Genomic DNA, 51,201 nt, shown 5'->3' with positions numbered 1-51,201 from the left:
CCCTTAGATTTCCCGCCCTCGATAAAGAGCTGTACTGCTTTTTGTCTTTGCTCTTGTGAGTGCATAGACATCCTCCTGTTTCAAATCAGGTCCAGGATTTTGTCCGCACCCCCAGTTTTGCGTTAAGTCTGACAATTAACGTTTGAGTTTCGATGCAATTTCGAACGTTGTGTAATCGCGCATCGAAAGCAACCTGAATGACCTTTGTTTTGCACACTTGAAGGCGGCTTTATCAATCTCGATTTCGAAATCTTCCAGGGACGAAAACGTATCGGCAACGCCGATTTCAAGTGCGGAAAGAACAAGCGATGAGGCGACAGAGTAATCCGACATTTCAACGAAATAAACACGTCGCGCCCTCTGTCGAGGGTTGGGCGTGTCTATGGAACTGATAGTAATCATCAAAACTTTCCATCGTAGAGTAAATGTGGAGAATTGCTGTAATTCAAACAATCCTATTTCTTGGAAGACCCGGCCTTCGGCACGGGTTGCGTCATGCTGCTTTCAGTATTCTTCCCAGGCGAAGGAATGCCGAGCGCCTCGCGGACCTTCGCCTCGATTTCGTCTCGAATCGTCGGGTTGGACCGTAGTATATCCTTTGATGCCTCCCTGCCCTGACCAAGTCGTTCACTTTCATAGGAATACCAAGAGCCAGACCTCGTAACGATACCTTCCTGAACACCGAGGTCGAGTATCGATCCCTCCTTGCTGATTCCCTCACCGTACATCAAATCGAATTCAGCGGTTCGAAACGGTGGAGCGACCTTGTTCTTGACAACCTTGACGCGAACTCGATTTCCGATGGAGTCGGGACCCTGTTTGATATAGTCGATACGGCGAATATCTAAGCGCACCGTTGAAAAGAATTTCAGCGCCCGGCCGCCGGTGGTGACCTCGGGGCTACCGTACATGACGCCGATCTTTTCGCGAAGCTGGTTGATGAAAATGCACGTGGTGTTCGACTTATTGAGTGAACCGGCCAGTTTTCGCAATGCTTGGCTCATAAGGCGAGCCTGAAGACCGACCGTCATATCGCCCATCTCCCCCTCGATTTCCGCCCGGGGAACAAGAGCGGCGACAGAGTCCACCACTATTACGTCGACGGCGCCCGAGCGAACGAGCATATCGGCGATTTCAAGACCTTGTTCACCGGTATCCGGTTGTGAAATGAGTATATTGTCTATGTCCACGCCGAGTTTTGCGGCATAGCTCGGATCGAGGGCATGCTCGGCGTCGATGAATGCGGCTATGCCGCCGAGAGCCTGAGCTTCTGCGGCTATCTGTAGAGCGAGAGTTGTTTTACCGCTCGACTCCGGTCCGAAGATTTCAACGATTCGACCACGAGGAATACCGCCTATCCCGAGTGCTGCGTCAAGTGCGAGAGATCCGGTGGGTATGACATCTATTTTGAGAATGCTGTCCGTATCCCCATACCGCATAATGGAACCTTTACCGAATTTCTTTTCAATTTCAGACTTGGTGAGGTCGAGCATCTTCTCTTTTTGTGCATCCATGAATGGTCTCCTTTATTACCGGATTGCATTTACTAATGATAGGCGAACATATGTTCGCAGTCAATACCATTCCAAGAGATTGATGAAGTAATGCTACCGCAGAGGTTCGACACGATTATGAAAGAAAGTCGGAAATAAGCCTTAAGGCACTCTTAATGGTGAGAGCCCGTATTTCATCCCTCGAAAAATGGGCGAACGATTCTTCATGCGTCATCGTTTTGTTCCGGTCGCTGAGTCCGAAATACACCGTTCCGACCTCGACGCCGAATTCGTCTGATTCCGGTCCGGCGACACCCGTTACGCTTATGGCGACATCCGAGCCCGTCTGTAAACGAGCACCGATTGCCATTTCCTCCGCACACTGCGCCGAAGCCGGCCCGAACGTGCCGAGCGTTTCACAGGAGACGCCTATAAGCCTCTGTTTTTGGAGCGTTTGGTAGGTGACAAACCCACCCGCGTAATAGCGTGAAGCACCCGGAACCGACGTGATACAAGCTCCGAGGAGCCCGCCTGTCAGTGATTCGGCCGTGGAAAGAGTTCGATTCGACTCGATGAATCGTTGGGAAAGTTGCACGCACAGGTCATGAAGTTCATCTGAAAAACAAGAGGAGGTTTCTCCTACCTGTTCCATGGCCCCTCCAAAACATCGGATGCTTTCGAAAAATAATCGACCATCGACCAGATGGTGACGACCACGGCGGCGGCGAGCGTCGCATACGACAGCAACATCAAGCCGTGTGAGATGGCGGAACTCCACAACGCTTTATCTGCCCCGTTGACGACGATGAGCATGCAGATGGAAACAATCTGTAAAACCGTTTTGAATTTTCCGAGAGGAGAGGCTGCAATGACAACCCCTTCGGCAACCGCGATCATCCGAAGTCCGCTCACGAGAAACTCACGTGCGATGATCACGAAGGCTATCCAGGCCGGTATCGCTTGGAGCTCGACGAGTGCCATAAGCGCTGCGGTGACCAAAAGCTTATCAGCCAAAGGGTCGACGAATTTCCCGAATGTGGTGACTTCGTTACGTGAACGAGCCAAATAGCCGTCGACGGCGTCCGTCGCAGCGATGATGGCGAAAACGAACGCGGCGAGTATCGGTTGGACCATCGAGTACAGCTGATGACTTGAGGCGAATAAGGGAAGCGACGGCCAGTCGACAAGCAAAATTACCAAGAATATCGGAATCAAAAAAATTCGCGTCAACGTAACCGTGTTCGCCACTCCGAGTTTCCTGTTCTTTCCTGATTCCATTATTTCGCCATTCCGTCTAAATCATACAATATCGAGTCGAATATTTCAGCTTCCACGTACGTGCCGATGGTACAGGAATCCTCGTGCAAAAACTTGACATGAGTCACTCCGTCTATGTCGGGGGCCTGACCGGCACTACGCCCGTAGATTGCCCCTTCTTCATCATAGCCTTCAAGGAGTATGTCTTCTCTTCGTCCCACGCGAGCACCGGCTCTACTCCAACCGATGCGATCTGCGATGTCCCTGAGTTCTTGAAGACGGGCGCCTTTCACGTCATCGTCGATTTGCCCACCCAACGTGGCCGCGATGGTGCCGTCTTCGGCGGAAAATGCAAATATTCCGACGTAGTCGAATTCGACTGTTTCCACGAAGTCGACGATTGATTCGAAGTCTTCGTCGGTTTCGCCCGGATAGCCGACCATGAGCGTGGTGCGCAAAACGACATCGGGCATGTACCGACGAATCTTCTCGATGAGTCCGAGAAAGGAGTTCTTGTCTCCGGCCCTGTTCATGGAGCGCAGTATATTCTTCTCACAATGTTGAAGAGGCATTTCGACATAGCGGCACATCTTCGGCAATCGAGACATCGTCTCAAGAAGAGCATCCGTCACGCCTTCCGGCTGCAAATACATGAGGCGAACGCGCGCAACGTGTTGCAATGCGCAGACTCCTTCGATGACATCGATCAGCGTGTCTCCGTTTGATAAGTCGCGTCCGTATTCACTGGTATCTTGGCCTATCAGGATAAATTCCGATACCCCCTTTCTCGAGAGGGCATCCACTTCGGAAAGAATCTCGTCGAGAGGTTTACTGATGAACGGACCGCGTATCGAAGGGATGGTGCAGTAAGCGCAGTTTCTGTGACATCCATCGGAAATCATGATGTAGGCATACGACGATTGAACCGTCCTTGCGTCCGAATGCGGTTGAAGACGAGCGGGGACAGAGGTGATGCGTTCGATTTCATCGCACAGGGTATGCTCGTCTACGACCGGCAAAAACACGGATACTTCCGACAGAGTGTCTTCAAGCTCTTTACCGTAACGGCTCACCATGCATCCCGATACGAACAGATGCCGGTCTTCTTTTTCCGGCAACCAGACATCCGCAATTTCCAAAATCGTTTCAATTGACTCTTCGGTTGCATCTTGAATGAATGAGCAGGTATTGACGACGATTATGTCGGCCACGTCGATATTATCCGTCACTTGATAAACACTATGCTCAATCTGAGCACGCATTTTGTCGGTGTCCACTTCGTTTTTCGGACAACCGAGCGTTATAAAGGCAACTGTTATCATTCAAGGATTCTATCTATAATTTATGAACTGGAGAGGAATACCGAAATCTTTTTCTTTCAAATACGCAATGGCTTCTTGCAGTGCATCTCTACTTGCACTCGATACTCGAATTTTTTCGCCCTCGATTTGAGTTTTCACTTTGAATTTTTCAGCCTTGATTTCCTTATTTATTTTTTTAATGAGATCTTCGTCTATGCCCGAGACGACTGTCCCTTTGTAGCGAACCATGCTACCCGAGGCGTTTTCAGGTCCCGACCATGAGACGGATTCGGGGTCGACTTGTCGACGAACCAACTTTGAGATCAAAACATCTTTCACCTGGCCGGCGATGAAATCACTCGGCGCAAGGAGCGTGAAGATATGTTCACCTTTTTCAAAATCGAGAGTCGAGCCCGAATCCTTCAGGTCGTAACGTTGGATGAGTTCTTTTGCCGCCTGTTGAAAGGCATTGTCGACTTCTTGAAAATCGACTTCCGAGACGACATCGAAACTACTGTCTTTTGCCATAAGTGGACTCCCCTTTCATGAGATTACTATTTGCTATTGGAAGTAAGCGTCACTTCGGCGTTGGCCGTAGTCGGCATCTTGTACGTTTTGCCATCGAGATAGACCAGCAGTTTTCCGGGCTCCGCCGCGGTTATCACCGCATTCCCCACGACATCGTATACTTTCTTGTTTCCGTTTGTCAAAGTTCCATTATAGGCTTGCGCGCCGTCCACCACAATTTTTACTTGGGTGGCAACGCCGCTTTTCACTCCGACTCTCAAGGCGAACGGTTTATTCGTCGAAGAAGCGGTATCGGTTGTATTCACCGAAGTTGTTTGTGCCGATTCGGTGCTCTTCGGTACGACAGGCGTCGGTATCACATCCGGTTTTTTGAAAATAAGTGTTGCGGCGAGCCAGACGATGAAACCGATGAGCGCAATTCCTCCGCAAATAACCAATGCGACGCGCCAATTGATGGCATGCTGTTGATGCGATGACGGGACGACCTCATTCGTATGAATGGGGCGATCATGATTACCTTCCGACGTGCTTATGCCCGACTCTTTATCGAACTGCGTGAGAAAAGGCTGTGGATCCAAGCCGAGAAAATGAGTATAGCTGTTGATAAATCCCCGAACATACCCCGGTGCGGGCAAACCGTCGATGTCTCCTGCTTCCATGTTTTCCAGAATCTTGAGACGAATTATCGTCTCTCTCGCCACATCGGAGAGCGTGTATCCGGCATCTTTCCGTGCTTGATAAAGCATTTCTCCGAATGTAGCCATAATTTTACTCTTCTTCCTCGAATTCCAATTCATCACCGAGTATAGTTCGTTTAATCTCGTCGAGCCCGTCGAAATCCACGAGTATTTTGCGTGGTTTCGATCCATCGGGCAAACCGACGATTCCGAGCTCAGTTAAAGTATCCATGATTCGTCCGGCTCGTGCATAACCTACACTGAAATTCCGCTGAATCGAACTGGTCGATCCGAGCCCCGCCGATATCACGAACTCCGCTGCTGGCCAAAGATAATCGTCGTTGAGGGCGCCCGACCCTTTGGATTGGCCATTTTCACTCGAATGCGCAATAAGGATTTCTCGATGATATTCGGGTTTTACCTGCCCTTTGAGCATCGAGACCACCGCGGCGATTTCTTGAGTCGAAATAAAGCAACCCTGTATCCGTTTCGGTTTCGGCCAGGCGGGAGTCGTGTAAAGCATGTCGCCATTGCCCGTCAGCTGTTCGGCACCGTTTTGGTCCAAGATGACTCGAGAGTCCATGGATGACCCCACATTGAATGCAATCCTGTTTGTGATATTCGATTTTATAAGGCCCGTGACAATGGTGGCTTCCGGCCGTTGGGTGGCGACTATGAGATGTATTCCGGCAGCTCTCGCCTTTTGCGCTATACGGACAATGGAAGTTTCAACCTCTTTTGCGGCAACCATCATGAGATCGGCGAGTTCGTCAATGACCACCACGAGATAGGGAAGATTTTCGGGATCCTCTCCCGCCTCACCGGCAAGTAATTTCTCATTATACGCGCCGATGTCACGCACCCCGAGTTTTTGGAATACTTTAAGGCGTCGTTCCATTTCGGTGACCGCCCACGCAAGAGCGGCAGCCGCTTCCTGCGGTTCGGTTACAACCGGCACATAAAGATGCGGAATGTCATTATAAAACGTCATTTCGACACGTTTGGGGTCGATGAGGATGAACCGGACCTCGGAGGGTGTGGCACGCATGATCATGCTCATGAGCATGGAGTTGATTGCAACCGACTTACCGGATCCTGTGGTCCCTCCGATGAGAAGGTGCGGCATTTTGTCGAGATCTCTCACAATGCTCTTGCCGGCGACATCTTTTCCGATTGCCAAGGCCAAGGGCCCTGCGGTTCCGGCCGGTGGCAAAACATCGCCGAGTGTGACAGAAGTTCGCGTCGAATTGGGCACTTCGATTCCCACGAGGCTTTCGCCGGGAATCGGAGCTAGGATTCGAAGAGTCGGGGCTGCGAGAGCGAGAGCGAGTTCATTGTCGAGAGCGGTGATTTTATGCAAACGCACACCTTTTGCTATCTCGATTTTAAAGAGAGTGACCGTCGGACCGGCAATCCAGTCGACCACTCGCGACGGAACATCGAAAGTGTTGAGTGTGTCGACGATATTGTCAGCGGTGATTCTCGCCTCTCGATGCCCCTCTTTCTCCGCAGCAGGGTCGGCCTTTGCGCTTTTCAAGAGCAAATCGAAAGAAGGAAGCTCGAACCCTTCAAGAGCTTTCGGGCCGATGGTGCTTTTATTCACAGCGACGGTTTCCGCATCCGACCTTGTCACGGTTTTTTGATCACGCAATGCACGCGGTCGGACCGCAATCGTCTCTTGATCACGGGAGTCTTCGTCAAACTCGTTCAAATTTCCGAGCGCATCGGAAGGGTCGGTGGCTTTTTTGTGGCGGTCTCCGCTGATGGCACGCGTTTTAGGCACTTGGGATGCCGAACGGGTGGACACGGCTTTTTTCGCTTTTTCTTCGCGAACATCCGCAATCCAGTCGGATATGCTTTCGACGAGTCTCGAAAATGACAGACCCGTTATCGCAAGGCCCACTAAGCCGAGCGCACATAGAATGATTCCGGTGATTATCGTACCGGTGAGTCTCACGAATGCCCACGTTATGCCAGAACCCACGAATCCGCCGTAGCTCGAAACCGTATGCATGTCGAAAAGCAAAACGAAGGGCATCTTCAAAGCAGCGAAAGAAATTATCGAAAGAAGAATACAGGAAAGCCCGACGGCGATGCGAGCCTCACGAATTTCCGCACGTGGAATGAAAAACGACAATCCCCACAATATGAGGGCTGCCGGCAAAATGTATGAGCCTATGCCGAACAGCTCTTTCAGCCCCCAAGCAATCGCGTCGGTGGCAACTCCCGTATTTTTACTTACCACGGCAACGAGAAGCGCAATACCTAAGGCGGTTATGACAACCCCGGCGATATCCATATGCGCATCGGTGCCGATGTCGGAGGTACGCCCGTCACGAGCCCTTCCCGTATTACGAGTCGTCGATTTTCGAGATGCCTTGTTGCGCGTATTTTTCATCGTTTTTGCCACGTATGCTACACCTAAACTTCAAGTATGACAGGTACTATCATGGGGCGATGCTTGGTGCGCTCCCAGATAAGTTGCGCAACCGAATCGCGCACGCTCTTTCGAGAGTTGGAGAGATCGGAATGTTCACGCGTTACGCGCTCAAGCGTCTTTATCGCCCGTTCGCTCACATCGGCTTCGAAATCCTCGCCTTCAGGAAAGACAATTCCCCTCGAAACGATCTCGGGTTGACCGATGACTTGAGACGTACGCTTATTGATCGCCAAAACTATCGTCATCATTCCGTCTTGGTTCATATGTTGACGGTCACGCAAAACGATGTTATCCATGTCCCCGACGTTGAGTCCGTCGACATAGATGACTCCGTTGGGAACGCTTTCGGCCCGAACGGCGCCATGCTCGTCGAACTCGAGAACATCACCGTTCTCGAGAACGAAAATATAGTTTTCCGGAATACCGACCGTCATGGCGAGTTTCTTATGCGCCACGAGATGGCGAGCCTCGCCGTGCACAGGCATCAGATATTCAGGCTTGGTCATGTTGAGCATCAATTTCAGTTCTTCTTGCGAAGCGTGTCCAGAAACGTGAACATCCGCTCGATGTTTGTCGAAAACATCCGCACCCGCCTTGATCAGCATGTTTTCAACGTTGGAGACGGCCTTCTCGTTGCCTGGTACGGGCGTTGCCGACAAGATGACGGTATCTCCCGAGTTGATGGTGAAAGAGCGATGCTCACCGGCGGCCATACGCGAGAGAGCGGAAAGCGGCTCCCCCTGGCTCCCGGTGCAAAGGACGAGAATGTGATCCGAAGAATGACCCTTGAGATTGAACGCGTCGACGATATTCTTTTCATCTATATGAAGATAACCGAGCTCTCGGGCAATTTTTGTATTCTGCACCATCGAGCGTCCTGTGACGACGACTTTTCTGTCCGCCGCCACCGCAGCGTCACATACTTGTTGAAGACGATGGATGTGCGAGGAGAACGATGCAACGAACACTTTCTTCTTTGCGGCGGCGATAATCGGCACGAGACCACGACCGACCTCGGCCTCTGAATGCGTGTAACCGGGTACTTCCGCGTTCGTCGAATCGCTCAACAACAGCATAACGCCCTCTTTGCCGCATTCGGCGAGAGCACTGAAGTCGGTAACCACTTTGTCAATCGGTGTTTGGTCGAATTTAAAGTCACCGGTATGCAAAACATTTCCGACAGGTGTCTTGATGTATATTGCCACTCCACCCGGAATAGAATGGTTGACCGCGATGAAACGAAGGTCGAATATCCCGCGTTTAATCTGGTCGTTAGGCTTGATTTCAATGAATTTCGCGTTCTTTATTCCGTGCTCTTTGAACTTACCCTTGATCAAGCCGATGGTAAGCTTCGTGGCTACTATCGGCACGGGATCACCGATATCCTTCAACAGATAAGGAAGCGCTCCCGTATGGTCTTCGTGACCATGCGTGATAAAAATTCCGCGCAACTTATGCTTATTCTCGACGACATACGAATAGTCGGGCAAGATGAGGTCCACACCGGGATGATCATCATCGGGAAACATCAGGCCGGCGTCGACGACTATCATATCGTCACCATATTCAAAGACCGTCATGTTTTTCCCGATACCGTCGAGGCCGCCGAGCGGAATGACGCGGAGTTTCTTCGAATTGTTTGCCTTAGCGGGTTGAGGATTCGGATTCTTCCTTCGAGCATTTTGTCTCGGCTTGTTACTGTGAGATCTACTACTGCGAGGCTTACTCTGTTCCGCATCCTTTTTGATGCTTGGCTTTTCAGCCGGTACCTCGGACTTACTTTCTACGTTCTTATTTCCATTCATATTTTTCCAAACTATATCAGTCGAGTTCGTTCAGTTGAGAAAATGTATCATTCATAACCGAGACGAGCTCTGCGTGTTGCTCCGCCGTCGGCTCGACGAGAGGAAGTCGTACTCCTCCGACATCGAAGCCTTCCGTGGCGAGAGCATCTTTTACCATGATTGGGTTTGACGTCAAGAAGATTGCATCGATGAGCGGCATGAGAATCTCATACAACTTCAAGGCGCGTTTTTCATCTTTTGCGACGATAGCCTCAATCATTTCTTTCACATAAGGTCCGGCCACATGGCTCAAGACCGAAATCACACCTGTCGCGCCGAGCTTCATCATGGGCAAAGTCAGCCCATCATCACCCGAAAGTACTTCGAATCCGTCAGGCGCGCCTTCGATGATGGTGCGAGCCTGTGAAAGGTCTGGATTCGCTTGCTTGAGTGCAACGATGTTTTCCACGTCGTTCGCCAAACGAAGTACGGTTTCCGGCTCGATGTTGATGACACATCGACCGGGGATATTGTAGAGAACGACCGGAACATCGACGGATTCGGCGATTTTACGAAAGTGACGATACAAACCTTCTTGCGGCGGCTTGTTGTAATAAGGGGTTACAAGCATAACTCCATCCACACCGAGTTTCGTCACTTCACGCGCGAAAGACACCGAATCGTCGGTGCAGTTATCTCCGACATTCGCGATTATCGGTCCCCTGCTTCCGGCACCGTCGAGTACTGCTCGAAACAACTCTATTTTCTGGTCGTAAAAGACCGTCGGGCTCTCTCCCGTCGTACCGCACACGACGAGACCTTCGGAACCGGTGTCGAAAAGCCTATTGGCAAGTTCGGCGCTTCTTACTATATCGAGAGCCCCATCCTTATCGAAAGGTGTGACCATAGCCGTCAGAAGTCTACCGAACCTTGGTTGTGCGGACATGTGCATTCTCCAAACTGATCTTGCGTTATACCATACCTATCAATTGTGCCACAAAAGCCCTACATATCCACGCGCCATGACTTAACGGTATGGTATCGAAGTTCCGCTACACCGCCCGACCACATTTTCGAATCCTCCATCTTGAGAGGAAGAGGACGCTTTATGGCATTGAACAGTGAGAGCCCTTCGCCCAAAACGACCGGCTGGATGAACACGTGCAGTTCATCGAGCAATCCTGCTTTCATGAGCGATGTAGCGAGTTCGGCTCCGCCGGCGACCCAGATATCCCCCGCCTTATCATCGATTTTCATGCGTGCGACGACCTGCTCGGCACGTTCTCGGTCGATGATGGTCGAATCATCGGTGAATAACCGCATATCGGGATTCGATGAAAACACCACAATCTCTTTGTCTTCATAAGGAAAATAGCCTTTATCGCCCGAAATGCGGAGGATATGCTCATATGTTTTTCGACCGAAGACCATCGTGGAAATACTGCTGTAAAAATCGTTGAAGCCGTAATCGACATTCGGACTTCCCGTCATCCACCCCGTCGCATGCTCGCTATCCGCTATAAAGCCGTCGACGCTCATCGTCACGTAGTAAATACATTTACGCATGGGTTGCTCCGAGGTTAAACGTCGAATGAAGCGCGGCGACCGCGCGGTCGCAGTCAACGCTTGCGACGAGTACGGAAATAGTCGTATTCGAGTCTGTCACCTGATAAATATCTATGTTTTCAGACAAAAGCGATGTGGATATCTTTGCGATGACACCGACGACACCGTGCATTCCCGCACCGATCAGGGTAACTTTCGATAGCTGAGTTGAAAGCCTATAGCTGAATCCTAAATCGGCCAAACACTTTTCCGCGCGCTTAGTCGAAGAGGATGCGACGGTGAAAAGTAATTTGGAATCGGCCGGCGTGAACATGTCGAGCGAGATGCAGTTCTCAGCCAAAGCATTATAAATCGCCGTCTGGTTTTTCAGATGGTTCGAACATCCCTCCGCGGTAGCGAGATTCACGATGAAACGAGAAACATCGTGCGTGTGCACAACGGCAGTTGCAACCGCACCGGGTCGATACGATGCCATATCGACGACGCAGGTGCCTTCATGCTCAGTATAGGTGTTTTTCACATAGAGCGCGACTCCGCTCTTCAGCGCCAGTTCGGCAGCCGGAGTATGCACGATTTTGCTCCCCATTTGTGCCATCTGGTAGAGTTCGTCCGCCCTGATGGTGCCGACCACGCGAGCATCCTTTACGATGCGAGGATCCGCGGTCATCACTCCGTCGACATCGCTGTAAATCTCGACAGCCTCGGCATTCAATGAAACCCCGAGCGCACAAGCAGTCGTATCCGAGCCGCCGCGACCGAGAGTCACAATCGCTCCCGAGTCTTGCGAGATGGCCTGAAACCCGCACACGATGGGAACTCCCCCGTCACGCAGGATCCCGAGAATTTTATGTGTGTGAATCTCTGTGATAACTGCGTTTTGCGCCGTGTCGGTTGCATAGATTCCACAATCCGGACCGGTCAGCGCGAGAGCATCTATACCTCGAGCCCTCAGTCCTCCGGCGACGACGATGCTCGAAATGATTTCTCCGACGCTTGCAAGAGCGTCATTTTCACGTTCGGATTGTGGGAAATCCTGCACGAGACCCAAAAGCGTGTCGGTTGCATACGGCATGCCTTTACGCCCCATGGCAGACACCACGACGACCGGCAGCTTGTCTTCCGATTGCACCTTTTTTATGCGTTGCGCTAGGGCAAAACGGCCTTCTTCGGTTGCGACGGATGTCCCACCAAACTTCATGACTACGACAGGTTTCGTCATGTATCAATCCTCTAAAAGATTTTCGAGACCGACCACGAGACCCGTCAAAGCGGGGACTTTCTTACACGCCAGAACAACGCCCGGCATAAACGAGGTGCGATCGATTGAATCATGACGAAGTGTGAGCGTTTGGCCGAGACTTCCGAAAATCACTTCTTGGTGAGCGACGAATCCGGGCAGACGAACGGAGTGGATATGGATTCCCTTATACTCTGCACCGCGAGCCCCGTCCATTCCGGGAATCTCGGTTTCCGCACCGGGAGTCTTCGGTTCTGACGTGCGGGCGGATGCGATGAGCTCTGCGGTGCGAAGCGCCGTCCCGGAAGGTGCATCGAGCTTTTTATCGTGATGCAACTCGATGATCTCGACTGCACCCATATATTTCGCTATGAGCCTGGAAGCCTGCATCATCATGACGGCGCCGATGGCAAAATTCGGCGCGACGAATAAACAGGCATCCTCAGTTGAATTTTGAGCCAACTTTTCCAGAGTCTCCGCATTCATTCCGGTCGTACCGACTACACAGTTCACACCGGCGATCAAAGCCGATTCGACATTTTTCTCAACCGTATCGGGTCGAGTGAAATCGACCATCACATCGGCCTTCGATGATGAAAGCGCTTCATTCAAAGTTGCAAAATGCATTGAATCGCTGCAATCCGCATAGGAAGGGTCGACAAGCGCCACGATCTCGAGTTCATCGTCTTGCGTAACCGCTTTGACAACCTCTGTACCCATACGCCCTTTTGCACCGGATATAATTACACGCACCATAACCGTATTCTCCTTAATCACTTAACGTCATCGAACGGCCCGACAAGGGCCAAGACGGCCCTATCGGCAGCGAGTTCGCTTGCGGCGGCGTGAATATCATCAAGCGTCACCGCAGCATACTTTGCGACCGTTTCATCGAATGAATTCGCCGACCCTCGCGCCAAATAGCTCGATCCGAGCATCCTCATGCGCTGAGACGTGGATTCGAGGCCCAAAGCGAGACTACCTTTTATGGCGTTCAGCGCAAGCTCATGCTCACTTTTCCTTATTTCTCCCTGTGCGATTTTGTCTAATTCTCTTTTCGCCACTTCGACGACCTTCTCGTAATTTTCAGGACGAGTTCCCGCATAAATTGTGAAGAATCCCGAATCGACGTACGGATTGAGCATCGAATAAACCGTGTAGACGAGCCCGAGTTTTTCTCTGACTTCTTGGAAGAGTCGTGAGCTCATGGAGCCGCCGAAAATGAAGTTCGCGAGTTGATACGCATATCTCTTGTCGTCGACCATCGATATGGACCGGCTCCCGAGCATAATGTGGGCCTGTTCGGTATCTTTATGCGTTACGAATTTGCCCGACTCATACAGGGTCGGAACAACGCGCAGTTCGCTATTTTTGTCCCCGCCACTTTTCATGTTGCCGAGATACTGCTGAGCGAGCGCGACGAGTTGTTCGTGATCGAGATTTCCGGAGGCCACGACGAAGCAATTGCCGGCATGGTAATGCTTTGCATGATAAGCGAGTGCTTCCTTCGACCCGAATGAGCCGACGGACTCGTACGTTCCGGCAATGGGCAGACCCAACGTGTGGGAAGGCCACAACGATTGTGTGAAAAGTTCGTAGACCATATCCTCGGGGTCGTCTTCACTTCGCGCAATCTCCTCTATGACGACCTGTCGCTCGAGTTCACACTGTTCTTGGTCCATGGTTGCATTGAGAACCATATCCGAAAGAATTTCGAAAATACCCGGAAGGGATTCGTCGATGAAATCGGCGTAATAGCAGGTGACCTCTTTCGAGGTGAACGCATTTTGACGAGCTCCGAGCCGATCGAACGCCTCGGAAAGTTCAAGCGCATTGCGCGTAGGTGTCCCTTTGAACATCATGTGCTCGTTGAAGTGAGACATCCCCGCCTCCGTCGGCAACTCGTCTCTTGAGCCGACTTGAAACCAAATGCCGAGCGATATCGAACGCACCGAGCTAAACGACTCGCTCAATACGGTGACACCGTTATCTAAAATTGTTTTCTTATAGTGCACCGCGGACCTCCGAAACTTATGAATTGATTCAATTCTATTTTACCGATTTTATTGGCGATATGTCGTCAAGAAGTTTGCAAGTCTTTCTCCGACCACTTTCAATTCATCGAGCAGGGGAAGATAGACGATCCGAAAATGATCGGGTTTGTTCCAGTTGAATCCGCGTCCGTGGACAAGCAGGATTTTCTCCTGCAAAAGAAGATCGAGGACGAACTGCTCATCGTCTGCAATATTGAATTTTTTGACATCTATTTTCGGGAAAATATAGAATGCGGCTTTCGGTTTGACCGCAGTGATGCCGTCGATTCCATTGAGAACGTCGAATATATACTCTCTTTGTTCATATATTCTTCCACCCGGCATAAGATACTCGTCACAACTCTGATGACCACCGAGCGCCGTTTGAATAATCGCTTGACCGGGAACATTGGAACAAAGTCGCATGGATGAGAGCATGTTGATACCCTCGATATAACCTTTCGCTCTCGTTTTATCTCCCGATAGGCACATCCACCCGCAGCGAAAACCGGCCACGCGATGTGATTTTGAAAGCCCGTTGAAGTTGACACAAAATAAATCAGGAGCCAAAGACGCGATGGCGACATGTTCGAGACCGTCCATAACCAAACGATCATAAATTTCATCGGCGAAAATAATGAGGTCGTGTTTACGAGCGATATCGACGATTCCTTGAAGCACCTCACGAGGGTAAAGTGCACCCGTCGGATTGTTGGGGTTTATCACCACGATTCCAAGCGTACGTGAGGTGATCTTGTCCTCGATATCGTCGAGATCGGGGTACCATTCATTTTCCTCATCGCAAAGATAATGAACTGGGACTCCTCCGGCCAGGCTCGTGCACGCGGTCCACAACGGATAGTCGGGCGCGGGAATCAGCAACTCGTCGCCGGCATCGAGAAGCCCTTGCATGGCGAGGTTGATAAGCTCACTTACGCCGTTGCCCGTGTAAATATCGTTGAGCCCCACAGCGGGAATGCCTTTGACCTGGCAGTACTGCATAATCGCTTTTCTGGCCGAAAATATACCTCTCGAGTCGGAATAGCCCTGACAGCCCCGAATGTTGGATACCATATCCTGGATAATCTCGTCGGGTGCGAAGAAATCGAATGCTGCGGGATTTCCGATATTGAGATTGATGATGTCGATATTTTCGGCCGCCATGCGAGCAGCCTCATCCACGATAGGACCCCTGACATCGTAAGCGACTCCGTCGAGTTTTTTTGATTTACCGAACTCACGCATACGTTCTCTCCCTCGAGTACCGAAATACAAGACGGGATGCTCGTGAAATGCATCCCGTCTCTTTTTAGAACATTGACCGAGCGAATCCGTCTAGTCGTTGTGGTGACGTCGCGGCGTGCGCTCGCGGTCGGAGTTGTTATGGCGAGGACGGTTATCGTCACGGGCCGGCGCAGCGGTAGCAGAGCCTTCCGGCGCATCGGGTTTATCGAGACGATCGAGTGAAACCTTACCGCGATCATCGATTTCAAGCACTTTTACACGAACTTCGTCGCCGATGTTGAGGACATCCTCGACTTTACCGACGCGACCGTTGGCCACACGTGAAATGTGGATGAGGCCGTCTTTACCGGGAAGCAATTCGACGAATGCTCCGAAGGCTTGAATGGCCACGACACGGCCGGTGTACTCCTCGCCCACTTCGGGATCTTTGCAGATTGCATGGATGCGACGTGCGGCTTCTTCTCCGCCGAGACCGCGTGATGCAATGTAAGCGGTACCGTCTTCTTGGATGTCAATCTGCGCGCCGGTTTCTTCTTGGATGGCGCGGATAACCTTTCCGCCGGAACCGATCACCTCACGGATTTTATCCTTGGGGATGACGACGGTGATGATACGCGGCGCATACTCGGAGAGTTCCTCGCGAGGAGTCTCTATCGCTTCCATCATCTTACCGAGGATGAACGCACGTCCTTCTTTCGCCTGGGTGATGGCACGCGAAAGGATGTCGTAAGAAAGTCCTTTTGCCTTATTGTCCATTTGAAGCGCAGTGATTCCCTTGGGGGTACCGGCGACTTTGAAGTCCATGTCGCCCAAGAAGTCTTCGAGACCTTGGATGTCGGAAAGAATTGCGACACGGTCGCCTTCTTTGATGAGTCCCATAGCGATACCTGAAACCGGAGCCTTAATCGGAACGCCGGCGTCCATCAAAGCCAAAGTCGATCCACACACGGAAGCCTGTGAGCTCGATCCGTTGGACTCGAGCACTTCGGAAACCACGCGAATGGTGTAAGGAAAGTCCTCTTCCGAAGGGATTACCGGAAGAAGCGCTCGCTCTGCAAGGGCCCCGTGTCCGATTTCGCGACGCTTGGGTCCGCGCATGAATCCGACTTCGCCCGTGCAATACGGTGGGAAATTGTAGTGATGAATGTAGCGTTTACCCTCGAGAACGTCGATGGTATCAAGGCGTTGCCACTCTGAAAGCATTCCGAGCGTGGCGACAGAGAGAGCTTGGGTCTGACCGCGGGTGAACAGTCCCGAGCCGTGAACGCGCGGCAAATAGCCGACCTTTGTGGTGATGGGACGAATTTCGGTCGTCGTACGTCCATCGGCACGTTCGCCCTCGTCAAGGACCATGTCGCGCATGACTTTCTTTTCAAGACCCTTGAGGGAGCCCTTGATGTGCTTGCCGTGCTCAGCGATTTCTTCATCGGAGAAAAGCTTCGTGAGCTCTTCTTTGACATCTTCCACATCGGACATGCGAGAAAGCTTGTCCACATTGTGCAAAGCGGCATACATCTTCTCCTTGCCGGCGGCAAAGATTCTCTCTTCGATGAAGTCGGGTCCCACGTCAAGCGTGATTTTCATCGGTGTCGGGTTGACTTTCGCCAAGAGGCGATTCTGCGCTTCGCAGAATTCACCGAGTGCTTTTTGCGCGAACATGAGCGCATCGAGCATCTCTTCTTCGCTTACTTCTTGCGCACCGGCTTCAATCATGTAAACGGCATCGGCTGAACCGCCGACGACGAGGTCGATGTCGGACGCCTCTCCTTCTTCAAATGTCGGATTGACGATGAACTCACCGGTCTCGACATTTCGAGCGATTCGAACGCCTGCCAGCGGCCCGTCGAAAGGAATACCGGCGCACATCAGAGCAGCGGATGCGGCCATGATTGAAATGATGTCGGGTTGGTTTTGTTGGTCTGCACTGAATACAGTAGCGATTACTTGCACTTCGTTGCGGAATCCGTCAGCGAAGGCAGAGCGCAACGGACGGTCAATCATACGAGCCGTAAGGGTGGCCTTTTCAGTAGCTCTACCCTCGCGCTTGATGAATCCACCAGGCAATTTACCGGCGGCATACATACGCTCTTCGAAATCAACGGTCAGCGGGAAAAAGTCAGCGTCTTTGGCGCCTTTGCTCGCGGTCGCGGTCAACAACACAACGGTGTCGCCCTGACGAACCAATACCGCGCCGCCTGCCTGCTTGGCAAGCTCGCCGGTCTCGAGAGTATACTCTTTTCCGTATAGCTCAAAACTTTCTACGATTTTAGTCATACTATTCCTTACTCGTACCCGCGCACCCCATGTGCACGGCATTTTTTCTCACACTTTACAGCTTTTTAAGGATACCAAATTCAAGAGGGCAATTCAAACGAAACTGTTCGAGATGGACCCGTCTAGAAAACGCTAATACCGATTATCGAATATGCGTGTCGACTTCTTTTCGCTCCGTGGAAGATCTTTGATATCGACCGGCTTCACCGTTATGGTTATCCCGATTTTCAGTTTGAACATGTCTTCGATGAGGTGTCGCTCGAACTCTTTATCGACACCTGCCTCCACCTCGACGAACAAAGTAAGCAAATCTTTTCCGTTCAGGTGATCGATCATAACCTGATATTCGCTCGAAGCTCCCGGTATCGAATTGAGCAGTTCTTCGATTTGGCTGGGGAAAATATTGACGCCTTTCACTTTAATCATGTCGTCGGTGCGGCCGATGAGCGTATCGATGCGCGGATAGATGCTCCCGCAGGGGCATTCGCCGGTCATGATACGCGTTAAATCATGGGTCCGGTAACGGATGAGCGGTGCGCCTTGTTTGCGCAATGTCGTGATGACGAGTTCGCCGGCCTGACCGTCGGGAACAAGCTCCCCTGTTTTCGGATCGACTATCTCAAAATAGATGAAGTCATCCCACATGTGCATGCCGGTATGGGCATCGCAACTGATTCCGATTCCGGGACCGTAGATCTCAGTCAAACCGTAGATATCGTAAAGCTCGACACCGAGCTCGGCGGCTATTCTGGTGCGCATCTTATCGCTCCAGCGCTCGGACCCTATGATGCCTTTTTTGAGGTGGATGGAATCTTTTATCCCTCTCTTCTCAATCTCTTCTGCGAGTAATAATGCATAAGAGGAGGTTGCCGTCAAAACCGTCGACTTGAGATCCTGCATCATTTTGAGTTGTTTCTCGGTGTTGCCGGGTCCCATGGGAATCGTCATCGCTCCGAGCAGTTCCGCTCCGAGTTGGAAGCCTATTCCGGCAGTCCACAAACCATATCCCGGTGTAATGTGTACCCTATCGAGATTGGTGACCCCCGCCATTTCATAACAACGCTTGAACATCACAGCCCAATCGGCGATGTCTTGAGCGGTGTAAGGTATTATGACGGGAATGCCGGTCGTACCGCTCGATGAGTGTATACGAACGACCTCCTCATCCGATACGGCTTGAAGACCGAGCGGATACACATCACGCAAGTCTTCTTTTGAGGAAAACGGCAGTTTCTCAAAGTCTTCTTGAGAACGTATAGAGGCGACATCGATTCCCGCGAATTTCTTTTGATAAAACCCTCCCTCGATTGCGGAGAGTTTGACAAGTTGATCTTTAATGAGCTGGAACTGCTCTTCTTTCATGTTCATTCTTTCACTCCTTTTGCCCCGATTTCGAGTGCTTTGATATTGAGATCGATAAACCTCGAGGGAGCGATGGCCCTGATTGTTTCGGACAGTTCGGCGATACTCATATCGAGCGCACCGGCAGCCGCAGCTGCACCGACGAGGGCGACGTTGAGCACCTTTGAGTTTTGCACTTCGCGACAAAGTCGCCAACCGTCGCAGACGACGAGTCGAATCGGTAATGAGGAAAGATAGTCGAGTGCCGTACCGACTTCGTATTCGTCACCGGTCAAAGCCGCCGAGATGCTTTGCACCCCTTGGTTGTTGACGACCACCGCACCGTCACTTTTCAGATAATCTATGACGCGCACCGTCTCGCTCGGCTCGAAGCCGATGATGAGATCCGCATGCTTTTTGGCAATGAGCGGTGAATAGTCATCCTCCCCGATGCGAACATGGCTCACGACACTTCCACCGCGCTGAGCCATGCCGATGGTCTCTGCGGTGCGCACCTTTCGGCCTTGACGCATGGCGGTCTGAGAAATGAGCTTGGAAGCGAACACTATCCCTTGCCCGCCCACACCCGTCAAGAGGCAATCCGTCATGAGCAAACGCCTCCCGTCAAAGAGATGGCGGAGAAATTGCACAAAGAAAGGCAGAGCCCGCATCCGTTGCATAAAGAGTCGTCTATAACGACTTTACCTGCGCCTAGCACCAATGCCGGACAGCCTATTTGATGGATGCAGCGCTTGCAACCGGTGCATTTATCCAAGTCGACAACCGCGCGAAGAGCGGTTTTGAAGAGTTGCACGCAGGGTGCTTTGAATACAACCGCTGAAACACCTTCGAAATTCATCGCCTCTGTCACCGTTGAGATTGATGAGGCGAGATCGAGCGGGTTGTCGGTCAATACGAGTCCGACTTGTAGTGACGTAAGCACTTCTTCGAGGGAGATGTGCGGTGAAGTCGTCCCCATCAGCGTCTTGCTCGTACCGGGATGCGCCTGTCCGCCGGTCATGGCGGTCGTCGAATTGTCGAGGATGATGACGGTGATATCGGTTTGGTTGTAAACGGCGTTTACAATTCCGGTCATACCGGAAGCGAAAAACGTCGAATCTCCGATGAAAGCGAAATTCAACGCATCAGGCTCGACGATATGTAGCCCTTGCGCCTGAGTGATGCCCGCGCCCATGCACAGACACGTGTCGACCATATCGAGCGGAGGCGTATTACCGAGTGTATAACACCCGATATCTCCGGAGAATACCGCTTTGTGACCTTTTGCGGCTTGTTTCACCGCGTAGAACGCTGCCCTATGAGGACATCCCGCACAAAGTGAGGGTGGCCGAATCGGAAGAACAGGAATATCGCCTCGCGCGGTCGTGGTGAGGTCTTCCTCGACATCGAGTGAAGAGGATGCTTCTCCTAACAGTTGCGCGATAAGCTCCGCGGCTGTCTCCGTGCTCTGCTCACCGGAAAATTCGGTCGTTCCGTCGAGCTTACCGTGAATACGGGATTCAACCTTATTCGAACCGCACAGGGCAATCAGCGCCCTCTCGATAACGGGATCGAGCTCCTCTATGACGAGCACCTCTTCCACCTGCGCCAAAAATTCAAGCGCGAGCGCATCCGGAAACGGAAACGGCGTCGACACTTTAAAAAGGGTTATCTCAGCTGAAAACTCTTTCAGCGCTTCTTTCACGTATGCATACGAAATGCCTCCACACGCAATTCCGAGGCGACCTGTTCCTTCGATGAAGTTCTTGCCATACGAAGAAAACTCCTCCCCGATTTTCGGATTGCGAACTTCGATGGCTTTATGATTTTCATAGGACAAGCGAGGGAAGATCACCCACTTGGGGTCTTTGGAGAATCCGGTCGGAACATGAATCTCCGCCTCCCGCAATTGAACCTGCGCATAACCGTGACATACGCGCGTGGTAGGGCGCAACAACACCGGCGTATGATATTTCTCCGATAGCTCAAAAGCATCGAAAATCATCTCATAAGCTTCTTCGGGCGACGAAGGATCGAACACCGGTAGCTTGGAATACTGTGCGAAAGTACGGGTGTCTTGTTCGGTCTGTGAAGATATCGGTCCCGGATCGTCTGCGACGACGACGACCATCCCGCCTTTTATGCCGATATAGGCCAAGCTCATAAGTGGATCGGAGGCGACGTTGAGCCCGACCTGTTTCATGGTGACCAACGTTCGGGCACCGGCGAATGAGGCACCGGATGCCACTTCGAGCGCGGCTTTTTCGTTTGTGGACCACTCGACATGTATGCGCTCGGTGTTGTTTTTTGCAATCGTCTCTATGATTTCGGAGGAAGGCGTTCCCGGATACCCGGCAGCGACCGTGATACCGGCAGCCAGGGCACCGTGTGCGATAGCTTGATTCCCCATGAGAAATGCAGTTTTTTGCGCCATATGACGACCTTTCAGCGCTGTAGCGAGTAAAAGTAAATTATACATAAAAAAGGAGCAGCACGATGGCTGCTCCTTTCAATTAACCGTTTGAAATGTGCGACTAGCCGCGGATACCGAGTTTCACGATGAGCTCACGATATGCTTCGATGTCCTTCGACTTGATGTAGTTCATCAAACGACGACGCTGACCGACGAGCTTGAGAAGTCCACGACGGGTATGGTGATCGCCCTTGTGAATCTTGAGGTGCTCGGTCAATTCCTTGATACGAGTCGTCAACAACGCAACTTGAACCGAGGCTGAGCCCGAGTCCTTTGCATCCTTACCGTACTCGGCGATAATCGCCGCTTTGACCTCTTGTGAAAGAGCCATTTTTACCTCATTTCCGCATTCCACTTCCCGTGGATGCATTCGCCTGTGCTCTGAGTAGGGAGACGAGGTGGTCTCGAAACCAAGAACAAGGTACCGACAAACAACCTCACAACTATACCAGCAAGTAGCCGCACATGCAACGCCGAGGCGCGTGGAGTTTACTTGGTAAGTCTACGCGAACCGGGCGAATATATATCGACCCCGTCTTTGCAGAGCCGACAATCCTGACGATCCCAAGAAGCTACCTCGAGAGTGAGAAGCGGCCAAAAGTCGGCGGTAAACTTCTTGTCCCCGCCGCGATCGATGAGCGAAACGACGCCCACGGTTTGCGCGCCCGCCTCTTCAACGAGTTTGATGACTTCGGCAACCGAACCGCCGGTTGTAACGACATCCTCCACGACGAGCACTTTCGTGCCGGGCGCAAGTTCGAAGGAACGACGAAATACCATTTCCCCGTTTTGACGCTCGGAAAAAATGAAACGTTTCCCCAGCGCTTGCGCAACAGCGAATCCGATGAGAATGCCGCCGACTGCAGGAGCCGCCACGACATCGATATCGATGTCTTTCGGAAGACGGGCGACTGCTTCTTTCGCAAGTTCGAGTGTCAAGGTCGGATCTTCGAGAACGCGTGCACATTGCACGTACGTGTCCGAGTGACGGCCGGAGGTCAGTTGAAAGTGCCCTTTACGAAGGGCATTCGTCTGAATCAGACTGTCATAAATTTGTGCATCGGTGAGCATCGGCTATCCTTCTTCCATCTCGGCGAGCACTTTTCGTGCCGCCTCCTTTATGTTAAGCGCAGTGGTAATCGGGCGGCCGACGACTAAATGGGTCGCCCCGTTCTTCAATGCCTGAGCAGGCGTGGTGATTCTCGTCTGGTCGTCTTTTGTCGACCATTTCGGCCGAATGCCGGGCGTGACCACTACCTTGTCCGGTCCTATGGCCGCAACCACGTCGGTGGCTTCGAGCGGTGAACAGACGATCCCCGTAGCTCCGGCAGCAACACTCATCCGCGCAAAAAGCGGTACCTGAACGGAGGCAGGATTTTCGACGCCGAGCTCATGCAAAGTGGCATCATCCATCGAGGTCAAGACCGTTACCGCAAGGATGACAGGAACCGCATGCCCGGCATCTTGCGCCCCTTCGGTGGCTCCTCTCACTGCCTTTGATATCATGTCGGGTCCACCGGACGCGTGCACGGTGAACATATCGACCCCGAGCTTTCCGAGTTGGTAAGCGCCACCCTCCACCTGATGGGGGATATCATGCATTTTCAAATCAAGAAACACTTTGAACCCGCGATCCTTGAAGTAGGTGACGATATCGGGACCGGCACTGTAAAAATTCGTCATTCCGATTTTTATCCAATCGACGGTGCCTTCCAGTTCGCTCCCCCACTCTTTTATCTGCTCGGGACTGCCGTCGAGTGCGACGATAAGCGATTCTTTCGCTGTTTTCATTACGCTCCTTCTTTGAGGGCTCCGATTAAATCGGATACCGCATCGATATCGTGCGAGGAACAAAAGCTTTTCAGCTCGTCGAGCGCAAGTCCTGTCGCGCGGGGATCTTTAAAATTCGCTGTGCCGATTGCAACGAGCGTGGCACCGGCGAGCATGAACTCCACGACATCGATGCCCGTTGACACCCCACCCATACCGATGAGAGGAATGGATACGGCTTTCGAAGTCTCGTACACCATGCGAAGCGCAATAGGCTTGATGGCCGGACCGGAAAGACCGCCGACTCCCCTTTTGAGCACCGGCCTGAACGAATGTGCATCGATTGCCATACCGAGTACGGTGTTGATCAATGAGATTCCGTCCGCGCCGGCCGCCTCGACCGCACGGGCGATTTCGGTGATATCGGTGACATTCGGTGTCAGTTTCGCAATGATGGGCCTTTTTGTCGCAGCTCGGACCGCTGAGATGATATCTGCCGCCGCATCGCACTTCACACCGAAGGCCATGCCACCGGCATCGACGTTCGGACAAGAGATATTGATCTCGTAAGCCGACACGCCCTCCTCTTCATCGAGACGCTCGACGACCTCGATGAAGTCTTGCCTATTGTGCCCGCACACATTCACAAAAACATGCGCTTTCGGCGCATTCTCTTTAAGCCATGCCAAATCATGCTGCACGAAAGATTCCACGCCCGGGTTTTGAAGACCGATGGAATTGAGCATTCCGCCGGTTGTCTCGACGATACGGCGGCCGGCATTGCCACTCCACGCAACGGGTGACACTCCTTTGGTGACGACGGCACCGAGCTTTTCGAGGCGTACGAAGTCGGAAAATTCTTTTCCGGCACCGAATGTTCCCGAGGCGACGGTGATGGGACTTGCCAGCGACATTCCGGCAAATTCGACCGAAGTATTAATGGACTCTGGACTCGACTGCTTCATTCCACAACACCTCCTCGGCATTAAACACCGGACCGTCGACACAGGCGCGCTTGAGCCCGTTTATCGTGGGAACGACGCAAGAAAGACACGCGCCGATTCCGCACGCCATGAGACGCTCGAGCGAAACGTAGGTTTCTATGTGCTTCGTTTTCAACAAATCTACCACGCCACGCTGCATGGGCTCGGGTCCGCACACATAGGCGATGTCGAACAAGATGTCATCGATGAACGTCTTGACCGGAGCGGTGACGAAACCGCACACCCCGCATGAACCGTCATCGGTGGCGATTGCGTGCTCATCGACCTCAACGGCGAATGCGTCGCGTGCAATGAGCCTATCTTCGGTGGTGCTTCCCTGCGCAAAATAAATCTGCGTTCCCTGCGCGCGGAGTTTTTCCGTGAGCATACCGAGGGGTGCGGCACCGAGTCCGCCGGCGACGAGCAAAGCGCGCTTTGCCTCAGCCTTAACCGGCCAGTCGCGCCCGAGGGGGCCGACGGCGCTCATGGTGTCCGAGGTCGTCATTTTCGACAGCATGTCGGTGCCGACGCCGACGATTTGGTAGAGGATCTCTATTTTCTCGCCGTCGGTTTTATACACTGAGAGCGGACGCCGAAGCGTAAGGGCGTCTTTATCGATGTCGAGATGGATGAACTGACCGGGCAAGATTGTTTTCGCAATGCGAGGAGCAACCAAAACAATCGAGTGGACACCGGGGCATATCTCCCGGTTGGAGATAACTTCGACGGTTTCAACGAAAGGTTTCGGGCGAGATACCGGACCACCTCGGTCTCTATCTTGCGCACGACTTATGGCTGGGGAACTTTGGCACATCAGTACTCAACTCCGCTTGCCGCATTGAAATCTTGGATGGCACAGACATCAAGACTCCCGCGCGCACGAGCCCCGATTGCTGAGACGAGGGCATGGGCTGCAGCCATGGTCGTCACATTGGTGACGCCGTTTCTTATGGCGACAGAACGGATATGATAACCGTCCGAGCGAGTTTCTTGTCCGAAGGGGGTATTGATGACGAGGGCGACATTACCGTTGGTTACCTCGTCGACGATATTGGGGCGACCCTCATGCTTTTTGAAGACGGTTTTCACAGGGATGCCGGCCGCCGCGATTACCTTGGCCGTCCCGCTCGTCGACATGATGTCGAATCCGAGATGCTTCAAACTTTGGGCGATCTGTACGATTTCTCGCTTATCGCGGTCGCATACCGAGAGGAACGCCGTGCCGGACTCGGGCATGGAATAATCGATGGAGAGTTGGCTTTTGGCGTATGCACTCGGAAAATCGCTCGCACTGCCCATGACTTCTCCGGTCGATTTCATTTCGGGTCCGAGTATCGAGTCGGAACCGGGGAAACGACCAAACGGCATGACCGCCTCTTTGACGCAAAAACGGTCGAATTTACGGTTTGCATCGTCGGGTAGATGCATGTCGGACAGCTTTGCGCCGGCCATGACGCGCGCGGCGATTTTCGCCAAAGGCACGCCGGTCGCCTTGGACACGAACGGTACGGTACGGCTCGCACGTGGATTGACTTCGAGCACATAGATTGCAGAATCTTTGACCGCGAACTGCACGTTCATCAGACCGACGACGCCCAATCGCAAAGCGAGTTTACGCCCGTGCTCCCTTATGCGCGAAATGATATCTTCGGCCAAAGTGAACGGAGGAATACAGCACGCCGAGTCGCCGGAATGAATTCCAGCCTCCTCGATGTGTTCCATGACGCCGCCGACGTAGACCGATTCGCCATCGCATACGGCATCGAAATCCACCTCGATCGCGCCTTCCAAGAAACGATCGAGCAAAACGGGATGGTCGGGAGAGATGCGGGTGGCCTCCTCCATATATTTTGCGAGATACTTCTCATCGTAAGCTATCACCATGCCGCGTCCGCCGAGAACGTAGCTGGGGCGCACCAACAGAGGAAAACCGATGGTTTCAGCGACTTGAACCGCTTCTTCAAAACTGTTGGCGGTTCCGGCGGCGGGATACAAAATACCGAGTTCATCGAGAATCGCCGAGAAACGCTTACGATCTTCCGCCAAATCGATTGCCTCGGGCTTGGTTCCCATGATGGGGACACCGGCGTCTTCCAACTGTCGAGCGAGTTTAAGCGGAGTCTGTCCGCCGAAAGTCACAAGAACTCCGACCGGCTTTTCCACATCGACGATGTCCATGACATCTTCGAAGGTCAACGGTTCGAAATACAGCCTATCGGAGGTGTCGTAGTCGGTGGACACCGTTTCGGGGTTGCAGTTGACCATAATCGTCTCGTATCCCATCGCCGAGAGGGCGTACGCCGCGTGGACACAACAGTAATCGAACTCGATTCCCTGTCCGATTCGGTTCGGTCCGGCGCCCAAAATCATGACGCGGGGCTTGGTAGCGGGAACGAACTCATCTTGAGAGTCGTACGTTTTATAGTAGTACGGCGTAAACGAAGCGAACTCGCCGGCACACGTATCGACAGATTTAAAGGAAGGTATCACGCCGAGCGACTTGCGAGCTTCACGCACTTCATCTGAAGTCGAACCGGTGAGAAAAGCAATCTGAATATCGCTTAAGCCCTCCTTTTTCGCCGCGAGGAGCTCACTTTCGTCCAGCGAATCGAGGCTGCGACCGCGAATCGCATTTTCTTCCGAAATCACTTGTCCGATATGCCCGAGAAACCACGGGTCGATGCCTGTCAATTGATGAATTTCTTCGACGGTTTTACCTCGCCTGAGAGCCTCGGCCACATAAAATATTCGATTTTCATTGGGAACGGAAAGCTTATTCTCGAATTCCGATTCGACGATGTTGTCTTTTCCATCCGAGCCGAGCCCGCCGCGGCCGTTCTCCAGAGAGCGCATTGCTTTGCCGAGTGCCTCGTTGAAGGTGCGACCGATTGCCATGACCTCTCCCACCGATTTCATGCGAGTGGTCAACGTTTCATCGGTTCCTTGAAATTTTTCGAAAGCCCAACGCGGCACCTTCACCACCGTATAATCGATGGAAGGCTCGAAGCATGCCGGAGTTTTTTTGGTGATGTCATTGTCTATCTCATCAAGCGTATAGCCGACCGCGAGTTGTGCCGCGATTTTTGCAATCGGAAATCCGGTGGCCTTGGAGGCCAGCGCCGATGAACGCGAAACGCGCGGATTCATCTCGATTACCATGAGGCGGTCGTCTTTTGGGTTCACGGCGAATTGTACGTTGCTGCCGCCGGTCTCGACACCGATTTCTCGCAGGATGGCAAGCGAGGCATCGCGCATCGTTTGGTATTCTTTATCGGTGAGCGTCTGCGCGGGGGCGACGGTGATGGAGTCCCCAGTATGCACGCCCATCGGATCGAAGTTTTCTATGGAACATACGATGACGGCGTTGTCGTTTTTATCCCGCATGACCTCCATCTCGTATTCTTTCCAACCCTCTATGCTTTCCTCGACGAGAACCTCATGTACCGGCGAAAGCGAGAGGCCGTGAGCGACGATGTCGACGAATTCATCGTGGTTATAGGCGATTCCGCCACCTGCTCCGCCCATGGTGAACGACGGACGGATGACGAGAGGATAACCGGAGAGCTTCGCAAACGCATGCGCATCTTCGAGCGAAGACGCATACGCGTGCTCAGGCACCTCGAGACCGATATGCGCCATGGCTTCGGCGAACAATTTACGGTCTTCACCTTTGTTGATGACGTCGATGTCGGCGCCGATGAGCTCGACGCCGTATTTGCTAAGAATTCCGGCCTTCGCGCAATCGATGGCGCAGTTGAGCCCCGTTTGTCCTCCGAGTGTCGGCAAAAGAGCGTCAGGACGCTCCTTTGCGATGACTTTTTCCACGAACTCGGGAGTTATCGGTTCGATATACGTGCGTGACGCCAAGCCGGGGTCTGTCATGATGGTCGCAGGATTCGAGTTGATCAATATGACTTCATAACCGTCCTCTTTTAAGACCTTGCAGGCTTGCGCCCCGGAGTAATCGAACTCACAGGCCTGGCCTATGACAATCGGTCCGGATCCGATGACTAATATTTTTTTAATGTCGTTTCTTTTCGGCATCTTGTTTATGGCACCACCATTACATAGACGGGAGCGGTTCTTACGACTTCTTGTGTCGTGGAACCGATGATGAATTCGGAAATCAATGAACGCGAGTTGGAACCCATGACGATACCGGTTGCTTTTGATTCCTTGACTTCGGCCATGATCTGCTCAACGACCTGTCCTTCGCGAACCACAGGCGTCGCTTTGATTCCGACGTCTTCAAGCATTCTGCAAAACGCCGAAAGGCGAAACTCCTGCTCCGCCACACAGGCGGACATCTCCTGATTGCGCGGACAGGCAGTCAACACATGGAGGAGGCGGACCTCACCGACGGCATTGGGCTCGAAACGGGTGCATTGCAAAACTCCTCGTGCCGAGGCAGCTGAATAATCCACCGGAACGACCAGTTTCCGCGACCAGCCCAATGAGCTTTCCTCAACATCGTCGGAGTTCTCGATCAAATCATCGCGGAGCATCAACGTCGGGGCCTTTTGCCCGAAGGCTATGTCATCGGAAAGCGAACCGGTGAACAGGCGTCCGAACTTTGATTTTGCGGTAGTTCCGACGACAATGACATCGACATTCTCATTTTGCACCACGGAAAGAATTTCATGAATCGGAGAGCCGGTCATGACTCGCACGACCGTCTCGATTCCAGCTTCCCGAATCGGTTCGGCAAGAATATTGAGCTTGGCTCGGACATCAGACATAGCCTGGGAGATGTTGGGACCCTCGAGACCGGACGTGTCGAACACGTGGACGAGGATACAGCGAATGATACCTCGTTCGCGCGTACCGGCGCAAAATTGCATCAGTCGCGGTGCATAGTCGTCGAAATCAGTCGGAATCAGCATGGTACGTTTCATGGTCTACTTCCTCTCACCATAGTCGATCAAGCATCCTGCATCAGAGAGATGAACTTTTTGAATAGATAGTGGGCATCATGAGGACCCGGCGAAGCCTCCGGGTGGTATTGGACCGAATAAGCTCTTTGTCCGGGGACATCGATACCCTCGACGGACATATCGTTCAAGTTGACGTGCGTCAACCGCACCTCACCGTAATCTTTGCTCATTACAACCGGCGACACACATTCTCTCGACCAAGAAGCCAGATCATTTGCGTCTCGTCCCAGCGGTGAAAACTTTCTTTGCAACGAACCAATGGAGGCGAAATCTACACAGAAACCGTGATTCTGCGAAGTGATTTCGACTTTACCCGTATCGAGATTTTTCACGGGATGGTTACCGCCGCGGTGACCGTATTTAAGCTTGAACGTAGATGCCCCGACAGCCAAACTGAGCATTTGATGCCCGAGACAGATGCCGAAGATAGGCTTCTTTCCGAGAAGCTCTTTGACGGTGTTGGAGAGATAATCGACCGCGTCCGGGTCTCCGGGACCGTTCGATAAAAATATTCCATCCGGGTTCAAGGCGAGAACATCTTGAGAACTCATCGTGGGAGGAACAACAGTGACGGCGCATCCGAGTGCAGCGAGACTTCGCAAAATGTTGTACTTTATCCCCGAGTCGAACGCCACGACGTTATACCGTGTAGCGGCTTTTTCCTCCTCGACGACACAGTGCAAATCATCGGGAACGGATCCATCGAATGTATACATTTTTCCGTAGCAGACCTCTTTCACCAAGTCTCGTCCGACAAGCCCCGGCGCAGCTTTCGCCTTTGCGACAAGTGAATCGTGATTCGAGTCTATCGTCGAAAGGCATGCTTTCATGGCGCCCGATTCTCGCAGCGTCAAGACGATTTCTCTGGTGTCGAGGCCTTGAATGGCCACGATTCCGTGATCGATGAGATAGTGGGGAAGACTTGAAGTGGAGCGCCAATTCGAAGGCTCGAAGCACATTTCACGAACGACCAGGCCTCGTGCGAAGATTCCGCGCGATTCGACATCTTCAGGATTTGTGCCGTAATTACCGATTTGAGGCATGGTCATCGTAACGATTTGTCCCGCATATGACGGGTCGGTCAATATCTCCTGGTACCCCGTCATCGAAGTATTGAAGCACAATTCGCCGGTGGTTTCGCCTTCCGCACCGCACGACATGCCTGTAAATACCATTCCATTTTCCAATGCAAGGTATGCGTGTTGCAATTCCCGCATTACTCGACCACCTCTCCGTCACGCATCTTGAAATATCCGGCGATCAACACATCGCTTGCCCTACCGGTGAGTTCCCAACCGACAAACGCCGAATTGCGCGCTTTCGATTCCCTCTCATCAGTATCGACTATAAAGGAATAGTTCGGATCGATAATCGTCAAGTCGGCGCAAGAACCCTTCTCGATGGTCACCGTATCGATGCCCAAAGCGCGCCTGGGCGCATCGGACATTTTTTCGACGAGGGTACCGTAACCGAAAATTCCTTTAGCGACGAAATGCGTCAGCATGAGAGAAAGCGAGGTCTCGAGTCCCGTGGTTCCATAAGCTGCTCGCTCGAACTCCCTTTCCTTTTCGTGGGGCGCATGGGGAGCATGATCGGAGGCTATGCAATCGATGGTACCGTCGAGGAGACCTTCGATGAGAGCCGCCCTATCCTCTTTGCTTCGAAGCGGTGGGTTCATTTTCAAATTCGTATCATAAGTGGTGCTTAAGTCATCCTCAGTCAAAAGAAGGTGGTGCGGGGTGACTTCGGCCGTGACGGGAATACCCCGCTTTTTCGCATCCCTCAAAGCATCCACGGTATGATACGAAGAAACATGGGCTACATGGAGACGACAGCCGGTCAAATCACAGAGTTCGATATCGCGTTGCGCTGCGATGGTTTCGCTGATGCCCGGCTGTCCGGGAAGACCGAGTTTCGTCGAAATCGGCCCTTCGTTGACGCAGCCCGATCCGACGAGAGATTTGTCTTCTTCGTGCGCGATGAGCGTTGCAGGAAACATCTTCGCATAATCCATGGCTTGGCGCATCACGCCAGCATTTTGAATTCCCTTGCCGTCATCGCTGAACGCGACGGCTCCGGCGGAAAGCATGTCAGCCATTTCCGTGAGGTCTTCCCCTTCGAGATTTTTAGTAATCGCCCCGATGGGATACACGCGACAATGGGCGGATTGTGCGGCTTTTTTCTTGATGAAATCTATGACGGAAGAGTTGTCTGCGACCGGGTGCGTATTCGGCATACACGCGATGCCGGTGAATCCACCCTTCACCGCAGCTCTCGTCCCCGATTCGATATCTTCTTTATATTCATACCCGGGTTCGCGCAAATGAGTATGCATATCGAACAATCCCGGAAGGATGATTCTGCCGGTGCAATCGCAAGTCACACCCTTCGGGATGCTGAGATCAGATCCGATCTCTTGAATTACACCGTCGCGAATGACAACATCGTAAATCCCGTCGAGATCGACCTTCGGATCTATCACCCGACCGCCCTTAAGCAGTAGCGCCATTTGAATCGCCTCCAAGCATCAGATACATAATCGCCATACGTACGGCCACGCCCGATGTGACTTGGTCGAGCACGGCGGTGCGAGGATCATCGGCCAAATCCGATGAAATTTCGACGCCTCGATTCATGGGGCCGGGATGCATGATGAGTGCATTCTTCGAAAGCTTCTTCGCCCGTCGAGCATCCATACAATAGAGGTTGGAGTACTCACGTAGCGAGGGAACACCGATTTTCGAGGCACGTTCGGCCTGAATTCGCAACAAATAGACTATATCGAGCTCGGATACTATGTCGTCAAGCGAATAGACGACCTCTCCTCCGAGGATATCGGGTCTTGCCGGAAGCATAGTCGGCGGAGCGATGAACACCACGCGAGCACCGAGACTGTTAAGGGCGGGAGCAAGAGAGCCGGCGACTCTCGAATGCAAGATATCGCCGACGATACCGACGGTCTTTCCTTTGATGCTGCCGAAGCGCTCTCGAATGGTGAACAAGTCGAGGAGAGTCTGCGTCGGGTGCTGGTGGATACCGTCACCGCCGTTGATGACATGACAGTCCATGTTTTCCGCGAGAATGCGCGGTGCGCCGGAAAACTTATGGCGAATAATCGCCAAATCGCACGACATGGCAGACAGCGTCTGCGCCGTATCTTTGAGTGACTCGCCCTTTACCGTCGAAGAAGATGAGCCTGCCATGTTGACCGCATCGGCCGACAGACGCTTCGAGGCAATTTCGAAACTCGTTCTGGTCCGTGTCGAAGGCTCGAGAAACAGATTGATTATCGTCCGACCTCGCAGAGTCGGGAGTTTCTTTATCGAACGCTCGTTGATTTCGGCGAAACTTCTCGCCGTTTCCAAAACGAGTTCGATATCATCATGATTGAAATCTTCTATTTCAAGAAGGTGCTTGCTCGATAGTGGGCTCAACGTCTATCCCTCCACTTCGAAAATATCGACACCGTCATGGTCGTCGATGGGTTTAAGGGACACTTTTATTTTTTCATTTTGCGAAGAAGGAATATTTTTTCCGACGAAATCGGCACGTATGGGAAGTTCTCGATGTCCCCTATCGACGAGAACCGCAAGCTTTATGGCCTTCGGTCTGCCGAAATCCATAATCGCATCGAGGGCACAACGAATGGTACGCCCCGTAAACAACACATCGTCTATCAAAACGATGGCTTTTCCGTCTACCGGAAATGTAATATCGGTTCTGTGTATTTGAGGCGCGATTCGAACATTGACATCATCGCGATAGAACGAAATATCGAGTGTTCCGACGGGAACTTTCGTACCCTCAATCGATTCGATGAGCGCAGCGAGTCTGTGGGCGAGGACATCACCTCGAGTGATGATCCCGACAACCGCCAAATTTTGAGCGCCTTTGTTGGATTCGAGAATTTCATGGGCCATGCGAGTAAGCGAGCGGGAAATCGATTCCTCATCGAGAAGGGCAGTCTTAACACCGTGATCAGTCATACGCACCTCCGTAAATAATAAAAATGCCTCCAGCTTAAGTTAGTCCTTAAGATAGGGGCATCATCATTTCTCTTCAGTATGGTGCCTTACCAGTCTCACAGGACTAAGTTAAAGGTATGCTCCATGATAACACGAGGAAACGGCAGAGACAATCACTCCGATTCGGTTTCTTCGAAATCATCCTGAGCTGCGTCACCGCTTGAAACCGACGGAGCATCCGGCTGAATCTCTGTTCGGCATGGTTTGATCTCTTCGAGAACGCCACGTCCGTCGACGATATCGATAACGATCATCGCACCGTTATCGATATGAAAAGCCCAACAATCGGTCGGGCGTAGTCCCAGCAACGTCGCCGTGGCACTTCGAATCGGTCCACCGTGGGAAACCACACAGGTGATTCCTGCGAACTTTTTCACCTCTTCGAGAAAAGCCACCATGCGAAAATCGACCTCGGCACGAGACTCCCCTCCCATGATCACCGGCTTATTGTAGGCACCGTAATCGACAGTGATACCGTGCATGGGAAGATCGTTATAGCGCAAACCCTCGGCTTGGCCGAAATCGATTTCTTGAAGTCGACCGTCGAGTACACAGTGCGTATCGGGATGTTTTCTTTGGATGGCGCGCGCCAATTTTTTCGCTCTTTTGGCGGGACTGGTGAATATTTTAGAAATCTCGACATCGTCGAGACTCGCCACTATATCGTCGAGCTGGGAGAATCCGAGCTCGGTGAGGGGAGAATCGCTCCTCCCCACGAGTTCACCGGTGACATTCGCCTGAGTTTGAGTATGTCTGATGAATATGATTTTTTGATCTGAAAGAGAGCCCATGTACCTTCACCCAAAATAGTATGAATAACCCAATCGTGACAACTTCTGTAATGATACAGGTATACATCGCACCACCGGGCAATTCAACCATCGTATTCTTATAGCGAATCTTTCGTGTATCCAACGAGCTCCTTGAGGTGGCGGACTTCGCCGTCGGACAATAAACGCCATCGGCCTTGAGGCAAATTGCCCAGTTCGATGTCGGCGAACCGCATGCGTGTCAAAGCGAGAGCGGAATGATGCACAAAGCTGAACATTCTTCTCACTTGGCGCTTTCTTCCCTCGCTGATGGTGATATCGACGACGCTCGAAGTTCGCATGGTTTCGATGATCTCGACATGCGCGCGTGCGGTCGGGCCATCATCAAGCGTCACCCCTTCTCGCAGTTTATCGGCATCTTCTTCGGCGAACTGCCCGTCCACGGTGGCACGATAGGCTTTGTTGACTTTCCATTTCGGGTGTAAGAGTCGATGAGAGAGTTCTCCGTCGGTCATAAAAAGCAACAGACCGGTAGTATCGAAATCGAGTCTCCCCACGGGGAATAAGCCGGGATATTCTTTTGTCGGAACGTAGTCTGAAACCGTCGGGCGTTCGTAAGGATCGATCATGGTCGACACGACTCCGGTCGGTTTATTCAGCATGAGATAAATGCTGTTGTCGACGAGTTCGATTTTCTTGCCGTCGAGACAGATGACATCGATGTCGGGATCTATTTTTGAGCCCAGCTCGGTCACCGTCTCCCCGTTCACGCTGACGCGACCTGCGGTCATGAGGTCCTCGCTACCGCGCCGAGAAGCCACTCCGCTTCGAGCCAAAAACTTTTGAAGGCGCATGGAGAGCATCAGTCGACCTCTATGATGTCGTCCATGGTGTCCGAATCATCTTTTTGTCCGTACGAGTCTGCGATGTTCTCATCGATTTCCTCATCGCCCGTAGCGGTATCGGACTCGACGCCGAGACGCTTTTTTATGACGCTCTTAGTGGAATCGTCGGGCGCAAAATCTTCGAGCGGAGGCAGGCCTCCGATATCTTTCATGCCGAACTTTTCGAGAAAAGTTCTCGTAGTTCCGTACAATATGGCATTGCCTTGGTTCCGATCGCGACCGGTCTCGCGAACGAGCCCTTTCTCGATGAGAGAGGAAACGACACCCTCTGAGTTGACACCGCGAATCGCGTTGATGCCGGCACGAGTCACCGGCTGATGGTAGGCGATCACGGCAAGCGCTTCAAGCGCGGCCTGCGAAAGCCGCCGTGTGTCCCATGATAAAACATAGGACTCAATGAGCTCGTGAAAAGCGGGGTGAGTGAAAAGCCTCCATCCACCTGCAACCTCGCGAAGTTGAAAGCCGCGATTTTGCTCACGATATTCTTGCGCGAGATTCGCAAGTTCAGAATCAATCTCTCCCGCAGAAACATCGAGAACTTTTGCGAGACGGACACCTGAGACAGGTTCATCGCTGACGAAAAGCAGCGCCTCGAGAGCACCTTTGATATTACTTGTAGTCATCAAAATCCTCCTCGATGCCGAGCATCTTTGTTTGGTCGTCGTCAACTCGTATTATCTCGATATCCCCGAAGGGGCTCGTTTGGATGATCATGCATATGCCCCGTTTGTAAAGTTCGAGAATCGCCAAAAAAGTCACAATGACGATTTTCACGTCCGCACCCGACGCGATGAGCTCACTAAAATGCAGAGTTTCGGCAGTATGCAACCGAACGCGAATCGACTCGGCGTGATCCTCGAGAGATATCGGCAAAGGAGCGACATGTTCGGCTTCGAGGAGAAATACATTCCTCTTGAACTCCAAATCCGCACATATGGTAGCAAGCGAATGAAGCGTGAGCCCCTCGAGATAATCGGGCATCAGCTCGAGGAAATCGCTCTCGAGCCCCGCTTGTCGTGCGTGCATACGCCCTTCCGTCTCGAGACGAGATCCGAATTCGATGGCGATGTTTTTAAACTGTTTGTAGATTACGAGCCGCTCCACGAGAATCGAACGCATTTCTTCGGGCGGTAAGTCATCGAGTTCGTCACCGAGATACAATTCGCCTTTAGGAAACATCGAAGCTGCTTTTATCTCGAGAAGCGTGGCGGCGAGCAATAAAAACTCACTGGCCACATCGAGGTCGAGATCCCGCATTTGCTCGATATGCCCGATATATTCATCGGCGATTTCCGTCAATGAAATCGCATTGATATCGAGCTTCTGACGCGAGACGAGATGCAGCAAAAGGTCGAAAGGACCTTCGAACACTTCAGTTTTTACCGAATAAGTAGTCACGCGGGTTCCTTAAAGAAACGAAGGTGCGGTATCCCCGAGTTCGGATTTCTCGTGGTTTATGTCGTCAGTCAGCTCGGTCTTCGGATCGAGCCCTATCAACTCACGCACAGAACTGACCGTATGCTTTGCGACCGGTCGGGCCTTGTGCGCTCCGGCGGCAAGAACCTCACGTGCGAAGTTCGAGTCCTTTGCAAGTTCTGCACGGCGAGCCTGAAAAGGAGCCAAATATGCGATAAGTTCCTCGGCGATTTTGCGTTTATGGGCGACGCAACCGCATTCGGCGCACCTGCAACACGACTCCCACTCGGCGATTTCTCGACCGTCGGCGATGAGCTTATGAATTTGGTGCAACGGACAAATGTCGGGGTTACCGGGGTCGGTCTTAAGCTTGCGCGCGGGATCGGTCATAAAGCCCATGACCGTCTTTTGTATGACATCGGGAGAGTCCGAAATATATATCGAGTTATGGTAACTCTTCGACATTTTTCTCCCGTCGCTTCCGGGCACCCGTGCGCCCACCTGCGCGATGACGGCTTGCGGCTCGATAAGCAACCGGCCGTAGGTATTGTTGAAGCGACGCACAATTTCGCGCGTCAACTCGAGGTGAGGCAGTTGATCCTCACCGACGGGAACGCCAGCGGCCGCCATGATGGCGATATCAGCCGCCATTAAAGACGGATAGAGGAAAAATCCGACATTGCCTAAATCCTTGTCCGATATTTGAGCGCGCTGTTCTTTGTAGCTCGGAGTGCGCTCGAGCCATGACATCGGAAGAACCATGTTGAAATAGAGATCGAGCTCGGTGACCTCGGGGATATCGCTTTGACGATAGATGGTGCATTTTCCAGGATCGAGTCCGGCGGCGCACCAGTCGAGAACCATCTCCTCGGTATAACGCGCGATATCACCCGGATTCTGCCAGTCACTCGTGAGAGCGTGCAGATCGGCTACGAAGTAATAGGCCTCATGGGTATCTTGCAGCTTGAGCATGTTTTGAAGATTGCCGAACCAATGACCGAGATGGAGCTTGCCTGTCGGTCGATATCCGGTGACGATACGTGATTTTCCCATGGAATAGCCTTTCGTTTCTCATTTTCTTTAAGCACAGATGTCTGCGCGTATTCGTAACTGAATAATCATACCGTATCAGGTGATATGACGCGTCTTATCATGCGCCCACGAGGAAGTTGAAAACAGGTGTGACCGTCAATACCAGATATGCGTTGAAAACCTGCGGAAAAAACCAAATCGTCGCCATGATGATGACGAATCCGTAGGGTTCGAGTCGATGATAGGCATCCCGAGCCTTCGTCGGCAAAAACCTTTGCACGACGCGGGAACCGTCGAGCGGAGGAAGCGGAATGAGGTTGAAAAATGCGAGCACGAGGTTCATGAACGCCATGTAGCTCAAAAGATAGGCGACCACGGCGATAAACGTACTCGAAGTACCGGCGACGAAGCCGATTCCGCGATATGCGACACCGGCAAGAATCGCCAAACCGATGTTGGTCATCGGACCGGCAATGCCGGTGATGAGCATTCCACTTCGCTCGTTTTTGAATCGTCTGGGATTGATGGGCACGGGTTTGGCATAGCCGAATGCGAAAGAGCCTTGCGAAATCAGGAGCATCGCGGCAGGCATGATGATGGTGCCGAACGGATCGATGTGCTTAAGCGGATTGAGCGAAAGACGATGGGCATCTTTGGCTGTCGTGTCCCCCATCTTGAGCGCAGCATATCCATGAGAAATCTCATGCAAAATAATCGAACCGAACAAAATCAGCAATTTCGCAGCCCACAAAGCGATATTTGCCACTGTGCTCATACCGGTTAATTGAAACAATCTCTGTTCTCCTTAAGTGTCGCTCGCATTTCATCGCTGAACTGCGCGGGTGTCAGCTTATCGAACGCGCGGGCCACGAGTGCCTGTCGCGCAAGATACTTTGTGTCGTCATCAATATCGAAACCGAATCGTTTCGCCTGCGTTATGGCTCGGACGAGACGGGTCGGATCATCTTTGAAAGATTCTTCGTGCAACACACGTATCTTTTGATCAACGATATCATCATAGCCGTTGAAGGGGTCGATTATCATTTCGGCGACTACGTCGAAGGCAAGGGCGTTGACGGTGAAATCACGACGCGCGAGATCCCACTGTATCGGTATGTTGTTAAACGAAACTTCGGGATACGGGCGCCCGGCAGAATAATCTTCAGCTCGCAATTGGGCGAGATCGAACTCGATCTGCGAGCGCGACGCCTCATCGTAATAGGAAACTCTCGCCGTATTGAGATTCTTGTTCACTCGAATGATTTTAAAGTCTTCCGATGTGTCCAGGCAACCGAGCAACAGCATCAAGTCACCGGAAAACGCGATATCCATATCACTCTTGCTATTCGCAACGCCCAAGTACGTATCACGCACCATCCCGCCGACGACATAAAAATGAAATCTCGATCCGATGTGCCCAAAACGTGCAGCATCCATCATTGCCGAGACGACGGTGCCGAGAGTAAACGGAAAGTCGATGAGTTTGAGATTTTTCGATTTGAATTCGTATTCCATATTACCTGCACAACCAAGAGTAGACTGCTTTTCCGACCATCTCGAAATCATCTGATTTCGTGTCGATGAAACTGTGATCGTCATTTTTGGTGAACATCAAAACGGGAACATATTCCCTCGTGTGATCGCTTCCTTCATAGGTGGGGTCGCATCCGTGATCAGCGGTGATGATGAGTAAATCGCGCTCGGTAAGCGCATTCATCAAACGTGGAAGCCATGCATCGAAATGTTCAAGACCTTCTTTATACGCTTTTACATCGCGCCGGTGTCCCCATAGCATATCGAAATCCACGAGATTTGCAAAAATAAACCCCGTATCGTGGGTTGAAAGCTGCTCCATAACAGTTGTCATGCCATCGTCGTTTGAGACGGTCGGATGAGACTCACTTATTCCTCTACCGCAAAAAATGTCTGAGATTTTCCCTATTCCGACAACCTCCACTCCCTTTTTTCGGAGTTTATCGAGCACCGTTTCGCTCGGTGGCAAAACAGCGAAATCATGCCGATGTGAAGTTCTCGAAAAACCGGTTATACCGTTACCGACAAACGGCCGAGCGATAACCCGTCCGACGGTATGTCGACCGACCAGTATTTCATTTCTGACGATTTCGCAGATTTCATAGAGTTTTTCGCGCGAGACGATGTCTTCATGGGCGGCAATCTGAAAAACGCTATCGGCACTCGTGTACACGATGAGATCGCCTGTCTGACAATGTCGCTCCCCGAGGCGCTCGATGATTTCCGTTCCGCTGGCGGCAACATTCCCCAAGTATCCATAACCGGTGAGCTCGACGAACCGATCCATGACTTCACGCGGAAATCCCTGAGGATATACCGGAAAGGGCTGATCGAGCTTCAGACCCATGAGCTCCCAATGGCCGGTTGTGGTGTCCTTCCCCGCACTGATTTCAGCAAGTTTTTTATGACAAAATGCGCGGGGCTCGATCTTCGCCTCACCGCCGGGAATCTCGAGGATATGGCCGATACCGAGTTCGCGAAGATTCGGAATCGAAAGCCCGCCTTCGACCTGTGCGATATGAAGAAGCGTGTTCGCATGTGCATCCCCGTATGCATCCGCATCGGGAAGCGCCCCGCATCCCACGCTATCGGCAACGATTACAATCGCTCTGCATTTTGTTCCCCCGCCATCTTGAGCAGAGATTTCCTTCACCTCGCCATGTCCCTCGTATACCTCGTCATTCATTCGAATTCGGTCCGAATTTCGCAATTTTTTCCGTAACGTGCAACCACGCTTTTTCAAGCTCGGGAATCTGTCTCTTCAAATCCGTAAATTCTTTCATGGCCGCATCGTAAACGACCTTATCCAAATAAAAATCGGGATTCGCCATGAACACGAGAAGTTCATCCTGACGCTCCGTGGCACGAGCGAGGTTGCTCTCGGTTTCTCGAAGCTCCTCCTTCAAGGAACCAGTTTGCCGATAAGCGACATTCCGCGCCTCGGCTTCCGCGCGCTTTTGTTCTTTTGTTTTACGTGACGGCACCGGCTTTGCAGAAACAGATTCTTTTACCGTCGGTTTGATGGAGAGCGCTTTTCCTTGACTTACAGATTGAGCACCGACATCCTCCGTCAAAGATTTCTTATACAGGTAGTACTCATAATCGCCGTCATACAACGTGACCGTGCCGTTATCCACTTCGACTATTTTCGTCGCGACGTTTTTGATTAACTGACGGTCGTGTGTGATGAGCGCAAAGGTGCCTTCGAAATTTTTGAGGGAATGCTCCAACACAGAGACCGACGCAATATCGAGGTGGTTCGTCGGCTCGTCGAGACACAAAAACGGAGCCGGTTTCACAAGCATTTTCGCCAAAGCGAGACGAGCGCGCTCTCCACCCGACAAAACATCGATATGCTTATCGACATCGTTTCCGGGGAACAGGAATGCACCGAGCAAAGTCCTGACTTGACTCTGGGTCCATCCATCGGCCACGTAATCCAGTTCTTGGTATACCGTATTTTCAGGGTTGAGTGCCTCTAATTGATGCTGCGCGAAATATGCACTGTAGACATGCACGCCGAGTTCACGCGTTCCGGCATCGGGGGCCAAAACACCGGCCAGCATTTTGAGCAATGTCGATTTACCGGCACCGTTCGGGCCGACGAGAGCGACTTTATCACCGCGATAGAGTTTGAAGTCGAGCGAATCGTATACCACATTGTCGCCGTAGGCCTTTGAAACCGCATTGAGCGCGATAACCAGCTCTCCGGTGCGTTGCGGTTGAGGAAAGTTGAAATGGACCTCTTGAGCGCGCTCCGGAACCTCGACAAGCTCGGCGCGAATCGATGCGATCTTGCGAATGCGCTCTTGAGCCGCCTTAGCCTTCGTTGCCTTGGAGCGAAATCGGTCTACGAACTCCTGCATATGAGCCATTTCTTTGAGCTGTGCCGCGAGCTTTACCTCGAGTTGCTCGATTCTCGTCTCTCTTTGGATGAGATAATCGGAATAATTTCCATGGTACATGGAAAGCGCTTTATTGCTCAGCTCGGCGACTCTCGTGACAATATCATCCATGAATGAACGGTCGTGGCTCACAATGACAATCGCTCCGTCGTAGGAACGCAAGAAACTTTCCAACCATGTCACGCTCGCCAAATCGAGGTGGTTCGTCGGTTCGTCGAGGAGCAAGATATCGGGATTTTTCAGCAGGAGGCGCCCCAGCGCGATACGCATCTGCCACCCTCCGCTGAATTCGTCCACGTTGCGATCGACGTCTTCAGGCGAGAAGCCGAGACCTCCGAGAACCGCTTTCGCCCGCGACTCGAGCGAGTAGCCACCGGCGAGTTCGAAACGCTCCTGGAGATGACCGTACTCCTCGAGAAGTTTTTCCTGGTCTTCCTCATCGCCGACGGCCAAGTCTTGCTCTAAAACGGTCAAGCGATGCTCCATCGCCTCGAATTCGTCAATCGTCGACATGACGGCGCGAAGCACCGTCGAACTTTGGATTTCAATTGCCTCTTGTTCGAGATAACCGAGAACGACGCCTTTTCCGACCGTGATGTTACCGCTATCATAGCCGGTGCAGTGAGTGATGATGTTGAGTAATGTTGTTTTACCGGCTCCGTTTGCTCCGACGAGAGCCAAGCGGTCTCTCGCACCGACCTTGAAGCTGACGTTATCGAACAGAATTCTGTCACCGAATGATTTTTGTATTGAATCGACATTTAATAGCATAGTGTTAAAATTCCTCAATTTCATACCCGTGGGGATGGAGCTCATGCCACGCACAGGCGTGGTCGATGATTTCTTCAATTTTTCCGTAGCGAGGATACCACCCGAACCGCTCGTTCGCTCTGTCAGACGAAGCAATCAGCATTGCAGGGTCGCCTTTGCGAGCCGGTCCGTAGTGTATGCGCCTCTTTGTATCCTCGGCGTCAAGACCAAGCGCCTTTCCCGTCGCATATACAACCTCATTGTTTGAGAATCCCGTACCGTTCCCCAGATTGTATACGCCGCCGACTTCGCCTCGCCCGAGTGCTTGCAGCGCCATCGCATGGGCCTGTGCCAAATCACAAACGTGAATGTAATCACGGACACACGTTCCATCGGACGTCGGATATTCGTTTCCGAAAATGGTAATCTTTCGCACACGATCCTCACTCGTAGCGATGGCGTTCCCGCCATCTTTTGTAGAGAGGTTCCCACCGACAGACAGCGCACGTATCACATTAGGAATCAAATGCGTTTCAGGATCGTGCGCTTCGCCGATCGAGGCATCAGGCCACGCACCGGCGACATTGAAATAACGAAAGCGGATGGATTCCAGCCCGTAATCGATACTGTAGGCATCGAGAAGACGCTCGAAAGCCAGTTTACTCTCACCGTAAGGATTAATCGGATGAAGTGGCGAATCTTCATCAATCGGCACGGTCTCGGGACGACCGTATACCGCCGCGGTCGAGGAAAACACCATCTTTAAGATATCTTGTTCGATCATGGCGTCGAGTAAAACCCGTGCATTTTCTACGTTGTTGTGGAAATATTTCTCAGGATATTCAACGGACTCCCCCACTTCGATGTAGCCGGCGAGATGCATAACGGCATCGACATTTTCAAGAAGCGGCACAATCGTGTCTTTATCTCCGATATTTCCTTTCACGAACCGTGCGCGCGAATCGACGGCAGACCGATTGCCGTTTTCCAAAGAATCGATGACGATGCAATCGTGCCCGGCATCCAAAAGAGACTTGACGGTAACCGAACCTATGTAGCCGGCTCCGCCGGTGACTAAAATTTTCACATACGCCTTCTTTTTTAGAGAACACAATTGTAACGTGTTACACACGTATAAAAAAAGACCTCGAAGATGAGGTCTTATGAAATTTCGTGGCTCCCCGGGTAGGACTCGAACCTACAACCCTCTGATTAACAGTCAGATGCTCTGCCAATTGAGCTACCGAGGAATGAGTTTTGCACGAGAAGAAAGTATACTGCATTACCTCAGTTTGTATCAAGTAAAATGCCCATAAATCTGCTAAAATCTTTTGGTATCGAAACGCATCGGGCCCATGGCGCAACGGTTAGCGCAAAGGACTCATAATCCTTCGGTTGCAGGTTCGAATCCTGCTGGGCCCACCATTTTCATAGCCTCTGACCTGCTGTTTTCTTTTTAACCGAATTTTTCGCAAGAAAAAAAGGTTACAAAAGGGCACAGCAGGTCTTGTCATTCGCCTCTATTCACTCTTCACCAAATCCGAGCTGATGATATAGCGATCCGGTGCGCTACCGACAAAATGGAATGGATAGCAGGTGGTAAGCGTCAATACAGCATGATCGGTTGGTACAATAACCGTCCTGTCGTCTTTGTCGACGATGCGGGTGCCACTGATCTTATAAGTGAAGGTACCCGTCACCGTCCGGACGACCAGTCGGTTGCCTATCTTAAGTTTTCCTAAACCAGCAAAGATTGTATCTCGATGTCCCGAAAGAACACAGTTGTCGTTTATTCCAGGCAGAACACTTTGAATATAATGCCCCACACCCTTTTTCAAGTCATCTTCGCCAGTTCCCTCAATAATAGGAAACTTCTTCCCCAAGGCGGGAATCGATAAAGTTCCTACCGTATCGCCCTCCTGAAAAGCTACCGGCGCAACCGATCGGGTAGTTTCAACAGATCGGGTAGTTGCAACCGCAGGAACGGTTTTGTCAGAAACAACACGGGACGATTGTGCACAGATATTCATCACTGCCCAACAAACACACCCTATTCCAAGAACCAAGAGCCCCACGAACAGTATAAGGAGAACAGTGGTTCTTCTATGTAACCTTCTACGTGACGACCGAGTCGCGTCACTCATGGACCCTTCTCTTCATGATTATCCGCCAGCAACCCACAACTCCGACGAACGTCAGCGCAACGCCCGCAAGAAGGATGTTGTACCACGGAGTAGCTGTTTTAGGAAGCTTTCCGCCCGAAATCGTTCCGCCGGTGCCTGATTCGGAGTTCACGGTAACGGTAACAGATGCAGTATCGGTAGCCGTTGCACCGCTGAATTCACCCGTGGCGGTGACGGTGTTCGTCGTGGTCGCATCAAGGTAAACCGTGGCGGTGTATACCCACGTCTCACTGGGGTCGAGGAGGTTATCGCCGTTGACATCGCCAGAGACGCGTGTCAGAGAACCGATCTTGTCATCGGTCACGGTCACGTTGCTCAATGCATCCGCACCGGGGTTTTTCACTGTGTAGGTATAGGTGACGTTACCCGGCCCAGAATTCAGAGCTGAAGGATCCGCCACTTTGCTCACGCTGATTCCGCAAATATCGTTTGTGATGGTGTTGGTGTCAAGAGTGACCTCACCGTTCCTTGCCAACAACTGCCCACGTACCGTAGCGCCATTCTGTGCCGCAATGGAGGTAAGCGCAAGGATACGTCCTACGAAGTGTGAATTCGTTCCCAGGGTCGCAGAACTTCCCACCTGCCAGAAAACCTTACAGGGCAAAGCACTGTCGATACGACTGACGTTGCTGCCCGACCCCGTGATGAGCGTTGTGGCGGTCTGGAATATGAAGACGGCATTCGGATCACCTTGTGCGTCAAGCGTGAGAGTACCTGTTATCTGGAACGCTCCACTTGTCGATCGGTATACACCTGGTTTTAAGGTCTTCCCGCCAAGCTCGGACCCGATTGTGGTAAAAGGCGTTCTTCCTGCGGCATCGAGGTAGGCAGCCGTTAGAGCATCTTGTGCCTCGCCAGCAAGAGTATCGGCCAAGTGGACCGCACCGTTTATTTGCGTCACCTGTGCCTGCCCGGTAAACGCACTACCGGAAAATACTCCGGCATCTCCGCCCGCATTTCCGCGAATTGTCGTTGGCCCAGTATTGGTAATCGTCTGACCTGCTAAGACTGCAAAAGTAGAAGCCGTCCCGAGCTCCACAGTCGGCTGAGCTGCGAAACTTGGCAGAGGTTGAATGCCCATGAACACCAGCAACAGCGCCGACACCACTACCGAGTTTCCTATCTTTCTGAGTATTCTTACCATTCGGTCCGCCTCACAATCGATAACTTTTCTACAGTTTATAATCTTTCCGTAGTTTACGCCCTTGAAAGGTTACCGTCAATGTGAACTTGAACCTTCATGACCGCAACCTACTCCAAGAAATCGCGCAACTTGCTGGAATGGCTCGGATGACGGAGCTTGTTCAAAGTCTTGGATTCTATCTGACGAATGCGCTCACGAGTGACTTCGAACTTTTTCCCCACCTCTTCAAGCGTGCGAGGATGACCGTCTTTGAGTCCGAAACGCAATTCGATGACTTCGCGCTCACGTTCTGTGAGCTCACCGAGCACTTCGTCGAGCGCCTCCTGAAGAAGCGTGAAGCTGGCTGCTTCCGCAGGTCCCTGAATAAGTTCGTCTTCGAGAAAGTCACCGAGCTGGCTGTCCTCCTCTTCACCGATAGGAGTTTCGAGCGAAACGGGTTCTTGGCTTATTTTGAGAATTTCGCGCACCCTATCCGCCGTAAGCTCCATGCGCTCGCCGATTTGTTCCGGCGTCGGGTCTTGTCCGAGCTCTTGAACGAGCTGGCGCTGAATGCGGCTGAGTTTGTTGATGGTTTCAACCATGTGAACGGGAATTCGTATGGTTCTCGCCTGGTCGGCGATTGCGCGCGTGATCGCTTGACGAATCCACCACGTCGCATAGGTGGAGAACTTGAATCCCTTACGATAATCGAATTTTTCGACAGCCCTGATGAGACCGAGGTTTCCCTCTTGGATGAGATCGAGGAAGGCCATACCGCGACCGACATATTTTTTTGCAATCGACACGACGAGACGTAGGTTCGCCTCGACGAGTTTCGCCTTCGCCTCCAAGCCGATTTGCTCTTGCTGCATTAAGATTCTCATTTTCCCGCGCGATATTTTCTTAGAAAATACCCCATAGTGCTCATCTGCTGCGGCAAGGAGTTCAAACCCCGCGTGACGATACGCCAGGGCCTGTTCGACCATTTGGTCGATTTCAGAATCATCACTTTCGGGAATGGTCGCAAGCTTTTTAATGTCATCCGCGAGTGTCGTAATATAGCTGCGACATTTCACCGTGGCATCGAGTCGATTCTGAGATTCAAGACGAACGAGTTCGATTTCATCGAGCATCGTTTCATCGACTTCCTCGACAACGGCAATCGAAGGCTCATCGAGAGGAACAAAATCGGAAGTCTTGTCCAGCACCGTACTTCGAAGATAGCTTCCACCGAACTCGTCGGTTTTCCTGCAATACTTTTTAATAGCTACGATGAGACTGTTGAATCCGTTTTTCAAAAGTGTGATTTCATCGGGAATTCCGTCGATGGATTCGAGCTTTTTAGCCGCCTCGATTCCGGCTTCGATTTTTTTAGCGAAGTCTTTTTCTTCCTCGGCTTTCAAGAGTTTTACTTTACCGATTTCTTTGAGATACATGCGCACCGAGTCAGCGGATTTGGCGCTTGTCGCCGCAGCATCCGACTTAGCTTTCGCGCGGGCCCTCGACTTGCTTTTCGCTTTCGCGCTCCGCTGAGAGCTGCTGAGTATCGAGTTTATTTCTTTAATCTCGACATCTGCGCTGGACTTTTTATAATGGAATTCATCGTCGGAGTCCTCATCATCGATTCCACCGCTCGGTTCAAGCACATCGGAATCAGAAAAGTCAGACCCCGAATCATCGACATCTTCGCTTTCAATGATTTCGTTTACTTCTTCTGAGTCGATGTCTTCCGTCGCTATTTCATCTGAAATTAAGATTCCGGCATCACTTATAACCTGATAGACTGCATCGGCATCGAGTTCCGGGCCGCCTACATTGACGAGTTTTGTTTGAATGAGATCGTCTGAGAGTGAACCTTGTTCTTTTCCTTTTTTTATGAGGCCGTCCACAACCGGTTGCATCGCTCCGAAATCATGAGGTGCCGGGAGCTTTGTTTTTGCCGACTTGGCAGACTTTCTCTTGACCGGAACACTCTTTGAAGAGCTTTTACTCGACGATTTTGTCTTCTTTTCCATGATAGTTTCCTTGTGATCGGCTTTTTTAGTAACCGCTTTCTTAGCCGAAGTCTTGCCTTCGGACACTACTTTTTCTTCTTTTGGCACGTCGCTACTTCCTTCGATAGATTTTGCGCTCAACGATGTGAATATACGCATAAATACTTAAAACTACTGCAAAGAATAAGAATTCTACAAAGTTCGTATGCTTATTTTAGCTGAGGTGTCTTTTCGTTCGCAAAAAACTGAGTTCGAGCTGCGTCTTTGCAATCGTGCGGATGAGCTCCACTCTTTCATCGGGCCGGGAGGTCTCATCCTTAAGCTTTGCGGTATTGTGAGCGACTTCGCGTTCCATTGAAGTTTCCTTCATCCGCAGGACCATCTCCTCGACCAAACTTTTCATTTTCGTTTCATCCATTTGAGTGAAGTTGAAAGTCGAGATGAATGCGTCGCTACCGGGAAACGCATCGGTCAAACGAGAGACGGCCGCTCCGATATCGCTTTGCTTGAGTTCCCCCGATAGCAAGGAAAACATCTGACGATATATCTGCGATACGAACATATCCGTTTCGACATTTTGAGCGAGAAAATTGCGTGCTCTTTTGTCCAATACCATAAACGCGATAATTTCTTGAGCGAGCCGCTCATCCGAAGTCGCTTCTTTTCCGAGCACAAACAAATTCGTGCCCGATTTTATGACAACTCCTTGCTCGTCGGGTACCGAATGATTCGGCATCGTGTTCTTCTGATTGGCCAAAGCATCAAGTATCTGGGAAAGCTCGACACGCACACCGCTCGCCCACAACTTATCGACGATGTATTGGGCATAATCGGTGGCCATCACCGAACCTTTTATCGGAACTAATATCGAAGTGCAATCATTTATCGCTCTTTGCCGTTCCTCGGGGCGCGAAAGATCCCACCTGGAAAGTCTCCTATCGATCGCAAAGCGAATGAGGGGAACAGCCGTCTTGAGCAATTTTGAAAACTCCTGCGCTCCCCCTTCACTCGATGCTATATCTGCAGGATCGGTCCCGGCCGGCAACACGACGACATCGAGCACAATCGGATTTGCACTCGATTCGACGGTAATGGTCTGGTCGATGAATTCGACAGCGCGATCAGCGGCTCTCAGACCGGCTTCATCACCGTCGAAAATGTATATGATTCTTATGGCGAAGCGCGAAAGGAGCTTGATGTGTTCTGAGGTAAGCGCCGTTCCAAGCGTTGCGACCGCATTGACGATTCCTGATTTCGAGAGCGCAATGACATCGGTGTATCCTTCGACAACCACCGCCGTCTTGCTCTTCAATATCTCAGGCTTCGCTTTGTCTATTCCATACATATTACGTGATTTATGAAATATCGGAGTATCGCTCGAGTTGAGGTACTTCGGATTGCCCTGTCCGATGACACGGCCTCCGAATGCTATCACGCGTCCTGACACGTCACGTATGGGAAACATCACCCTATTATAAAATCTATCCCTCAGTTGCAGCCCGGAGCGTATACCGACATTGGCCGATTCAATCGCCTTATCGCTATGCCCTTTCTTCTTCAAATGTGCGACAAGCGAACCGTTTCCGGGGGCAAAGCCGAGCTGCCAGGTTTTTGAAATCTCACTCCCGAAACCTCGACTTCCGAGATAAGAACGAGCCGCATCAGCCTCAGGACTTCTCAGGCCGTTGAGCATGTCATGATAAAACGTCGCCGTATCTTCACACACGGAACGCACTTGCGAAACGAACCCCGCCACATTATTTTGTCCCTCGGTGGCTTCCAGTTCGATATGCGCACGCTCGGCGAGTACCCTGACCGCTTCGGGGAACTCAAGCGATTCGGTGAGTTGCAGAAATTTGAATGCATCGCCATGTTCGTGACAGCCGAAACAGTAGAACAACCCCGAAGTCGGGTCGACTTTGAAAGACGGCGTCTTCTCACCGTGGAACGGACAGCAACCCCAGAATACTCCGGACTTTTGCTTCAGAACGATTCGCTCGCCGATAAGCGAAACGATGTCTGTTGCTTCACGAACTTTTTCTATGTCTTCATCTGTGATTCGAGCCATAGAACAATTGTACCTTAAACTGCATAAACCCCCGCTGTACAGCGCGGGGGTTTATGCGTGATTCGAATATGCGTATTACAAATTACGTATGCGTATTATTTTGCGATTACGTGAATGGTGTTGAAAAGCGGAACGAACACCAAAGCGACTACGGTCATCAACTTGATCAAGATGTTCATCGAAGGACCTGAAGTGTCTTTGAAGGGGTCACCGACGGTGTCACCGACAACGGCAGCCTTATGGGCCGCCGAGCCCTTACCACCGTGAGCACCGCCTTCAATATATTTCTTTGCGTTATCCCAAGCACCACCTGCATTGGCCATGAAAATAGCGAGCAAGAATCCGGTGACCAGAGCGCCGGCGAGAAGACCGGCGAGAAAATCGAGGTTTAAAATACCGGCTACGACGGGAACGACGACGGCGATGACGCCGGGGCCGACCATCTCTTTTAAGGCGGCTTTGGTGGAGATATCGACGCAAGCCGCATAATCCGGTTTGGCTTCATACTCCATGATTCCGACAATCTCTTTGAACTGGCGACGAACCTCGATAATCATTGCGTTAGCGGCACGACCGACGGCATTCATCGTCAAAGCTCCGAACAGGAACGGCAACATACCGCCCACGAAGAGACCGGCGATTACCCATGGGTTCTCAAGAGACATGTTTATAGGAACAGTCAGTCCTTGGCGGAATGCAACGAACAAAGCAAGCGCGGTGAGACCGGCGGAGCCGATTGCAAAGCCCTTGGCGATGGCTGCCGTCGTGTTTCCGACGGAGTCGAGAGAATCGGTGATTTCGCGAATATCATCGCCCATGTGTGCCATTTCGGCGATACCACCGGCGTTATCGGCAACAGGTCCGTAAGCATCGACGCCGACGGTGATGGCTGTGATGGAAAGCATACCGAGCGCCGCTAAACCGATTCCGTAAATACCGGAAATATCGTTCGATGGCACCGCCTTGTTTCCGAAAATGTAGGAAACGATGATGGCAATGGCGACGATGATGACTGGAACGACAGTCGACATCATGCCTACGCCGAGGCCGGAAATGATATTGGTGGCGGCACCTGTTTCGGATGCATCCGCAATCCCTTGTACCGGCTTGTATTCATCTGAGCAGAAGTACTCGGTTACACGGCCTATACCGAGACCGGCGAGAAGGCCGATGACGACGGCACCGAAGAACCAAATTCGAGCTACTTCGGTTGTTTGTGCCCAATAGTATATAAGGCCGCCCATTGCGATGATTTCAAGACCTGCGGCGATATAAGTTCCTTTATTGAGCGCATTGTGAAGGTTCGCACCTTTCTTCGCGCGCACGAAGAACAATCCGATAATCGAAGCGAGAATGCCCATGGCGGCGATAAGCAACGGAATGGCGATACCGAAGAAAAGGTCACCGGTTCCGTCTTTCATACCGGCAAAACCCGAACCGGATCCGGCCCAGATCGAAACCGCCAAAATCATGGGAGCGACAATCGAGCCGACATAAGACTCGAAGAGATCTGCACCCATTCCGGCTACGTCACCGACGTTATCACCGACGTTATCTGCGATAACAGCGGGGTTGCGAGGATCGTCTTCGGGAATACCGGCTTCGACCTTTCCCACGAGGTCAGCTCCGACATCGGCTGCTTTCGTGTAGATTCCACCACC

At 51.9% G+C, this 51,201-nt stretch carries 44 protein-coding genes, 2 tRNA genes and 2 pseudogenes (1 of these 48 cut by a window edge); 1 reads left to right on the top strand and 47 read right to left on the bottom strand.

Annotated features, from left to right (window positions below):
- Positions 1–135: 135 nt before the first annotated feature.
- The 41 genes from JJE36_02845 to JJE36_02645 form a co-directional block, all read right to left on the bottom strand.
- Positions 136–402 (bottom strand): hypothetical protein, encoded by a 267-nt coding sequence (locus tag JJE36_02845; protein ID MBK5211239.1) that lies wholly within the window; start codon positions 400–402, stop codon positions 136–138.
- A 53-nt stretch (positions 403–455) separates the two neighbouring features.
- Positions 456–1,514, bottom strand: coding sequence for a recombinase RecA (recA, locus tag JJE36_02840; GenBank protein MBK5211238.1), 1,059 nt, complete (start codon positions 1,512–1,514; stop codon positions 456–458).
- A 115-nt stretch (positions 1,515–1,629) separates the two neighbouring features.
- Positions 1,630–2,145 carry a CinA family protein gene (locus tag JJE36_02835; protein MBK5211237.1) on the bottom strand — a complete coding sequence of 172 codons (516 nt, stop codon included), beginning with the start codon at positions 2,143–2,145 and terminating at the stop codon, positions 1,630–1,632.
- Entirely contained in the window at positions 2,133–2,771 is a 639-nt protein-coding gene (gene pgsA, locus JJE36_02830; GenBank protein MBK5211236.1) for a CDP-diacylglycerol--glycerol-3-phosphate 3-phosphatidyltransferase, read from the bottom strand. The genes JJE36_02835 and pgsA overlap by 13 nt, the downstream gene beginning before the upstream one ends.
- Positions 2,771–4,072 carry a 30S ribosomal protein S12 methylthiotransferase RimO gene (rimO, locus tag JJE36_02825; GenBank protein MBK5211235.1) on the bottom strand — a complete coding sequence of 434 codons (1,302 nt, stop codon included), beginning with the start codon at positions 4,070–4,072 and terminating at the stop codon, positions 2,771–2,773. The genes pgsA and rimO overlap by 1 nt, the downstream gene beginning before the upstream one ends.
- Positions 4,073–4,081: 9 nt before the next feature.
- On the bottom strand, positions 4,082–4,579 hold the full coding sequence (locus JJE36_02820; protein ID MBK5211234.1) for a YajQ family cyclic di-GMP-binding protein: 498 nt from the start codon (positions 4,577–4,579) through the stop codon (positions 4,082–4,084).
- A 26-nt stretch (positions 4,580–4,605) separates the two neighbouring features.
- Positions 4,606–5,343 (bottom strand): helix-turn-helix domain-containing protein, encoded by a 738-nt coding sequence (locus JJE36_02815; protein ID MBK5211233.1) that lies wholly within the window; start codon positions 5,341–5,343, stop codon positions 4,606–4,608.
- Between the two features lie 4 nt (positions 5,344–5,347).
- Positions 5,348–7,228, bottom strand: a complete 1,881-nt coding sequence (locus JJE36_02810) for a DNA translocase FtsK (protein ID MBK5211232.1) — start codon at positions 7,226–7,228, stop codon at positions 5,348–5,350.
- 449 nt (positions 7,229–7,677) lie between these two features.
- A complete protein-coding gene (locus JJE36_02805; GenBank protein MBK5211231.1) occupies positions 7,678–9,501 on the bottom strand; it encodes a ribonuclease J in 1,824 nt (607 codons plus the stop codon).
- A gap of 16 nt (positions 9,502–9,517) precedes the next feature.
- Positions 9,518–10,426 (bottom strand): 4-hydroxy-tetrahydrodipicolinate synthase, encoded by a 909-nt coding sequence (gene dapA / locus JJE36_02800; GenBank protein MBK5211230.1) that lies wholly within the window; start codon positions 10,424–10,426, stop codon positions 9,518–9,520.
- A 59-nt stretch (positions 10,427–10,485) separates the two neighbouring features.
- Positions 10,486–11,046 carry a dihydrofolate reductase gene (locus JJE36_02795; protein MBK5211229.1) on the bottom strand — a complete coding sequence of 187 codons (561 nt, stop codon included), beginning with the start codon at positions 11,044–11,046 and terminating at the stop codon, positions 10,486–10,488.
- Positions 11,039–12,265, bottom strand: coding sequence for an aspartate kinase (locus tag JJE36_02790; GenBank protein ID MBK5211228.1), 1,227 nt, complete (start codon positions 12,263–12,265; stop codon positions 11,039–11,041). Before JJE36_02790 ends, JJE36_02795 begins: the two co-directional genes overlap by 8 nt.
- A 3-nt stretch (positions 12,266–12,268) precedes the next feature.
- Entirely contained in the window at positions 12,269–13,039 is a 771-nt protein-coding gene (locus JJE36_02785) for a 4-hydroxy-tetrahydrodipicolinate reductase (protein ID MBK5211227.1), read from the bottom strand.
- A 17-nt stretch (positions 13,040–13,056) separates the two neighbouring features.
- On the bottom strand, positions 13,057–14,298 hold the full coding sequence (locus JJE36_02780) for an insulinase family protein (protein MBK5211226.1): 1,242 nt from the start codon (positions 14,296–14,298) through the stop codon (positions 13,057–13,059).
- 48 nt (positions 14,299–14,346) lie between these two features.
- A complete protein-coding gene (locus JJE36_02775; GenBank protein ID MBK5211225.1) occupies positions 14,347–15,561 on the bottom strand; it encodes an aminotransferase class I/II-fold pyridoxal phosphate-dependent enzyme in 1,215 nt (404 codons plus the stop codon).
- Positions 15,562–15,651: 90 nt separating this feature from the next.
- Positions 15,652–17,835, bottom strand: a complete 2,184-nt coding sequence (locus JJE36_02770; protein ID MBK5211224.1) for a polyribonucleotide nucleotidyltransferase — start codon at positions 17,833–17,835, stop codon at positions 15,652–15,654.
- Positions 17,836–17,967: 132 nt separating this feature from the next.
- Positions 17,968–19,203, bottom strand: a complete 1,236-nt coding sequence (locus JJE36_02765; GenBank protein ID MBK5211223.1) for a phenylacetate--CoA ligase — start codon at positions 19,201–19,203, stop codon at positions 17,968–17,970.
- Positions 19,200–19,784 carry an indolepyruvate oxidoreductase subunit beta gene (locus JJE36_02760; protein ID MBK5211222.1) on the bottom strand — a complete coding sequence of 195 codons (585 nt, stop codon included), beginning with the start codon at positions 19,782–19,784 and terminating at the stop codon, positions 19,200–19,202. Before JJE36_02760 ends, JJE36_02765 begins: the two co-directional genes overlap by 4 nt.
- Complete coding sequence (gene iorA / locus JJE36_02755; protein ID MBK5211221.1) at positions 19,781–21,610, bottom strand: indolepyruvate ferredoxin oxidoreductase subunit alpha; 1,830 nt, start codon at positions 21,608–21,610, stop codon at positions 19,781–19,783. Before iorA ends, JJE36_02760 begins: the two co-directional genes overlap by 4 nt.
- Positions 21,611–21,710: 100 nt before the next feature.
- Positions 21,711–21,980, bottom strand: coding sequence for a 30S ribosomal protein S15 (gene rpsO, locus JJE36_02750; GenBank protein ID MBK5211220.1), 270 nt, complete (start codon positions 21,978–21,980; stop codon positions 21,711–21,713).
- 158 nt (positions 21,981–22,138) lie between these two features.
- Positions 22,139–22,720 (bottom strand): orotate phosphoribosyltransferase, encoded by a 582-nt coding sequence (locus tag JJE36_02745; GenBank protein ID MBK5211219.1) that lies wholly within the window; start codon positions 22,718–22,720, stop codon positions 22,139–22,141.
- A gap of 3 nt (positions 22,721–22,723) precedes the next feature.
- The gene (gene pyrF / locus JJE36_02740) at positions 22,724–23,440 is read right to left on the bottom strand and encodes an orotidine-5'-phosphate decarboxylase (protein MBK5211218.1); all 717 of its coding nucleotides are present in this window, start codon (positions 23,438–23,440) and stop codon (positions 22,724–22,726) included.
- Positions 23,440–24,384: a dihydroorotate dehydrogenase gene (locus JJE36_02735; GenBank protein MBK5211217.1), complete on the bottom strand. Its 945-nt coding sequence runs from the start codon at positions 24,382–24,384 to the stop codon at positions 23,440–23,442. The genes pyrF and JJE36_02735 overlap by 1 nt, the downstream gene beginning before the upstream one ends.
- On the bottom strand, positions 24,356–25,216 hold the full coding sequence (locus JJE36_02730) for a dihydroorotate dehydrogenase electron transfer subunit (GenBank protein ID MBK5211216.1): 861 nt from the start codon (positions 25,214–25,216) through the stop codon (positions 24,356–24,358). Before JJE36_02730 ends, JJE36_02735 begins: the two co-directional genes overlap by 29 nt.
- A complete protein-coding gene (carB, locus tag JJE36_02725; GenBank protein ID MBK5211215.1) occupies positions 25,216–28,446 on the bottom strand; it encodes a carbamoyl-phosphate synthase large subunit in 3,231 nt (1,076 codons plus the stop codon). The genes JJE36_02730 and carB overlap by 1 nt, the downstream gene beginning before the upstream one ends.
- A 5-nt stretch (positions 28,447–28,451) precedes the next feature.
- Positions 28,452–29,297: a universal stress protein gene (locus JJE36_02720; protein MBK5211214.1), complete on the bottom strand. Its 846-nt coding sequence runs from the start codon at positions 29,295–29,297 to the stop codon at positions 28,452–28,454.
- A 26-nt stretch (positions 29,298–29,323) separates the two neighbouring features.
- Complete coding sequence (carA, locus tag JJE36_02715; protein ID MBK5211213.1) at positions 29,324–30,511, bottom strand: glutamine-hydrolyzing carbamoyl-phosphate synthase small subunit; 1,188 nt, start codon at positions 30,509–30,511, stop codon at positions 29,324–29,326.
- Positions 30,512–30,552: 41 nt separating this feature from the next.
- Complete coding sequence (locus tag JJE36_02710) at positions 30,553–31,845, bottom strand: dihydroorotase (protein ID MBK5211212.1); 1,293 nt, start codon at positions 31,843–31,845, stop codon at positions 30,553–30,555.
- The gene (locus tag JJE36_02705) at positions 31,829–32,770 is read right to left on the bottom strand and encodes an aspartate carbamoyltransferase catalytic subunit (GenBank protein MBK5211211.1); all 942 of its coding nucleotides are present in this window, start codon (positions 32,768–32,770) and stop codon (positions 31,829–31,831) included. Before JJE36_02705 ends, JJE36_02710 begins: the two co-directional genes overlap by 17 nt.
- A gap of 3 nt (positions 32,771–32,773) precedes the next feature.
- Complete coding sequence (gene pyrR, locus JJE36_02700; protein ID MBK5211210.1) at positions 32,774–33,322, bottom strand: bifunctional pyr operon transcriptional regulator/uracil phosphoribosyltransferase PyrR; 549 nt, start codon at positions 33,320–33,322, stop codon at positions 32,774–32,776.
- A gap of 152 nt (positions 33,323–33,474) precedes the next feature.
- Complete coding sequence (locus JJE36_02695) at positions 33,475–34,152, bottom strand: histidine phosphatase family protein (GenBank protein MBK5211209.1); 678 nt, start codon at positions 34,150–34,152, stop codon at positions 33,475–33,477.
- A gap of 98 nt (positions 34,153–34,250) precedes the next feature.
- The gene (locus JJE36_02690) at positions 34,251–34,994 is read right to left on the bottom strand and encodes an rRNA pseudouridine synthase (protein MBK5211208.1); all 744 of its coding nucleotides are present in this window, start codon (positions 34,992–34,994) and stop codon (positions 34,251–34,253) included.
- Positions 34,994–35,659, bottom strand: coding sequence for an SMC-Scp complex subunit ScpB (gene scpB, locus JJE36_02685; protein ID MBK5211207.1), 666 nt, complete (start codon positions 35,657–35,659; stop codon positions 34,994–34,996). Before scpB ends, JJE36_02690 begins: the two co-directional genes overlap by 1 nt.
- Complete coding sequence (locus JJE36_02680) at positions 35,646–36,434, bottom strand: segregation/condensation protein A (protein MBK5211206.1); 789 nt, start codon at positions 36,432–36,434, stop codon at positions 35,646–35,648. The genes scpB and JJE36_02680 overlap by 14 nt, the downstream gene beginning before the upstream one ends.
- Before the next feature lie 9 nt (positions 36,435–36,443).
- On the bottom strand, positions 36,444–37,505 hold the full coding sequence (trpS, locus tag JJE36_02675) for a tryptophan--tRNA ligase (GenBank protein MBK5211205.1): 1,062 nt from the start codon (positions 37,503–37,505) through the stop codon (positions 36,444–36,446).
- A gap of 97 nt (positions 37,506–37,602) precedes the next feature.
- On the bottom strand, positions 37,603–38,259 hold the full coding sequence (locus JJE36_02670; protein MBK5211204.1) for a site-2 protease family protein: 657 nt from the start codon (positions 38,257–38,259) through the stop codon (positions 37,603–37,605).
- Between the two features lie 5 nt (positions 38,260–38,264).
- Entirely contained in the window at positions 38,265–38,999 is a 735-nt protein-coding gene (locus JJE36_02665; GenBank protein ID MBK5211203.1) for a CCA tRNA nucleotidyltransferase, read from the bottom strand.
- Between the two features lies 1 nt (position 39,000).
- Positions 39,001–40,203 (bottom strand): phosphopentomutase, encoded by a 1,203-nt coding sequence (locus tag JJE36_02660; protein MBK5211202.1) that lies wholly within the window; start codon positions 40,201–40,203, stop codon positions 39,001–39,003.
- Positions 40,196–42,193, bottom strand: a complete 1,998-nt coding sequence (locus JJE36_02655) for an ABC-F family ATP-binding cassette domain-containing protein (protein ID MBK5211201.1) — start codon at positions 42,191–42,193, stop codon at positions 40,196–40,198. Before JJE36_02655 ends, JJE36_02660 begins: the two co-directional genes overlap by 8 nt.
- A gap of 4 nt (positions 42,194–42,197) precedes the next feature.
- Positions 42,198–43,259 carry a UDP-glucose 4-epimerase GalE gene (galE, locus tag JJE36_02650; GenBank protein ID MBK5211200.1) on the bottom strand — a complete coding sequence of 354 codons (1,062 nt, stop codon included), beginning with the start codon at positions 43,257–43,259 and terminating at the stop codon, positions 42,198–42,200.
- Positions 43,260–43,346: 87 nt separating this feature from the next.
- Positions 43,347–43,422 (bottom strand) — tRNA-Asn (locus tag JJE36_02645).
- A 99-nt stretch (positions 43,423–43,521) separates the two neighbouring features.
- Here JJE36_02645 and JJE36_02640 point away from each other — a divergent pair.
- Positions 43,522–43,597 (top strand) — tRNA-Ile (locus JJE36_02640).
- A gap of 95 nt (positions 43,598–43,692) precedes the next feature.
- Here the strand turns inward: JJE36_02640 and JJE36_02635 are convergent.
- The 6 genes and pseudogenes from JJE36_02635 to JJE36_02610 all read right to left on the bottom strand — a co-directional run.
- The gene (locus JJE36_02635) at positions 43,693–44,316 is read right to left on the bottom strand and encodes a class D sortase (protein MBK5211199.1); all 624 of its coding nucleotides are present in this window, start codon (positions 44,314–44,316) and stop codon (positions 43,693–43,695) included.
- Positions 44,309–45,499 (bottom strand): DUF3494 domain-containing protein, encoded by a 1,191-nt coding sequence (locus JJE36_02630; GenBank protein ID MBK5211198.1) that lies wholly within the window; start codon positions 45,497–45,499, stop codon positions 44,309–44,311. The genes JJE36_02635 and JJE36_02630 overlap by 8 nt, the downstream gene beginning before the upstream one ends.
- 107 nt (positions 45,500–45,606) lie before the next feature.
- Positions 45,607–46,377, bottom strand: a pseudogene (rpoD, locus tag JJE36_02625) (RNA polymerase sigma factor RpoD).
- Positions 46,378–46,815: 438 nt separating this feature from the next.
- Positions 46,816–46,914, bottom strand: a pseudogene (locus JJE36_02620) (hypothetical protein).
- A gap of 772 nt (positions 46,915–47,686) precedes the next feature.
- Positions 47,687–49,540, bottom strand: a complete 1,854-nt coding sequence (locus JJE36_02615; GenBank protein MBK5211197.1) for a DNA primase — start codon at positions 49,538–49,540, stop codon at positions 47,687–47,689.
- Between the two features lie 95 nt (positions 49,541–49,635).
- Positions 49,636–51,201: the 3' portion of a sodium-translocating pyrophosphatase gene (locus JJE36_02610; GenBank protein ID MBK5211196.1), read on the bottom strand. Its footprint extends 540 nt past the window's final position; only the last 1,566 of its 2,106 coding nucleotides appear in the window; its start codon lies off the right edge, out of view — the gene reads right to left on this strand; the stop codon is at positions 49,636–49,638.

The organism is Coriobacteriia bacterium, assembly GCA_016649875.1.
Lineage (GTDB): Bacteria > Actinomycetota > Coriobacteriia > WRKU01 > JAENWW01 > JAENWW01.
Note: the sequence above shows the minus strand (reverse complement) of the source record. Positions and strands in the feature narration are given on the sequence as shown.

Coding starts and splice junctions, on each gene's coding strand:
- JJE36_02845 (MBK5211239.1), bottom strand. CDS start 402: ATGATTACTATCAGTTCCATAGACACGCCCAACCCTCGACAGAGGGCG.
- recA (MBK5211238.1), bottom strand. CDS start 1,514: ATGGATGCACAAAAAGAGAAGATGCTCGACCTCACCAAGTCTGAAATT.
- JJE36_02835 (MBK5211237.1), bottom strand. CDS start 2,145: ATGGAACAGGTAGGAGAAACCTCCTCTTGTTTTTCAGATGAACTTCAT.
- pgsA (MBK5211236.1), bottom strand. CDS start 2,771: ATGGAATCAGGAAAGAACAGGAAACTCGGAGTGGCGAACACGGTTACG.
- rimO (MBK5211235.1), bottom strand. CDS start 4,072: ATGATAACAGTTGCCTTTATAACGCTCGGTTGTCCGAAAAACGAAGTG.
- JJE36_02820 (MBK5211234.1), bottom strand. CDS start 4,579: ATGGCAAAAGACAGTAGTTTCGATGTCGTCTCGGAAGTCGATTTTCAA.
- JJE36_02815 (MBK5211233.1), bottom strand. CDS start 5,343: ATGGCTACATTCGGAGAAATGCTTTATCAAGCACGGAAAGATGCCGGA.
- JJE36_02805 (MBK5211231.1), bottom strand. CDS start 9,501: ATGAATGGAAATAAGAACGTAGAAAGTAAGTCCGAGGTACCGGCTGAA.
- dapA (MBK5211230.1), bottom strand. CDS start 10,426: ATGTCCGCACAACCAAGGTTCGGTAGACTTCTGACGGCTATGGTCACA.
- JJE36_02795 (MBK5211229.1), bottom strand. CDS start 11,046: ATGCGTAAATGTATTTACTACGTGACGATGAGCGTCGACGGCTTTATA.
- JJE36_02790 (MBK5211228.1), bottom strand. CDS start 12,265: ATGACGAAACCTGTCGTAGTCATGAAGTTTGGTGGGACATCCGTCGCA.
- JJE36_02785 (MBK5211227.1), bottom strand. CDS start 13,039: ATGGTGCGTGTAATTATATCCGGTGCAAAAGGGCGTATGGGTACAGAG.
- JJE36_02775 (MBK5211225.1), bottom strand. CDS start 15,561: ATGCGTGAGTTCGGTAAATCAAAAAAACTCGACGGAGTCGCTTACGAT.
- JJE36_02770 (MBK5211224.1), bottom strand. CDS start 17,835: ATGACTAAAATCGTAGAAAGTTTTGAGCTATACGGAAAAGAGTATACT.
- JJE36_02765 (MBK5211223.1), bottom strand. CDS start 19,203: ATGAACATGAAAGAAGAGCAGTTCCAGCTCATTAAAGATCAACTTGTC.
- JJE36_02760 (MBK5211222.1), bottom strand. CDS start 19,784: ATGACGGATTGCCTCTTGACGGGTGTGGGCGGGCAAGGGATAGTGTTC.
- iorA (MBK5211221.1), bottom strand. CDS start 21,610: ATGGCGCAAAAAACTGCATTTCTCATGGGGAATCAAGCTATCGCACAC.
- rpsO (MBK5211220.1), bottom strand. CDS start 21,980: ATGGCTCTTTCACAAGAGGTCAAAGCGGCGATTATCGCCGAGTACGGT.
- JJE36_02745 (MBK5211219.1), bottom strand. CDS start 22,720: ATGCTCACCGATGCACAAATTTATGACAGTCTGATTCAGACGAATGCC.
- pyrF (MBK5211218.1), bottom strand. CDS start 23,440: ATGAAAACAGCGAAAGAATCGCTTATCGTCGCACTCGACGGCAGTCCC.
- JJE36_02735 (MBK5211217.1), bottom strand. CDS start 24,384: ATGAAGCAGTCGAGTCCAGAGTCCATTAATACTTCGGTCGAATTTGCC.
- JJE36_02730 (MBK5211216.1), bottom strand. CDS start 25,216: ATGTGCCAAAGTTCCCCAGCCATAAGTCGTGCGCAAGATAGAGACCGA.
- carB (MBK5211215.1), bottom strand. CDS start 28,446: ATGCCGAAAAGAAACGACATTAAAAAAATATTAGTCATCGGATCCGGA.
- JJE36_02720 (MBK5211214.1), bottom strand. CDS start 29,297: ATGAAACGTACCATGCTGATTCCGACTGATTTCGACGACTATGCACCG.
- carA (MBK5211213.1), bottom strand. CDS start 30,511: ATGGTATTTACAGGCATGTCGTGCGGTGCGGAAGGCGAAACCACCGGC.
- JJE36_02710 (MBK5211212.1), bottom strand. CDS start 31,845: ATGGCGCTACTGCTTAAGGGCGGTCGGGTGATAGATCCGAAGGTCGAT.
- pyrR (MBK5211210.1), bottom strand. CDS start 33,322: ATGACTGATCACGGTGTTAAGACTGCCCTTCTCGATGAGGAATCGATT.
- JJE36_02695 (MBK5211209.1), bottom strand. CDS start 34,152: ATGGGCTCTCTTTCAGATCAAAAAATCATATTCATCAGACATACTCAA.
- JJE36_02690 (MBK5211208.1), bottom strand. CDS start 34,994: ATGCTCTCCATGCGCCTTCAAAAGTTTTTGGCTCGAAGCGGAGTGGCT.
- scpB (MBK5211207.1), bottom strand. CDS start 35,659: ATGACTACAAGTAATATCAAAGGTGCTCTCGAGGCGCTGCTTTTCGTC.
- trpS (MBK5211205.1), bottom strand. CDS start 37,505: ATGGGAAAATCACGTATCGTCACCGGATATCGACCGACAGGCAAGCTC.
- JJE36_02670 (MBK5211204.1), bottom strand. CDS start 38,259: ATGAGCACAGTGGCAAATATCGCTTTGTGGGCTGCGAAATTGCTGATT.
- JJE36_02665 (MBK5211203.1), bottom strand. CDS start 38,999: ATGGAATACGAATTCAAATCGAAAAATCTCAAACTCATCGACTTTCCG.
- JJE36_02660 (MBK5211202.1), bottom strand. CDS start 40,203: ATGAATGACGAGGTATACGAGGGACATGGCGAGGTGAAGGAAATCTCT.
- JJE36_02655 (MBK5211201.1), bottom strand. CDS start 42,193: ATGCTATTAAATGTCGATTCAATACAAAAATCATTCGGTGACAGAATT.
- JJE36_02635 (MBK5211199.1), bottom strand. CDS start 44,316: ATGAGTGACGCGACTCGGTCGTCACGTAGAAGGTTACATAGAAGAACC.
- JJE36_02630 (MBK5211198.1), bottom strand. CDS start 45,499: ATGGTAAGAATACTCAGAAAGATAGGAAACTCGGTAGTGGTGTCGGCG.
- JJE36_02615 (MBK5211197.1), bottom strand. CDS start 49,540: ATGGCTCGAATCACAGATGAAGACATAGAAAAAGTTCGTGAAGCAACA.